The sequence below is a fragment of the Pseudomonas sp. L-22-4S-12 genome (assembly GCF_009799935.1).
Lineage (GTDB): Bacteria > Pseudomonadota > Gammaproteobacteria > Pseudomonadales > Pseudomonadaceae > Aquipseudomonas.
Window position 1 is genome coordinate 1 of sequence record NZ_WELL01000012.1, and the last position, 43,890, is coordinate 43,890.

A 43,890-nucleotide genomic window follows, 5' to 3' on the forward strand; every position below is an offset into this window, starting at 1 on the left:
AAGTGTTCATCGGTTCGTGCATGACCAACATCGGTCACTTCCGCGCCGCCGGCAAGCTGCTGGACAAGGTCAAGGGTGGCATTCCGACCCGTCTGTGGCTGGCGCCACCGACCAAGATGGACGTCCACCAGCTGACCGAGGAAGGCTACTACGGCATCTTCGGCCGCTCCGGCGCGCGCCTGGAAATGCCGGGCTGCTCGCTGTGCATGGGTAACCAGGCGCGGGTACAGACCGGTTCGACCGTGGTCTCCACCTCGACCCGCAACTTCCCCAACCGCCTGGGCGACGCAACCAACGTGTACCTGGCCTCTGCCGAACTGGCCGCGGTGGCTTCGATCACCGGCAAGCTGCCGAGCGTCGAGGAATACATGACCTACGCCAAGGACATCGACAGCATGGCTGCCGACGTTTACCGCTACCTCTCCTTCGACCAGATCGCCGAGTTCCGCGAAGCCGCGGCCAACGCCAAGATCCCTGCCGTGCAGGTCTAAGCGTTAGCTGCAATGCTGAAGCCCCGCCTGGTGCGGGGCTTTTTTATGTCCGCAATAGCGAGAGTGACGGGTGGGAGCGGATTTATCCGCGATAAACAGGCAGCTCGGCGTAGGTCCTGATCGCGAATGAATTCGCTCCCACGAACAGCCAGAGCAGCCACCGCGAACGCTTGAGCCAAACAACAGCGCGGCGTAGCAACGCGTAACAGGTACAGAGCTTTTTCATGGTTATTTCCCCATAGCCTGTTGCCAAGGCGATGAGTCGCAGGTTGGGTTGAGGAGCAACGCGACGAAGCCCAACGACCCTGCCCCGGTTGTTGGGCTTCGCTGCGCTCAACGCCAACCTACCCATGCTCGCCGTTGTTCAGCGCGGACGATGAGCCCCTGGTGACGGCGGGCCGTTCATGGGTAGCGCGGCAGCGATATCGTTCCAGATGGCTTCGACGGTCTGGCTGTGGCTCTCATACACCTGCCGGCCCACGGCCAGGTAGATGGCCCCTTCGGCCAGGGGGGCCGGCAGGACTTCCAGGCGACCACGAAACTCCGGCATGGCGAGCAGCCGCTCGACCTGGTGTTCATGGTCAACCGCCAGGCTGCCACGGCCCTTCTGCAGCATGAGCGCCAGCTGCCTGGAGTTGCGCGCGGTATCGACCGTGGGCACGGCCATGCCCTCCAGCAGCACCTTGAGCGTCGTGCGACCGGAGAGATACAGCAGCGGCTTGTCGAGCCCGCGAAATCGCCGGCCATTCCAGTCGGCCTGGCTGTCGCGGGTGCGAAATACCAGGATCCGTGTCGTGCCCAGCGCGCGCCGCGGATCCGGCTCACCGGCCTGCAGCGGAAAAACCATGAACTGGCGGTATTCCGCGGTAGCGGCCGCGCCGGCCACGGCGCTGTACAGATCGTGCTGCACCCCGGCCAGGCAGCGCCGCCAGGGCTGGGCGACGAACGCCACCCGCAGGCCCTGGCGTTCGGCTGCCCGCCGGATCAGCTGCTGACGCTCGCTTTCGTGGCGCGGATGGGTGAAGGGCGGAAATTCCTCGTCGCTGACGCAGACCGAGAAGTCGGCCGCCAGGGCCGAACCGCCCAGGCACAGCAGCAAGCCGGCAAGCCAGGGCAAGCCAAGCCGGCCAGGCAGGCGGCCGGCCTGTAGCAGTTCGGCGAGGGGCATGGGCAGGTTCAGCACCGGCACGCTCACAGGCGCAGGGCGTGGTGCCAGGAAAGCGCCCGCAGCGGGCGCTCACCCGGCTGGCTCACGCCTTGCTCTTGAGCAGGAAGTGCGACAGCGCCGGGATCAGGATCAACGCACCGAGCATGTTCCACAGGAACATGAAGGTCAGCAGGATGCCCATGTCGGCCTGGAACTTGATCGGCGACCAGGCCCAGCACACCACGCCGGCGGCCAGGGTGATGCCGACCAGGCCGACCACCCGGCCGGTGAAGGCGATGGCGTTCTGGTAGGCGTCGGACAGCGACATGCCCTGGCGCTGGTAATGCAGCTGCACGCTGAGCAGGTACAGCGCGTAGTCCACGCCGATGCCCACGCCCAGGGCGATCACCGGCAGGGTGGCAACCTTCACGCCGATGCCCATGGCCACCATCAGCGCCTCACAGAGGATCGAGGTCAGCACCAGCGGCAGCAGCGCCACCAGCATGGCGCGCCAGCTGCGGAAGGTGAACAGGCAGAACAGCGCCACGGCCAGGTACACGTACAGCAGCATGGTGCGGTTGGCCTCGCGCACCACGATGTTGGTGGCCGCCTCGATGCCGGCTGAACCTGCGGCCAGCAGGAACTGGCGCTCCGGCGTGCTGTTCTCGCGGGCGAACTTGTCGGCGATGGCCACCACCTGGTCGAGGGTCTCGGCCTTGTGGTCCTTCAGGTAGGCGATCACCGGCATCAGCGAGCAGTCGGTGTTGAACAGCTCGGGGGCGTTGACCGAGGTCTGCTGCGCCGCGTAGTTGAGCATGTCCTGGTTGCGCTGGATGCTGGCCAGCTTCGGGTTGCCCTCGAAGGAGCCGGCGGTGATCTGGCGCACCGCGTTGACCAGCGACACCGTGGTCTGCACCCCCGGATGCTGCTGCAGCTCCCAGGCCAGGCGGTCGGCCAGGATCAGGGTGCCGTAGTTCAGGCAGCCCTCGGGAGCGGTCTTGATCATCACCGCGAACAGGTCGCTGGACAGCGCGTAGTGGCTGGTGATGTAGGCGTTGTCGCGGTTGTAGCGCGAGTCGGCGCGCAGCTCCGGGGCGCCGCTGTCGAGGTCGCCGATCTGCAGCTGCAGGCTGACCATGAAGCCGCCGATGCCCAGCAGCAGCGCCACCAGCACGGCGCCGGTGGCCCACTTGCGGGTGGTGAAGCGGTCGAGCAGGTCCCACAGCTTGCCGAAGCCGCGGTGCTGGGCGGCGCGGCTGTCGATCTTCAGCGCGCGCTCGGCGGCCTTGCGGCCGACGCCGACGTAGGACAGCGCCACCGGCATCATCAGCAGCGAGGTGAAGATCAGCACGGCCACGCCGATGCTGGCGGTGATGGCCAGGTCCTGGATCACCGGGATGTCGATCAGCATCAGCACGGCGAAACCCACGGCGTCGGCCAGCAGCGCGGTGACCCCGGCGATGAACAGGCGGCGGAAGGTGTAGCGCGCGGCCACCAGCTTGTGGGTGCCGCGGCCGATGTCCTGCATGATGCCGTTCATCTTCTGCGCCGCGTGGGACACGCCGATGGCGAAGATCAGGAAGGGCACCAGGATCGAGTAGGGGTCGATGGCGTAGCCCAGCCAGGCCACCAGGCCCAGCTGCCAGACCACCGCCATCAGCGAGCAGCCGATCACCAGCAGGGTGCTGCGGATGCAGCGGGTGTAGAGGTAGATGATGGCGATCGAGGTGACCACCGCCAGGGCGAAGAACAGCATCACCTGGATCAGCCCGTCGATCAGGTCGCCGACCAGCTTGGCGAAGCCGATCACGCGGACCTTGTACTTGCCGCTGCCCTCCTCGCCCGACTCGCGCGCGGCGCTGTCGCCGGCGAACTCGACCTGGTCGCGCAGCTGCTCTTCGAGCATGCGCGAGAACTGGTGGTAGTCGATGCCCTTGCCGGTGGCGGTGTCGCGGTCCAGCAGCGGCACGATCAGCATGGTCGACTTGAAGTCGCTGGCCACCAGGCTGCCGACTATGCCGGCGCGGGTGATGTTCTGCCGCAGCTGCTCGATGTCCTCGGGCTTGCCGGCGTAGCTGTCGGGCATCACCGGGCCGCCCTGGAAGCCTTCCTCGGTGACTTCGGTCCAGCGCACCGAGGGCGTCCACAGCGACTTCATCCAGGCGCGGTCCACGCCCGGGGCGAGGAACAGCTTGTCGTTGACCTGCTTGAGGGTCTCCAGGTACTCGGGGTCGAAGATGTCGCCCTGGGTGTTCTCCACCACCACCCGCACCGAGTTGCCCAGGCCGCGCAGCGAGGCGCGGTTCTCCAGGAAGTTGCGGATATAGGGCTGGCTCTGCGGGATCATCTTCTCGAAGCTGGGCTTGAGCTCCAGGCGGTTCACCGCCATGTAGCCCAGCACCAGGGTGACCAGCGCCATGAGCAGGACGAACAGCCCGCGGTGGTTGAACACCAGGCGTTCGAGACGGTTGCCGCTGCGCGGATCGAAATCGCGCAGATCGCGGATCACCGGCCAGGTGTCTTGTTGGATTTTGCCCATGACGGGTACTCGCTCCGATTCTTGTCGTTATTCGCCAGGCAGGCTGCGCACGCCGCGACCGCCCACCAGCACCAGCTCGCCCTTGGCCGACAGCGCGGCGCCGGCGACCGGCGCCTGGCCCTGCTGCGGCATCAGGCGCAGGCTCAGATCGTCTTCCACCTGCAGGCGGTGACCGGCCTGGGTGAACAGCTGGTAGCGCCCGCCGCGGTCCTTGGTGGCGGCGGTGATGCTGACCTGCAGGCCGCTGTCGAGCTGCTGCCAGTTCTGCCCGCCGTCGCGACTGAGGAACACATGGCCGCGCAGCCCAAAGACCAGCACCTCGCCGGGCTTGCCGATGACGCCGAAGTAGCTGCCCTCGTAGGGACTGGGCACGGCGGCGAAGCGCTTGGTCTCGGCGTCCCAGCGGCGCAGCAGGCCCTGCTCGCCGACCAGGTAGAGCGCATCGCCGGTACTGTTCAGCGCCGTCAGGTGCAGGCCCATGGGGTTGTCGGTGCGGTCCTGCAGCGGGTCCCAGGTCTGGCCGCCGTCGCGGGTGGCCAGGATCAGGTTGAACACGCCCACGGCGAAGCCGGTCTGGGCGTCGGCGAACCACACGTCGAGGAACGGCTTGTCGGCGCCCTCGACCTTCAGCCGCTCGCCCTCGGCAGCGAGCGTGGCCCACTGTTCGTTGTCCGGCTCCAGCTGGGCCAGGGCGCCGTAGTGCTCGATCAGCAGGGTGCCGATCTGCCGGCCGTCCAGCTGCTTGCGCCAGTTACGGCCGCCATCGTCGCTGTGCAGGATCACCCCGTCGTTGCCCACCGCCCAGCCCAGGCTGGGGTTGGCGAAGTGCACCGCATTGAGGTCGACGCTGACCGGCACTTCAGCCTGCTGCCAGCTCTGCCCGGCGTCATCGGAATAGACAATGTGGCCACGCTGGCCGACCGCCACCAGCCGGTTGCCGGCCAGGTCCAGGTCCAGCAGCGGGCTGCGCACGGCCAGCGCGCTGGGCTTGGCCGGCAGGTCCAGCACATCGACATAGCCATTGGCCCAGGCAGCGCCTGCCAGCAACGCCAACAGGGCACCCAGAGCGAGCCGCACGTACCCTCGCAAAGCACACATACCGCGTCCTCATCTGAAAAAAGCCCCGCACGGGTGTTGCGCCGGTCACGCACCGGCAACCTACGTGCAGGGTCAGGAAAACCTTCCCGCGCCCTCGGGCGGCGGGTATCCGGCGCCGGGCGAACCCGGCGCCGGCGGCACTCAGCGGATGCCGGCGCCGGCCAGGGCCTCGGGCGACCACTGGGCCTTGGAGAGCGGCTCGATGTACTTGATGCCGCCGTACGGGCCGACCACGCCGTTGATGTTGTAGCTGCCACCCACCAGATCGTAGATCACGTGCGGCGCGGTGTTGGGGGTGTCGACGTCGTAGCTCTGGGTCAGGAAACTGTAGGAGCCGCGGTACAGCTTGCCGCCGGCGTCATACTGGTCCGAGGCCAGGGCGTTCCAGGTGTCCTCGTCGAGGTAGAAGCGACGCTTGGCGTACACGTGGCGCATGCCGGACTTCAGGCTGCCTTCCACCACCCACACGCGGTGCTTCTCCCAGCGCACGAATTCCGGCGCCAGGTGGTTCGGCGTGGTCAGCGGCTTGGGGTCCTTGATGTAGGTGAGCTTGTAGGTGTTGTAGGGCACGAACACTTCCTGCTTGCCGACCAGTTTCCAGTCGTAGCGGTCCAGCGCACCGTTGAACACGTAGATGTCGTCGTAGGTGCCGGAGCCGGCGGTGCCCGGGTTCGGGGTGTCGTAGGCCAGGTTCGGCGCCAGCTTCACCCGACGCACGCCGGGCAGGTACTGCCAGGCGCGGCGCGGCTGTTCCAGCGGGTTGGCGGCGTCCTTGAGCATCAGCGACTCGCCGGCGCGGCGGGCCGGGCCGCTGTAGTACAGCTTGGTCTGGAAGTAGGTGTCCTTGGCGTCGATCAGCTTGTTGGCGTCTTCATAGATCGGGAAGGCGTTGAACGCGGTGCCGGTGGTGGCCAGGGTGGCGACGCCGGCGGAGTCGACGTTCCAGGAGTCGTACTTGGTGGTGTAACCCGCACCCTGGTAGCGCAGCAGGTGGTTCCACATGGCCTCGGCGCCGGACTGCGGGATCGGGAAGGGAATGCCCGGCAGCACGTTCTCGATGGCGTTGCCGCCTTCCAGCGACTTGGCGCCGGTGGCGTTCTTCAGGGTGTTGTCCAGCAGCGCCTGGGGCATGGTGGCGGTGCGGTGGGTCGGGTAGACGTCGACGCGGAAGCTCGGGAAGCGCTTGGCCAGCTCGTAGGTCACGGCGGTCAGCTGGTCCTTGTGCTGGTCGGCGTTCTTGCCGTCGATCACCAGCAGCGGTTGCTCGCCGGCGAAGGGATCGGGACGCACGGTGTCGCCGGCCTTGAAGTCGGCCGGGGCGGTCTTCAGGCCGCCGGCGAAGGCCGGGATGGAACCGTCGGCGCTGGCGGCCATCTCGGCGCCGACCGGGGTCAGCGACTGGCCGAGCTTGGCCGCCTCGCTGGCGGATACGGCGGCCTGGGCCTGGACTGCGGCCAGGGCGAGGGATGCAGCCAGTACGGTGTGCACGAATTTCATCTTGTTGTTCTCCTGCTCAGAGGCTAGCAATTCGTGGATCAGAAAGTGGTTTTGAAGGTCAGGTAGAGCGCGCCGCGATCCTCGCCGGTGGCGCCGCCGCCGGAGAAGGAGGAGTAGCCACCGCCGTAGCAGGTGTAGCGCTCGGTGCCATCCAGGGCGTTGGGGGTGGCACCGTCGGTGGCGCCGTTCTCGCACTTCTCGGCATCGCCGAAGGAGTCCACGTACTTGAGGTCGACGTAGTACTGGTTGTAGATGGCCGCGGACAGGCCCACCGCGTAGTTGCCGGTGTCCTCGGCGCCGCCGGCGACCACCGGCGAAACGCCGTCGAGGCCGACGTTGATCGACATCGGTGCGGAGAGGTCCACGCCCGGGAACACCTGGTACCAGGTCGGGGTGAAGTTGACGGCCAGGCCCCAGTTGTCACGGGTCGGCTTGTCGATGCCGCGGTAGCTGTCCTCGCCCTTGTACAGCGCCTCGTTCTGGCTATCGAGGCTCAGCAGGTTGCTGTAGTACAGCTCGCCCAGCAGGCTGGCGGAATCGAAGAAAGGCGTGTCGGCGATGGCCACCAGGCCGTTGATGGTCCAGTGCAGGGTATCGCCGGTGGCGGCCATGCTGTCGCCCTCGCCCGGCAGGTCGGTGACCACGCCGGTTCCGGGGGTGCGCGGAGCCAGCGCCGGGTGCCCCAGGCCGGCGGCCAGACCGCCCGGGCCGGTGGCGCTGATCAGTGCCGGGATGCTGGACAGCGGCATGTTGCTGCGGATGTTCAGGTCGCTGCCGACGCTGACCCCGGCGAACTCCTTGGACAGGCTCAGGCCGTAGATGTCGATGTCGTCGCCGTAGGAGAGGTTGTAGCTGGTGCCGGCCAGGGAATCGACCAGGCGGCAGACGCCGGTGCCCGGCACGCTGACCACGCCACCCGGCGCCACCACGCAGCTGCCCTGGGTCAGCGACAGCGAGCGGGCATCCAGAACGGCCTGCGGCAGGATGTCGGAGGTGTTGCGGTAGTAGAAGCCCAGGGTGCCGTCCAGCCACTCAGGCGCCCACTTGGCCATCACGCCCCAGTCGCCGCTGTCACCGGGGGTGTTGTCGTCGCCACGGCGCACATTGGTCAGCGCATCATTACCCAAGAATCCGGCCGGACGGGCGGTATGGCCGAGCAGGAAGGACTGCGCGCCCTCGCCGAGCAGGTCGGAGGTGCCGTAGTAGGTGCCGGCCTCCGGCAGGCGCGCGGCATCCCAGTTGAAGAAGTACTGGGCGCCGAAGGTCCACTCGGAATTCAGGGTGAAGCTGGTCGACAACTGCTCGCGCGGCACGAACAGTTCCTTGGCCTCGGTGCCCGGCGAAGCGGCCAGCTTGGCCAGGTCCAGGCCGGACTGGCCGTAGCTCAGCGAGTGCACCGGGTTGAGGATGGTCTCGCCCCAGAACACGTTGTGCTGGCCGGCCTTGACGCTGAACAGCGACTCCTCACCGACCTCGGTGCTGTAGAACAGGAAGGCATCGAGAATCTCGCCGGACGGGCCGCTGTAGTAGCGCTGGGCGTAGCGGCTCAGGTGCGGATTGCCGTTGCCCAGGCCATCGCGATTGGTAAAGCCACCGACCTGGAAATGCTCACCCGTCATGCCACTGACCGCATCGTTGCCGTTGACGAACGGATTGGAGTTGGAGCCGGTGTTGTCGTAGGCCTTGTCGTACCAGGAGGCGGCGCTGACGCGAAAGCCCATGCTGTTCTGGTAGACCACGTCCAGCTCGGTGAGCAGGTCGACGCGGTTGGTGATGTTGGTACCGGCCTTGCGGAAGTTGTAGTCGCCGTCGTTGTTGTTCGGCGTGGCCAGCATGCGCTTGTCGGCGCTCTCGGTGCGCACACCGTAGTTGTACTTGACGGTGTTGTCGAAGCGGACGTTCCAGTCCTCGCTGCCGGTCTCCAGTTCCATCGCCTGGGCGGTACCGAGGCCGAGGCCCATCAGGATGGCCGAGGCCAGCAGGCTTTTCGGCAGGCAGGCAAGGTGATGCTTGTTGTTATTGTGCATCTAGCTTTCTCCACGCTTGGACGGTGGTGGTTGGTGAGGCTGCCGCCCGGGCCGACTGCCGGATTCCTCCGGCGCCCGGCGCGGGCGGCAAAGGTATTCAGTTGTCGAGCCGGCGGATCAGCGCCTCGGCCTGCGGCCACTCGCCGAAGCCGGCGGCCGGGTTCAGGTGGCCGACTTCACCCAGGTTCAGCAGCTCGCTGCCCCAGGCGTCGGCCATGGCGGCGGCGGCCTCGAAGCTGGCCAGGTAGTCGTTGCTGCTGGCGGCCAGAATGCTGGGAAAGGGTAGACGACCCTGTGGCAGTGGCTCCCAGCCGTTGACGCGCAGGCTGTCCGGGGTCGGGTAGTTGTCCGGCCAGGTGGCGGCCATGTCCGGCGGCGCGGCCAGCAGCGCGCCCTTGATCGGACGGCCGTGGCGGGCGGCCCAGTGCACCACCATCAGCACCCCGGCGCTGTGCGCGACCAGGATCACCGGGCCGTCGATCCGCTCCAGCTCCTGCTGGATGGCCTCGACGCGTGCATCCAGGCTCAGCTTGTTCGCCTCCAGCGGCGGCACCGAGCGCGCCTTGCTCAGCTTGGCCTCGAGCAGGGTTTGCCAGTGTTGCGGCACATGCTCGCGCAGGCCGGGAACGATCAGCACAGTGGCATGGGTTTGCAGCTTGTCCACATCGACACCTTTGCAGTTGGGCCGGCCCTACGGGCAGCCGGAAAGTCGTTGTGAACAACAGTAAGGTTCTCTCCCCTACCCCGCTTCACATTTCACGTCAGCCATTTCTCATTTGATGACAGATGAAAAATACAGCGACGACAGCCCCGGGCAACGGCCGCAGGCCGCACGAACACCAGCCGGGCAAACCGCCATACGCCACGCCGAGGGCGGCGCAGCACGGCCTGCCCCGGCATGTGCAGCGGACAAGTCTGCGAGCAGTGTTGGGCGGGGCGACTCAGCCCCGAACCGACAAGGTCTGCCTGGCGCGCAGCAGTGCCTGCAGCTGCTCAAGCGGCATCGGCCTGGCGAGCCAGTAGCCCTGGCCGTGGTCGCAACCGCTGGCCCGCAGGCAGGCGAGTTGCTCCGCCGTTTCGATGCCCTCGGCCACCACCGCGATGCCCAGGCTGGCGGCCACCTGCACGGCGGCACGAACAATCGCCAGGTCGACGGCATCCGTTGGCAGGCCGGCGATGAAGCTGCGATCGATCTTCAACCGGTCGAAGGGCAGCTGCTTGAGCGTGCCGAGCGAGGAGTAGCCGGTGCCGAAGTCATCCATGCTGACCACCACGCCACTGGCGCGCAGGCTGTTGATGATCTGCAGCGCCTCCTCGATGTTGCTCACCGCCACCCGCTCGGTGATCTCCAGTTCCAGGCGCTCGCTGGGCAGGCCGCTGCGCGCCAGGCACTCGCCGATCAGGGCGAGGAAGTCCTCGCGCAGGAAGGTCGATCCGCAGATGTTCACGGCCACCGGCACGTCGAGCAGGCCGCTGCGGATCAGCGTCAGGTTGTCGCGACAGGCACGCTCCAGCACCCAGTGGGTAATGGCGCCAATCAGCCCGTACTCCTCGGCCAGGCCGATGAACTCTGCCGGCGGGACCTGGCCATACTCGGCATCCTGCCAGCGCAGCAGGGCTTCGATCCCCACCGGGCGCGGCGTCTCGTCGAGCCTGTACTGCAGCTGGTAATGCAGCTGCAGGCGCTCCTCCTTCAAGGCCTCGCGCAGGCGATCGAGCATCTGCAGACGCGCCTCCGTGCGACTGCGCAACTCGCGCTGGAACATGCGCAGGCAATTGCCCCCCGCCGCCTTGGCCTGGTACATGGCCAGGTCGGCATCGTTGAGCAACTGGTCGACGCCCTGGCTGTCGCCGGGATAGAGGCTGATGCCCAGGCTCGCGCCCACGCTCAGGCTGAGACCGCCGACCCGAAAGCGCGGCAGCATGCACTCAATCAGGCGCTCGCCCAGGCGCAACGGCTCATTGTGCTGCACGCCCATCGGCGCGATCACCACAAACTCGTCACCGCCGACCCGCGCCAGCTGGTCCCCCTGGCGCAGGGCGCCGCGCAGGCGCTGGGCGACATCGGCGAGCAGGCGGTCGCCGATCTGATGATCGTGGCGGTCGTTGATCCGCTTGAAGCCGTCGAGATCGATAAACAGCACGGCCAGGCTGCGACCGCTCTCGTCGCTGGCATTCATCGCCTGCTGCAGGCACTCGCGCAGCTGGTGGCGATTGAGGCAGCCGGTGAGCAGATCGTAGTTGGCCAGGTGGGTCAGGCGCTCATGCAGGGCTCGCCGCTCACTGATGTCGTGGCAGATGCCGACGAACAGGCGCTGCCCGCCCAGTTGCAGCTCGCCGACGCTCAGGTGCAGGGGAAAGCAGCTGCCATCCTTGCGCCGCCCCATGACTTCGCGGCCCTTGCCGATGACCCTGGGCCGGCCGCTGTGCTGGTAGTTGGCCAGATAGCCATCGTGCTGGCTGTGATAGGGCTCGGGCATCAGCACATTGATGTTCTGCCCGAGCAGCTCCTCACGGGCATAGCCGAAGGTGCGCACCGCGGCCGGATTGAGTTCGCGCACCTGGCCGCGCGCATCGATCACGACCATGCTATCGACCGCCGTGTCGAACACCGCGCTGGCCAACTCACCCAGGCCGAAACCCGCCTCTGCGTGAGGCACTCGCATATCCATGTTCGCCATCCACTCAGGTATTGAAGCGTGCGACCAGCGCGTGCAGGGAATGGGCGGTGGCCTCCAGCTCGCCGCCCAGCTGAGCGGAACGCGCGGTGACTGCGGCGTTCTGCTCGGCGGCCATGGAGATGTTGCTGATCTGCCGTGAAACGTCCTCGGCCACCAGGTTCTGCTGCTCCGCTGCGCTGGCCATCTGCTCGGCCATCTGGTGGATGCGCTCGACCGCCGCGGTGATGCCATCCAGCGCCTGCTCGGTCTCGATCACCCACTCCACCCCGGCACGCGCTTCTTCACTGCCCTGGCGGGCGATCTGCACCGCCTGGCCGGCCACCCCCTGCAGGCTGGCGATGATGGCCTGGATGGCCTCGGTGGACTCCTGGGTCTTCGAGGCCAGGGCGCGCACCTCGTCGGCCACCACGGCAAAACCACGGCCCTGCTCGCCGGCACGGGCCGCTTCGATGGCGGCATTGAGGGCCAGCAGATTGGTCTGCTCGGCAATCGCGCGAATCATGTTGGCCGCCTGCTGGATCGACTGGGCCTCGCTGGCCAGGCCCGCCACCGAGGCGCTGATGCCATCCACCGTGCGCGCCAGCTTCTCCACCACCGCGCGGCTCTGCTGGGCCTGACGGGTGCCGCCCTGCGACAGCTGATTGACCTGGCGCGCTTCCGCGGCGGTCTGCTGCACATGCACGGCAACCTGGCCGATCGAGGCGGCCATCTGGTTCATCGCGGTGGCCGCCATGTCGGCCTCGATGCGCTGCGCCTGCAGCGCCTGCTCGGCCTGCTGCACCAGCTGGCCGTTCTGCGAGGCCTGGCTGGCGGTGCGCGTGGCATAGTCGCCGAGCACGCCGAGGGCCGTGCGGATGCGCGCGCCCTCGCTGATCAGCACCAGCTGCAGGCGCGCCACCGCGCCGGTGTCGTCGGTGTAGGTGTGCGCCACCAGCTCGCTGTCGAAGGCCTTGGGCGCGGTCTGGGCCACCCGCAGCAGGGCGCGCTTGACGAAGCCCAGGGTGGCGATGGTCTGCCCCAGCGAGGCCAGCACCAGCAGGGCGATACCGAGGCCGGCATGGTCGGTGAGGAACAGCAGCGGCCCCAGCAGCGCACCGAGCAGCGGCAGCAGCAGGAAGCGCGCCGCCACGCCGAGGCGCTCGCCCAGCGAGGCCGCCGCACGACCCTGGTTCAGGCGCGCGTACAGGGCGCTGGCGCGGCGCACCTGGGCGGCATCCGGCTTGACCTGCACCGACTCGTAGCCCACCACCCGCTCCTGCTCGAAAATCGGCGTGACATAGGCATTGACCCAGTAATGATCGCCATTGCTGCAGCGGTTCTTGACGATGCCCATCCAGCTCTTGCCCGCCTTGAGGTACTCCCACATCTGCGCGAACACCTGCGCCGGCATTTCCGGATGACGCACCAGATTGTGCGGGCTGCCGATCAGCTGCTCCCGGCTGAAGCCACTGACGGCGACGAACTGGTCGTTGCAGGAGGTGATCAGGCCCTGGGTATCGGTGGTGGAAATCAGACGTTGGTCGGCCGGGTAGTTCGACTCCCGGCCGCTGAGCGGCATGTTGACTCGCATCGTTGCTCCTGCGCGTGACTCCGCGCGACTGCCTACCGGGATCGCACTCCGCAGCCGCCGCGCGGGTTCGCGCCGGCAGAGACGGAAGGTCGTTTTCCCCATGGCCGCAGGCCTTCGGGGGGTGGCCGCGCCGGGTGGCTAAGCCCAGCAAGGTGGTCAGGATTGTAGAAACGCGCCCTGCCGGCCGCTTAGCTTTAGCTGCCAGGTACTTTTCATTTCATGACTAAGGTCTTATAAGCTATCAGCCTGCCAAGCCACGCGGCCAACCAAGAGCCGCCCCGAGAGCGAGCCCCACCATGACTGCCCAAGCCCGTTCCGCCGTATTGACCAACTACCTGGAAGTTGCCCGCCAGTACGGTCTGAACACCCACGCCCTGATGTCCAAAGCCGGCCTGAGCCAGTCCGTGCTCAACGACCCCGAGCAGCGCATCCCGGTAGAGGCGGCCATCCGCCTGATGGAAGAATCGGCCCGCGAGAGCGGCTGCGAGACCCTCGGCCTGCGCATGGCCGAACTGCGCCAGCTTTCCGACTTCGGCGAGGTCAGCCTGCTGCTCAGCCACCAGCACAGCCTGCGCGATGCGCTGCAGGTGATCGTGCAATACCGCCACCTGCTCAACGACTCGCTGGCGATCTATATCGAGGAAGCCGGCAAGACGGTGATCATTCGCGAGGAGGTGGTCAGCCACTACCCCACCCACAGCCGCCAGGCCATCGAGCTGGCCATCGGCGTGATGTACCGCTTCTGCGCCGCCCTGCTCGGCGCGCACTGGCACCCGATCAGCGTCAACTTCACCCACGAGGCCCCGGCCGATCTTTCGGTGCATCGGCGCATGTTTGCCTGCCCGCTGGAGTTCGGCAGCGAGTTCAACGGCATCGTCTGCCCTTCGACCAACCTGGATACCGCCAACCCGCTGGCCAACGCCGCCATGGCACGCCACGCCCAGCGCTATCTGGACTCCCTGCAGAATGCCGGCGAACACTCGCTGGCGCTGGACGTGCGCAAGGCCATCTACCTGCTGTTGCCGATGGGCCGGGCCACCATCGAGCAGATCGCCCAGGCCCAGGGCATGAACGTGCGCACCCTGCAGCGACGCCTGGAGGATGAAGGCGGCACCACCTTCAGCGAGCTGATCAACAGCGTGCGCCGCGATCTGGTGATTCGCTACATGGAAAACCCCGGCTACTCCCTGGCGCGCATCGCCGACATGCTCGGCTACTCGCTGCCCAGCTCCTTCACCCGCTGGTTCATCTCCCAGTTCGGCATGCCGCCGGCCGCCTGGCGCAGCGAGCACAACATCGTCCCGCGCAAGAACAGCTGAGCCGGCTCAGGCCGATCGCCTGAGGGCCAGGCGAGCGGCCAGCAGACGATCGAGCAGGCGAGTCGGCAAGCAGCGCGCCAGGTACCACATCGGGTGCAGCGGATAGCGGGCTCGCGGCCGCCTGGCTTGCAGCGCATGCAGCACCGCCTGGCTGACCCGCCCGACCGGCGCGCCCTGCTCGGCGTTGCGCGCCACCAGGGCCTGCAGGGCGTCCATGGCCTGCGCATAGTCGCCGGCGGCGTAGCGCGGGTCGGGCCGGGCCTTGCTCCAGATCGGCGTGCGCACGGGCCCCGGCTCGATCAGCACCACCTCGATGCCCCGGCCGCTCAGCTCGACGCGCAGCGCATCGCTGACCGCCTCCAGGGCATGCTTGGTCGCCGCGTAGCAGCCGGTCATGGGGGTTGCCACGCGGCCCGCTACCGAGCCGATGTTGATCACCCGCGCGGCCCGCCCGGGGCCTGCGCCCAGCAACGGGGCGAAGGCCTGGGTCAGGGCCAGCAGACCAAACAGGTTGACCTCGAACATGCCGCGCATTTCCTCCAGCGGCTGCAGCAGCAGCGGGCCGTTGGGCGAGGCGATGCCGGCATTGTTGATCAGCGCGAAGAGCGGCGCATCACCCAGCCAGTGGCGCACCCGCGCGACCGCTGCCGGCAGCGCGGCCTGGTCGGTGACGTCCAGCAGCAACGGCACAAAGGCCGGGCCGAAGGTCAGGCGCAGGCGCTCGGCCTCCTCCATCCGGCGCAGGGTGCCGATCACCCGGTAGCCCCTGTCGATCAACAGCTGCACACAATCCAGGCCGATACCGGAGGAAACCCCGGTGATCAGTACGCTATCCATCATCTCGAACTCCTTCATTCAGGGCTGGCTGGCGGCCAGCTCGTCCAGGTCCAGCACCGCCCGGCTCAGGTAGAACTCGGCGCCGCCCCCGGCGCCCTGGCTGGGGCTGTGCAGCTGCTTGCGCACGAACTGGTAATGGCGACGGATCGCCTTGAGGGCATCGGCCTGCTCCGGCTGCGCCTGCTCCAGCTGGCTGAAACGCTGGCCGATGGCCTGGTCGAGCTGCTCGCGCTGCTCGACCGCCAGCAGGTCGGTACGGGGCTGCGGCCAGTGGTAGTGGCGCATCTGGTAGTCGAGCAGCAGCCGGGCCAGGTCGCGGCTCTGCAGCTGCAGCGGGTGGCTGCCCTGCCCCGCTGCGGCTGCTTCGGCGGCCTCCTGCAACTGGCGTTGCTGGCTCAGCAACTGACCGAGCAATTCGGGATAGCGCTGCCGCTCGGCGGGCGGCAACCGGTCGAGGCGGCTAAAGGTCCCCTTCAGCGCCGTCAGCGGCGCCTGCAGCGCCGCCGGCTGGCCCAGCTGCACGACCAGGCTGTCCAGGGTGTTGAGGTGGTAATAGACGGCGGTCAGGCCGCGCGGATCGAGGTTGCGCTGCAGCGGGTCGAAGTACAGCAGCGCGCTGGCGCACAGCAGCCGGCTGCGGCTGATCAGCTCGCTCAACTGCTGGTTGCTGCGCGCCTCGGCGAGCACCGCGGGGGACGACAGGCAGAGCAGACTCAACAGTACACAGAGGGTGAAACGGCGCATCGGATTCTCCTTGTTCTTGTTGTGATGGAACTCCGTCAGGCGCTGCTGGCCAGGCGCTGCCGGGCCATGTCGAGCGCCAGGTGCAGGGTGCTGCCCGGCAGCAGTGGCACCCGCAGCGGCAGCCACGGCGCCGGGGCGATAAAGCGCAGGTAGGTGACGATGGCGAACGGGCCCGGGGAAACCGGGCGGGCCATCGGCGTCATGCAGCGGGTCGGCTCAGCCATGGCTGCCGGCGACCGCGCGAGGAATAAAAAGCGGCAGGCTGCCTGGGCAGCCGCCGAAAGCAAACCGATAGCGCGGGGACGCTAACGGCACAGAGTGGGCCCCGCCATGGAGTAAGCGAGGCCGTCCGTTCATCGCAGGATGGCGCAACCGGTGGCCGCCTGCAGGCTGTCGAAGTCCACGCCCGGGGCCATCTCCACCAGGCGCAGGCCCTGCTCGGTGATGTCCAGCACGGCCAGGTCGGTGATGATCCGGTCGACCACGCCGACGCCGGTCAGCGGCAGGTCGCAGCGCTCGAGGATCTTGTGCGCGCCGCCCTTGGCGGTGTGTTCCATGATCACCACCACGCGCTTGACGCCGGCCACCAGGTCCATGGCGCCGCCCATGCCCTTGACCATCTTGCCGGGGATCATCCAGTTGGCCAGGTCGCCGTTCTCGGCCACCTGCATGGCGCCGAGCAGGGCCAGGTTGATGTGGCCGCCACGGATCATGGCGAAGCTCTCGGCGCTGTCGAAGAAGCTGCTGCCGGGCAAGGTGGTGATGGTCTGCTTGCCGGCGTTGATCAGGTCGGCGTCGATCTCCTCTTCGCCCGGGAACGGGCCGATGCCGAGCAGGCCGTTCTCGCTCTGCAGCCAGACGTCCATGCCGTCTGGAATGTAGTTGGCCACCAGGGTCGGCAGGCCGATGCCGAGGTTGACGTAGAAACCGTCCTGCAATTCGGCGGCGGCGCGCTGCGCCATTTCTTCGCGGGTCCAGGCCATGATCAGTTCCTCACCGTACGGACTTCGATACGTTTTTCCGGGCTGCGATTGAGCACCAGGCGCTGCACATAGATGCCCGGCAGATGGATCTCGTCCGGGTCCAGCTCGCCGATCTCGACGATTTCCTCGACCTCGGCCACGCACACCCGGCCGGCCTTGGCCGCCAGCGGATTGAAGTTGCGCGCGGTCTTGTTGAACATCAGGTTGCCGGCCTTGTCGGCCACCGCGCCCTTGATCAGCGCCACATCGGCGGTCAGCGAAGGCTCCATCACGTACCAGTGACCGTCGAACTGGCGGGTCTCCTTGCCTTCGGCGATCAGCGTGCCGTAGCCGGTGCGGGTGTAGAACGCCGGGATGCCGGCACCGCCGGCGCGCAGCTTCTCGGCCAGGGTGCCCTGGGGGGTGAATTCCAGCTCCAGTTCACCGGCCAGGTACTGACGCTCGAACTCCTTGTTGCCGCCCACGTAGGAAGAAATCATCTTCTTGATCTGGCGGCTGTAGAGCAGCGGGCCGAGGCCGAAGTCGTCGACCCCGCAGTTGTTGCTGATGATGGTGAAGCCGGTCTTGCCGGTTTCGCCCAGCGCCTCGATCAGCGCCTCGGGAATGCCGCACAGGCCGAAACCGCCGGAGGCGATGGTGATGCCGTCGTGGACGATATCGGCCAGCGCGGCGTGGGCATCGGGATAGATCTTGTTCATGGATGACCTCGGGGGTTGGGGGCGACCGTCTCAGCGTTCCAGCACGTAGGTGCCGGGCGCATCGCACAGCGCCGGGTATTTCTTCGAACCGAGCGATGACGGCGCCGTGCGGCTGGCGCCGGAGCGCTCGCCGATCCACTGCCGCCAGTGCGGCCACCAGCTGCCTTCCTGGCGCTCGCCGGCAGACTTGAGCCAGTCCTCAGCGTCGGCCTGGGCGGCCGGGGCGGCATGGAAATGGGCCTTGGGGTTGCCCGGCGGGTTGACCAGGCTCTGCAGGTGGCCGGCGTTGGACAGGACGAAGGTGCTGTCCGCGCCGAACAGCCGGGCGGTGCCGTAGCAGCCCTGCCAGGGGGTGATGTGGTCGGTGGTGCCGCCGACCACATAGGCGCCGACCTTGACCTGACTCATGTCGATCGGCAGGCCGCGCACCCGCAACGTATTCGGATTGCTGAAGGGGTTGTGCTGGATCAGGTCCAGGTAGTCGGCGTGCAGCTGGGCCGGCAGGCGCGTGGTGTCGCTGTTCCAGGCCAGGATGTCGAACGCCGGCGGCTTGTTGCCCAGCAGGTAGTTGTTGACCCAGTAGTTCCAGATCAGGTCGTTGGGCCGCAGCCAGGCGAACATGCGCGCCATTTCCTGGCCGCTGAGCACGCCCTTGCGCCGCGAATTGGCCTTGGCCGCAGCCAGCGCCGCCGGGGTGGCGATCAGGCCGATGCTGGTGTCATCCATCACCGCGGGCATGTCCAGCACGCACACCGCCCAGCAGGTGTTGGCCACCTTGGCGCTCTCGCCCACGGCCGCCAGCCAGCCCAGGTAGGCGGCCAGGGTGATGCCGCCGGAGCAGGAGCCCCACATGTTCACGTCCGGGCTGCCGCTGATCTGCCGTGCCACGTCCACCGCCTGGTCCAGGCACTGCACGTAGTCGGACAGGCCCCAGTCGCGCTGCTTGGCAGTCGGGTTGCGCCAGCTGATGACGAACAGCTGCACGCCGCTGTCCTGCGCCCACTTGATCAGGCTCTTCTGCGGCGACAGGTCGACGGCGTAGTACTTGTTGATCTGCGGCGGCGACATCACCAGCGGCCGCTCGAACACGCTGGGGGTGGTCGGCGCGTACTGCAGCAGCTCGAACATCTTGTTGCGAAACACCACCTGGCCCTTGGCCGTGGCGATGTTCTCGCCCAGCTTGAACGGCTCGCTGTCGACCTGGCTGGGCATGCCACGGTTGTGCAGGATGTCGCGCCCCAGCTGGCGGGCGCCCTGCAGCAGGCTGCGCCCGCCGGTGTCGACCACCTTGCGCAGCGCCGCGGGGTTGGTCAGCAGCAGGTTGCTGGGCGCCAGGGCGTCGACCAGCAGGGAGGCGACGAAACGCGCGCGGCCCTTGTCGGCGCCTTCCAGGTCCGAGGCCTCGATGAAGCCGTTGAGCTCGCGCTCGCCGGCCAGGTAGCTCTGCACCAGGGCGCGCAGGAAGGCGTTGCTCTGCCAGGCCGGATCGGCGAAGCGCTTGTCCCTGGGTGCCGGCGCCAGCTCCGAGGCGCCGGTGGCGATGCGGTACAGCTCGCGTAGGTAGTTGCCGCTGTGCATGCCGGCCTTGAACGGGGTGCGCGCCACGGCCTTGAGCAGGCTGCCCGCAGCGCCCAGCACATCGCGCGGGCGCACGCCGATCAGCGGGGTCACCGCCAGGGTGTGGCGCTCGGCGGCAGTGGCCAGCTCGGTCGCCGGCAGCTCGGCAACCGGCTTGGCGGCCTTGATCGCGGCCTTCTTCGGCGCGGGCTTGCTTACTGGCTTGGCGGCCTTCTTCAGCGGTTGCTTCTGCGCCGCTGGCGCGCTGGCGGCGCCGGTCTTGGCGCGACTGGCGCGCGGCTTGCGCGGCGGCCGGGGAGAAACGGCGGGCGCAGGAGTCTGTTCGGCGCCGCTCTGGGCCGAAGGCATTTCGGGGGTCTGGCTCATGACGGCTCTCGGACTGACGGCCTCGGAAGGCGTGAATTAAATGAGGGAACTCACCAGACCCAGCGCAGCAACAGCAGCACCAGGGCGACGAGGAACACGGTTTCGCCGACCATCAGCAGGATCGGCTTGATCCCCACCGCAGCCAGTTCCTTGAGCTGGGTCTTCATGCCCAGGGCACTGATGGCCACCACCAGGCACCAGCGCGACAGCTCGTTGACCCCGCCCTGCACCACCTGCGGCACCCAGCCGGTGCTGTTGATGCAGGCCAGCGCGAGGAAGCCGACGGCGAACATGGGCAGCAATGGCGGGCGCTTGCCGGTCGGGTCGGCACCCTGCATGCGGGTGATCATGGCCGCGGCGACGATCACCGGCAGCAGCATGGCCACGCGCATCAGCTTGACCACGGTGGCGGTGTCGCCGGTCTCGGTGGACATGCTGTAGCCGGCGCCGACCACCTGGGCCACGTCGTGGATGGTGGCGCCGAGGAACACCCCGGCCATCTGCGGCGACAGCTCGGCCCAGTTGGCGATCATCGGGTAGAGGATCATCGCCACGGTGGACAGCGCCGATACGCCGATCACGGTGAACAGGGTGGCGCGTTCCTTCTGCGGGTGGTTGGGCAGCGCGGCGGCCAGCGCCAGCGCCGCCGAGGCGCCGCAGATGGCGGTGGCGCCGCCGGTGAGCATGCCGAACAGGCGCTGGAAGCCCAGGGCCTTGGCCGCCACCACCGAGACCAGGATGGTCACCACCACCAGGGTCACCACCAGCGCCAGCGGCTTCCAGCCCAGGCCGGCGATCTGCTCCAGGGTGATGCGCATGCCCAGCAGGGCCACACCGATGCGCAGCACGCTGCGCGCGGTGAACTCGATGCCGGCCTTGCACTGGCCGTCGGCCGCCAGGAAATTCAGCGACATGCCCAGCAGCAGGGCGAACAGCATCACCGGCGCGCCGTAATGCTCGGACAGAAAGGTGGCCGCGGCGGCGACGATCAGGCTGACGACGAAGCCCGGCGCCAGTTCACGCACGCGACTCTGGATGTTGCCAAGCGCAAGGCTGCTCATGGCCGGGACTCCTCGGGAACAATAACGATGAACGCCTGCTCATCGACCCGCTCGACCGGATAGGTGGCCACCTTGAGCTGGGTCGAGTTGAGCAGGTAACCGCTGGCCAGGTCGAAGCGCAGGCCATGGGCGCAGCACTGGATCACCCGGCCTTGCAGCTGGCCGCCGCACAGCGAGGCGCCCTGGTGCGGGCAACTGTCGTCGATGGCATACAACTGGCCGTCGACGTTGAACAGCGCCAGGCTGTAGTCGGTAATTTCGAACAGCGCGCGCTGGCCGGGCGCCGGCAGCCGCTCGGCCGGCACCGCGATGCGCCGGCTCATGCCGACTGCCCCTGCACGGCGTCATGGGCCAGGGCCTCGTGCATCGCCGCCAGCAGCACTTCGGCCGGCTGCGCGCCGGATACCGCCCAGCGCCGATCGAGAATGAAGTGCGGCACCCCGCCGGCGGCCGCGCCTGCCTGACCGACAAAGGGGCTGCCATCGCCACGCAGGCAGTCGGCCACGACCGCGGCGTCGAGGCCACAGGACTGGGCGATGGCCAGCAGGGTCGCACGGTCGCCGAGGTCTTCGCCTTGCTGGAAATAGGCGGCGAACAGGCGCTCCAGCAGGGCATCGCGCTGGGCCGGCGTGGCCACGGCGTCGGCCAGCTGCAGCAGGCGGTGGGCATCGGCGGTATTGGGCATGCGGGCGATGCGGGCCAGGTCGAGCTGCAGCCCGGTGGCCGCGGCGGCCTGCTGCACCTGGGCCTGGCGCAGGCGCACGGCCTCGGCGCTGCCCAGGCGGTTGCGGTAGAACGCGGCAAAGGGCTCGCCCTGGACCGGGATCTGCGGCAACAGCTGCACGCCGTGCCAGGCCAGCTCGACCTCGACGTCCGGGCGGCTGACGCGCAGCTGGGCCAGGGCGCGCTCCAGCTGGCGCTTGCCGATCAGGCACCAGGGGCAGATGAAATCGAAGAACACATCGATGCGCAGGGAACGACTCACGACTGGGCCTCCAGCGCCGCCTCGACGGACTTCTCCTCGACACCCTGGCCTTTCAGGCGGGCCATGTCGTTGAGGTAATGGCGCTTGCCGTAGAAGAACACCGCCGCCGCCGCGATGCTGACCAGCGGCACCAGCTGGAAGGCGTTGTCCAGGCCGATCAGGTCGGACACCTTGCCGGTCAGCAGCGGGCCGGTGGCCAGGCCGAGCAGGTTGTTGGCCAGGGTCAGGGTGGCGAAGGCGGTGCCATGCACGCTGTAGTGGGTCAGGTTGGCGACCATGGCGCCGGCAGGTCCCGAGGTGCCGGCGGCAATCAGCATGCCCAGGCAGATCATCACCAGCTGCGGCATGCCGAACGGCAGGGCGAAGGCCAGCGACAGCAGCAGGCAACTGCCCAGGCAGTAGGCGATGGACAGCATGAATTTGCGATCCGGACGGTTGCGGCACAGGCGGTCGCTGAGCATGCCGCAGAGGATCATCCCGGCGCCGCTGCACAGCACGATGATCGCCGCCACGGCGCCGGCCTTGTCGGTGGTCATGCCGTAGAAGCGGTTGAGGTAGCTGGGCATCCAGACGATCACGGTGCCGCCGACGAACAGCTGCAGGCCGCTGCCGACGTAGGCGCTGATCACCGAACGGCTGGAATACAGGGTGCGCAGCGGCCGGCTGACCTTGCCCACCGCCTTGCGCGCCGCAGCGGACGCCGCCTGCGGGGCGATACGCGAAGTCCTGACAATGATCGGATAGAGCACGGCCAGCAGCAGGCCGAACAGTGCCATGCCGGCAAAGGCCCAGCGCCAGCCGAAGTGCTGGGCCATCACCCCGCCGGCTGCCATGCCCAGCACCGAGCCGAACATGCCGCCGGAAATGAAGGCGCCGGAGAGCGTGGCACGCATCTCGCGGGGGAACACCGAGACCACCACGGCGATGCCGACGCTGCCGTAGGCGGCCTCGCCGACGCCGACCAGGAAGCGCGCGACGAACATCTGCTCATAATTCTCGGCCAGGGCGCAGCCCAGGGTCGCCAGGCTCCACAGCACGGCCATGATCGTCAGGCTCTTGATCCGACCGAAACGGTCGGCCAACAGCGACAACGGAAAAGTCAGCAGGCCGACCATCAAAGCGACGATGCCGCTGAGCAGGCCCAGCTGGCTGTCGGACAGCGCCCACTCGCTTTTCAGCAGCGGGAACACGGCATTGAGTACCTGCCGCGACATGTAGTCGGAAATCAGCAGGCCGAAGGTCAGGGCGAAGACGATCCAGGCATAGGTGCGCGGGATGCCGAGCGACGTATCGATACCGTCGTCGCTGATGTGATGTGCGGCCATGCTGCCTCCTGGGAGCTTGTTGTTGTAGTGCCTGGAACCAGTTGTGCAAAAGCTTCTGCTGGCCCTTCGTGGGAGCCGGCGCCCGGCGCGACAGCTGGCCAATGTAGTGGCAAGCAGGTAGCACCGATCTGACAGAAGCCTTTGCACAATCGGATCGAGGTCGGTCGAACACGGGCGGCCAGGCCTCCCGTGTCCTTCGCGGCCCCTGTGCCGCGGTGCAAGCCCGCGACTCAGTATCCGCCCCCTGACCTGACCAGCAGGGGACTGATGTCTTGCCTCAGCAACGCTGCGGCAAAGCTGTGGGGTGGCTGAGCCCGAAGGCCATGACCACCCTGCCCTGTTCCCGCGGATCAATCACTTGCGCAGGAAGCCCTGCTGACCGCCCTTGGGGTTCGGAGCGAAGCCGTTAGCGGCCAGGGTTTCTTCGACCGTGTCGTAGAACACGCCGATCTTGAGGATCTCGCGGGCTTCCTTGCCGTTGGCGACCGGACGGCCGATCTCTTTGGCGATGCGCACCAACTGTTCGATCTGCTCGACGGAGGTCATCTTGCGCGAACGGTCCTGGGTCCAGATGTTGTCCTCGATACCGCAGCGCACGTGCAGGCCCATCGCCATGCCCATCAGGTTGACCGGCAGGGTGTTGAGCATGGTGCTTTCCACCGTCAGCATGGTGCCGTCGGGGATGGCGCGCAGGAAGTTGGCCATGCTGTAGATATGCGGCTGGTCCATGCCACCGCCGATCGCCACCCAGTTGCACACCAGCGGCCCCTTGTAGACGCCGCGACGGATCAGGCGCTCCACCGACTCGTAGCTGTTGATGTTGTAGAACTGGAAGGCGCTCTGGATGCCGGCGGCGGAGAGGCGCTTGACGTGCTCCTCGATGAAGCCGGGGCCGGAGGGCACGATCATCTCGCGGTAGGCCTCGTAGGTATCGCTGCCCATGGACGTGCCCGTGTAGTCGCGCACATCCATCTGCTCGATGACGTTCATCTGCGTAGTGTTGACCGTCACCGTGACCTGGTCCGGCTTGGGATCGAGCTCGGCGAGCATGTGGCGGGTGTCGTCATGCAGCCACTTGGCCGCCGCGCCGTCTTCCGGGGGCGCGAAGGAGATGGAACCGCCGACCTGGATGACCATGTCCGGCACGGCCTTGCGCACGCCGGCAATCAGTTCGTTGAACTTGGACAGGCGCTTGGAGCCCTTGCCATCCAGCTCACGCACGTGCAGGTGCAATACCGAGGCGCCGGCCTCGTAGCAGTCGACAGCCTTCTGAATCTGAGCTTCCATGGTCACCGGAATGTCTTCCGGATAGTCCGAGGGGAACCATTCGGGGCCATAAGGGGCCGCGGTGATGACGAGCTTGTCCTGGTTTTCAGGAAAGAGAGAACCGTCAAGGAAGTTCATGTATCTGTTGCCTCAAAAAATTGAAAGTGAGTGGCGTGGCTGCGGTGTTTCGACTCAGAAGGTCTTGTCGCCGATGATCCCGGCGCGCTCCATCTTGCGATGGCAGGCCGGGTAGTCCATGACGGCGTAATGCTGGGTGCTGCGGTTGTCCCAGATCGCCACGCTGTTGGGCTTCCAGCGCCAGCGCACCTGGTACTCGGGGATGTAGGCCTGGCTGATCAGGTAGCGCAGCAGGTCGGATGCACCGGGGTTGGCATCCTGGCCGAAGCGCACGTTGGCCGGGGTGTGGTAGTTGCTGAAGTGGGTGGTGAAGGCGTTGACGAACAGCACCTTCTCGCCGGTTTCCGGATGGGTGCGCACCACCGGGTGCTCGGCGTCCGGGTACTGGGCCTTGAGCGCCAGGCGCTTGTCGATCGGCATCGCCGCGCCGAAGCTGGCCTCGATGCTGTGGCGGGCGCGCAGGTTGGCGATGCGCTGCTTGATCTCGGCCGGCAGGTTCTCGTAGGCCAGGGCCATGTTCGCCCACATGGTGTCGCCGCCTACCGGCGGGCACTCGATGCAGCGCAGCACGCAACCCAGCGGAGGCGCCTCGCGCCAGGTGGCGTCGGTGTGCCAGGCATTCTCGTAGCGGTCCATCGGCTGGTCCGGGCGCTTGTAGATCTGCACCAGGCCCGGATGCTCCGGATCGCTGCCGGCCACCGGGTGGTCTTCCAGCTCGCCGAAACGGCGGGCGAAGGCCACATGTTCGGCGCGGCTGAAGTTCTGCTCACGCAGGAACAGCACGCGGTGCTTGAGCAGCTGGGCGCGGATCTCGGCGAACAGGCCGTCGTCGTGGATGGCGTCGGCCAGGTTCACGCCGACCAGCTCGGCGCCGATGCTGCAGGTCAGTTGTTCGACTTGCATGACAGCCTCCTTAGATGACGAAGATCGACGAGCCGGTGGTCTTGCGCGACTCTAGGTCGTGGTGGGCCTGCACCGCATCCTGCAGGGCGTAGTGCTGGTTGATCTCGATCTTGATCCGGCCGCTGCCGACGTGGTCGAACAGCTCGCCGGCCAGTTCGGCCTTCTCGGCCGGGTCGGCGATGTAGTCGGCCAGGGCCGGGCGGGTGATGTAGAGCGAGCCCTTCATGGCCAGCAGCACCGGGTCGAACGGCGGGATCGGGCCGGAGGCGGTGCCGACGCAGACCAGCAGGCCGCGGCGCTTGAGCGAGTCGAGCGAGGCGTTGAAGGTGTTCTTGCCGACGCTGTCGAACACCACGTTGACGCCGACGCCGTCGGTCAGCTCGCGCACGCGCTTGGCCACGTCCTCGTGGCTGTAGTTGATCACGTGGTCGCAGCCGTGGGCGCGGGCCACTTCGGCCTTGGCCTCGCTGGAGACGGTGCCGATCACGTTGAGGCCGAGCAGCTTGGCCCACTGCGAGACGATCAGGCCGACACCACCGGCGGCGGCGTGCAGCAGCACGGTGTCACCGGCCTTGAAGTCGTGGATGCGGCGCATCAGGTAGGCCGAGGTCAGGCCGCGCATGGTCATGGCCGCAGCGGTCTCGAAGGCGATGGTGTCGGGCAGCTTGATCAGCGGCGCGGCAGAAATCAGGCGCTCGGTGCTGTAGGCGCCGAGGGTGTTGAGGAAACCGGTGTAGGTGACGCGGTCGCCGACCGCCACGTTGCTCACGCCCTCGCCCACCGCCTGGACCACGCCGGCGGCCTCCACGCCCATGCCGTTGGGCAGCGGGATCGGGTAGGTGCCGTTGCGGAAGTAGGTGTCGGCGTAGTTCAGGCCGACCGCGACATGGCGCAGCAGTACCTGGCCGGGACCGGGCTCGCCGACCTCGACTTCTTCATAGCGAAGGACTTCGGGACCACCGGTTTCGTAGAAGCGTACGGCCTGTGCCATGCCTGGAATCTCCAATCTGCCGTGGGGACGCAATGCGTCGAGGGATGATGATTGGACTCTAGGCGCGGGGCTGCCGCGCTGCTTCTCATCAGACGACAGGGGCTTTTCATTTCATGACACAGACGAAATTGTCGGTCAGGGACAAACGCCGACAAGGCGCGACGGCAGGGCCGCCGCGCCTTGTCGGCGCAGGTTCAAACCCGGCTCAGGCGTGCTGGGTGAAGCCCACCTGCCCCGGCTTGCGGTTGGGTGCGAAGCCGTTCTTGGCCAGGGTCTCGTCGGCGCTCTCGTAGAAGGTGCCGACCTTGTAGATCTCGCGCGCTTCCTGGCCGTTGGCCACCTCGCGGCCGAACTCGCGGGAGATACGCACCAGCTGCTCGATCTGCTCGATGCTGGTCATCTTGCCGGTCTGGCGCTGGTTCCAGATGTTGTCCTCGATGCCGCAACGCACGTGCAGGCCCAGGGCGATGGCCATCATGTTCAGCGGCAGCACGTTGCGCATGCTGGTTTCCAGGGTCAGCACCGAGCCGTCCGGGCAGGCGCGCACGAAGTTGGCCAGGTCGTAGGGGTTGGGCGAGTCGAAGCCGCCGCCGATGGCCACCCAGGTGAGGATCAGCGGCACGTTGCACACGCCGCGGCGCATCATGCGCTCGACCGTATTGAGCTGGGTGATGTTGGCCAGTTGGAAGTGGGTCTGGATCTTGTTGGCCGACAGCCGGCGAATATGCTCCTCGACCCAGGCCGGGCCCGCCGGGATGGTCATTTCCTGATAGGCCGCGAGCATCGCCGGATCGGCCAGCGAGGTGCCGCGGATGTCGGCGGCGGTCATCTGCTCGCAGACGTTCATCTGGTTGGTGTTGATGGCGATGGTCACCTGGTCCGGGGTCGGCTTGAGCTCGGCCAGCATGTGGCGGGTGTCGTCGGAAAGCCACTTGGCGCTGTCGCCTTCGTTTTCCGGAGCGAAGGAGATGGAGCCGCCGACCTGCAGGATCATCCCCGGGCAGGCCTCGCGGATGCCGGCCAGCAACTCGTTGAACTTGGACAGGCGCTTGGAGCCCTTGCCGTCCTCTTCCCGTACATGCACATGGAGCACGGTGGCGCCGGCGTTGTAGCAGTCGACCGCCTTCTGGATCTGCGCCTGCATGCTCACCGGGATGTCTTCGGGGAAGTCCGACGGCATCCACTCCGGGCCGTAGGGGGCGGCGGTGATGACCAGTTTCTGCATGTTTTCGACAAACAGGGAACCATCGATGAAGTTCATGGCTTACTCCTCGGGAGTGATGTTGTTGTAGGTGCTGCTCGGGCTGGGTGGGGGGATCAGAAGGGCTTGTCGCCGATGATGGCCGCGCGCTCCATCTTGCGATGGCAGGCCGGGTAGTCCATGACGGCGTAGTGCTGGGTACTGCGGTTGTCCCAGATGGCGATGCTGTTGGGCTGCCAGCGCCAGCGCACCTGGTACTCGGGGACGAACGCCTGGCTCACCAGGTAGCGCAGCAGGTCGTTGGCGCCGGGGTTGGCGTCCTGGCCGAAGCGCACGCGGCCCGGGGTGTGATAGTCGGTGAAATGGGTGGTGAAGGCGTTGACGTAGAGGATCTTCTCGCCGGTGACCGGGTGGGTGCGCACCACCGGATGCTCGGCGTCCGGGTACTGCGCCTTCATCGCCAGGCGCTTGTCGATCGGCATGGCGGCGGCGAAGGACGACTCGAAGCTGTGGTTGGCGTGCAGGCCCTCGATCCGCTGCTTGATCTCGCGCGGCAGGTTCTCGTAGGCCAGCGCCATGTTCGCCCACATGGTGTCGCCACCGACCGGCGGGCACTCCACGCAGCGCAGCACGCAACCCATGGCCGGCGTCTCGCGCCAGGAGCCGTCGCTGTGCCAGGCGTTCTCGTAGCGATCGATCGGCTGGTCGGGACGCTTGTAGATCTGCACCAGGCCCGGCGCGTCCGGGTGGGTCGGCGCCATCGGATGATCCTCCAGCTCGCCGAGACGGCGGGCGAAGGCCACGTGGTCCGGGCGCGAGATGTCCTGGTCCCGCAGGAACAGCACCTTGTGCTGCAGCAGCAGGTCCTTGATCTCGCCGAACAGGCTGTCGTCGCGGACGGCATCGGCCAGGTTCACGCCGACCAGCTCGGCGCCGATACTGCAGGTGAGTTGTTCTACGCGCATCTTCTTATCCTCAGGGGGGGTACGTAGTTCGTCGAACGGGGTATTGCGGCGACTGCGCGAAATGCGCCGCAGCGGGCGCCGCGAGACAGGCCGTGAGGGAGGAATTTAGGAGGGAGGGACCGCGCCGACCTTTCATTTGGCGACAGTCATTTCTCATTTCATGACTAAATCGCCCGCTTGCCGAGCGATTGCATCAGTCATTGATCCAGGTCAGTTTTTCCGCACGCACTGCCGACGCGTCCACCCGCTGGGTCGTCCAGTACCTGGCACGCTAACGCGAAGGATTAGGCTAATTCTGGCCGGGTGAACGTCCGCCCAGCCGGGCAAAATTAGCCCTCGTCCGCCGGAGCCACACAGCAGGCTACGAAAGCCGGTACATTACCCAGGACTCTAAGCCAGCAGTTGCTGAAGCCGGGGAGACGTCTTCTACGCAGTGGTTTCCCGGTAATAGCCTGAGCAACCATTCAGGGCCGCTTCCAGCAGCCTTGGCATTTGACGTTTCCGGTACTCGCAGCGACTGACACAACATTCGCGCCCAACTGCATAGGCGAGGGATGCCCACCAGAGCGGGGGGCATAGAGCCCTGCTTCAAGCCTGCACCAACCTCTCGGAGACTTACATGATTCAGCAGCCATCCCCCATCCCGCTGCTCGCCCTGATCGCAGCCGCCTGTTTCGCCATGCTGGGCGGCGCCTTGTTGATGCAGCATCAATTCGGCTGGGAACCCTGCACGCTATGCGTGCAGATCCGTCTATGGCTGCTCTGCGGCGGGGTTATCAGCCTGCTGATCATGGCAGCCGAGGCCATCGGCCAACGCTGGTTGACCCTGCTGTTCTGGCCGATCCTGCTGGCGGCAGGGGGGATGGCGCTGTACGACAATACTCACCTGGTGCTGATCGAGACCGGCGTGCTGGAAAGCTTCAGCTGCTCGCCCTTCCCCTTCTATAGCTTCTACCTGCCCTTGCACGAGTACCTGCCCGATGTGTTCATGAGTGCCGGCGTCTGTGGGCAGAACGACTACAGCGTCCTGGGTCTGCCCTTTACCAGCTGGACCCTGCTCAGCATCACCCTGCTGTTTGCCTTGATCCTGTTCAGCGCCTGGCGTGCCCTGCGCTTTCGGCGCTAATCAGTCGGAAATCCATGTTCGCGGGTGCTGGATTCGGGGTCATCTGACCGAATCGAACCGGCATCCCGCGAAGAAGTCGTGGAATTCGTACGAGGGGCTCATCATCAAACAGTAGTGAGAATCTCGGGCAAGGGCTTGCGTGGTTTCTGCGGCCAATTGCCGCCCGCCGGATAGCCGACCGTCACAATGACAACGGGAATCTCGGCGCTATCGAGATGAAACTCCCGACTCACTCCCGCCGCATCAAAGCCGACCATGGCGCATGAGCCCAACTCCATGCCCTGGGCGGCAAGCATCAATGTCATCGCCGCCAGCGATGCCGAGCGAATGGCTTCGTCGCGCTGCAGCACAGGATCGCCCTCATGCGCGGCACTGGCCAGTGCCACCCATCCATCGACCATGTCTTGCTCCATGATGCCCGCGCTCACGCTGGGCTGAAGCGCGGCGGCCAGTTGCGCATGTGCGGCAAGCGTGCCGCAGACGATGAAGGCGACCGATGCATCCATCACCTTCTGCTGGTCATAGGCGAGCGATCTCAGGCGGGCCTTGGCCTCGACCGAGCGCACGGCAATAAACCGCCAGTTCTGCATGTTGAAGGCAGAAGGCGCGCGCGTGGCCTGGGCGACCAGCGACGCGATGATGTCGTCGGCCAAGCTGCGGCCGGGTTGAAAATGATTGGTGGAAACACGGGACTCGATCGCGTGCTGAATGGGGTTGGTCATGGAAATACCTGCTGAAAGAGAAATAGTTGAATGAGGGAGGCTGGCGCCATCGGGTTCGTGCAGCACGCCAGGCATTCAGCGCAGCCTTGCGATCAGGCCGCAGCGGCCCGCTGGCCCGGTCGAAAACCATGCACCCTGGCTGACCAGACCACCGTCAGCCCCAGCAGTGCCAGCGCCGCCAGTGCCCACGGCAATGCGGCTGGCCCGCCGTGCTGCAGCAGGATCGCGCCCAGCACGCCACCGCCGGCCACGGCCAGGTTGAAGACCGTCACCAGCATGGATTGCGCAACATCGGCAGCATCATTTGCCATATCCGCCAGCGCGGTTTGCAGCAGGGTCGGCGCGCCACCAAAGGTGAGCCCCCAAGTTGCGACACCCAGCAGCACCAGGGTGCTCGAGCCGCCCGCGAAACCCAGCAGCAGCGCCGCCGCAGCAAACACACCCAGGCTCAGCAGGGTCAGCGTGCGCAACCAGCGATCCACCAGCAGACCGGTGATCCAGATCCCCGCGATGGCGGCCACACCGAACAGCAGCAACACGGCATCCAGACGATGGCCCAGGCCCACCGATGCCAGGAACGGCGCGATGTAGGTGTAGAGGATGTTGTGCGCCAGTATCCAGGCGAACAGCGCCAGCAGCACCGGGCGGATGCCCGGCAGCAGGAAGATGCGCCGGATCGGCAGGCGCTGTCTGGCCGACTGCCCCGCGAAGTCCGGCACCGCCAGACGCACCCAGACGAACAGCAGCAGCGACAGTGCCGACATGCACCAGAACACACCGCGCCAATCGAACAGAGTGCCCAGCCAGGCTCCCAGGGGAACGCCGATGGCCAGCGCAATGGGTTGGCCGGCACCGGCCAGCGCCAGCGCGCGCCCCTGCAAACGGTGCGCCACCATGCGCCGCACATAGCCGGCCATCAGCCCCCATACCACCCCCGCCGCCATACCCGCGGCGAAGCGAGCGACGAGGATCAGCCCGTAATGGCTGGACAAGGCGGTGATGCTGTTGAACAGCAACAGACCGCCGATCGCCAGCAGAAACAGCGGCCGGCGGCGCCAACTGCGCGTGGCGGCGATGACCGGAATGGCGGCCAGCACCGACCCCAGAGCATAGAGTGTTACCAACTGGCCGGCCAGGGCTGCAGAGACGCCCAGGCCCTGGCCGATCTGCGGCAACAGACCGGCCGGCATGGTCTCGGTCATGATGGCGAGAAAGCCCGCCAGGGTGAACGCCAGCAGTCTCCAGACCGGCAGCCCTTCGGCATCTTTCGCCGGTTTTCCATGATCGTGGATGTTCATACGGCAATCGCTCCCATGCAGCTCAGGCGAGGTAGGACGCCGCCATGTCCTTGTCAGCGTGCCCCGCCTCCAGCGCACGCTCGAAACGGCGCAGGCCAGCCTGCGCCGCATCCACCTGCACACCGGCCTGGGCGGCGGCCTCGACCACCAGCCGGGCGTCCTTCAGCGCATTGGCGATGGAAAAACTGGCGCTGTAGTTGTCGGCCAGGATGGCGGCGGCCTTGGCCTGGAAGTAGCCACTGTCCATCGGACCGGCCGTGACCACGTCCACCACCAGCGCCGGGTCGATGCCCAAGCCCTTGGCCAGCGCCAGGCTCTCGGCCAGGCCATGGGTCAGCGCAAAGGCCCAGCTATTGAGCGCGAGTTTCAGGCGACTGCTGCTGCCCGGCTGTTCGCAGAGCCACAAGGTACGCTTGCCAATGGCATCGAAGACGGGCTGCACGAGCGCCCGTTGCTCGACCGGGCCGGACGCCAGGATGACCAGCTGCGCCAGTTCTGCCGGCTGGCGGGAGCCCTGCACCGGGGCGTCATAGAACACCAGCCCAAGCTGTTCGGCCAGCGCCTCCAGGGTTGCAATGCCCTCGATACCGACCGTGCCCAGTTGCAGCCAGATCGCCCCCTTGTTCAGCGCCGGTGCCGCAGCCTGTATGGCTGCCTGAGTGCCGGGGCCGTCCTTGAGCACGGTCAGGATGATGTCGCAATCGCGTACCGCATCGGCCGGGCTGGCGCATGCCTGGATGCCGGCTGCGGCCAACGCTTGGACCTTGGCGGCGGTGCGATTCCAGGCCCGCACCCGGAACCCGCGCGTGGCCAGATTGCGTGCAATGGGTGCGCCGATCAGACCTGTACCGAGGACTGCGACTATGGGCCGTGTAGCAATGTTCATGGGAACCCCTTGGTGGTGTGGTGAAATAAGCAATAACGGAACGATCATTCCAGATAAGGGCAAATAAAAACCCGGCATTCCGGCGCACAGCGCGCGCCAGGACGGCGGGTGGTTACAGTACTTCGAGCGCCACGTCGATCACGTCCAACAGACACTGACGACGCAGCTTGGGTGGGCTGCCTTTGCCCAGCACGCGCAGCCCCTGCATGGTGTTGACGAAGAAGCGGGCCAGCGCCCGCGGGTTCTTCCCGGCGGCAACTGCGCCCGCTTGCTGCCCGCGCTCGATCAAGCTTACCAAGGCCTGCTGCAGGCGCCGAAAGTTATGCGCCACCAGCTCGGCTACCGCCTCGTCGTGGCCCGCCAGCTCCAGCGTGGCATTGGCGACCAGGCAGCCGCGCCGCTGCGGATCCCCCAGTTCATCCTCGGCGATGCGCAACAGCAGTTGCCGGATCAGCTCCTTGGGCGAGCCTGGACCAGCCAGCAACTGCACATTGGCCGTAGTCACCGCTTGGTAGCAGCGCAGTGCTTGCTGAAAGAGCCCTTGCTTGCTCTCGAAGGTGCCGTAGAGGCTGCTGCGCGACAGACCGGTGCCTTCGACCAGATCCTGAATCGAAGTCGCGGCATAGCCGCGCTGCCAGAACACGCGCATGGCGGCAGCAGCAATTGCATCAGGCTCGAATTCTTTTCTACGCATGGCAGCCCAACAAACAGGAATGATCGTTCCAGAAATTACAGCGCAACAGCTGCTGCGTCAAGTGAGGCACAACCAGATCAGTCAACCTTTGATGAAATCGGGGCGTCAGGTGCATGGAGCAGCAAGGCTACCCGCCGGAATATATCCAGGCTCTGCAGGGCAATGACGCGAGGATGACCGAAGATTATCAGGCCGGTCATGGGGAAGAAGCCGTGGAATTCATACCGAGTGCCGACCTGGATGCGCGGGCCGCCACTTCGTTCTGCAAAAATTCCCCAAACAAAAAAGGCGATCCTCTCGGATCGCCTTCTAAGTACCGTACTAGACGGATTTGTTTGGTAGGCACAATTGGACTCGAACCAACGACCCCCACCATGTCAAGGTGGTGCTCTAACCAACTGAGCTATGTGCCTGCTATGGCCGCGCATTTTACGGATACGCGCGAAGCTGTCAACACCTATTTTCGCTAAGCCTCTGAAAAAGTGGAATTTTTGCCAAATGCACGCAAGCGTTAAAAATTTCGCACAGAGGCTAGCCGGGCATAGGCAACTCGAGTAGCATCGACTGGTCCGTAAAAAATAAAGAACATAGGTTCCAAAATGACGCACACCCCCTACCCTCAATCCTATTACGCCGCCTCCGCCAACCCGGTGCCTGCGCGCCCCGAGCTGCAAGGCGAGTGCGAGACCGATGTGTGCATCATCGGCGCCGGCTACACCGGATTGTCCACCGCCCTGTTCCTGCTGGAGAACGGTTTCAAGGTCACCGTGCTGGAAGCGGCCAAGGTCGGCTTCGGCGCCTCCGGGCGTAACGGCGGGCAGATCGTCAACAGCTACAGCCGCGACATCGACGTGATCGAGCGCAGCGTCGGCCCCAAGCAGGCTCAGCTGCTCGGGCAGATGGCCTTCGAAGGCGGCCGCATCATTCGTGAGCGCATCGCCACCTACAACATCCAGTGCGACCTGAAGGACGGTGGCGTGTTCGCCGCCAACACGCCCAAGCACATGAAGCACCTGGAATCGCAGAAGAAGCTGTGGGAGCGCTACGGCCATACCCAGCTGGAACTGATAGACGCCAAGCGCATCCGCGAAGTGGTCGCCAGCGACGCTTATGTCGGCGGCATGCTCGACATGAGCGGCGGCCATATCCACCCGCTCAACCTGGCCCTCGGCGAAGCGGCGGCGGTCGAGTCGCTGGGCGGCGTGATTCACGAGCAATCGCCGGCCATCCGCGTCGAGCGCGGCGCCAACCCGGTGGTGCACACCCCGAACGGCCGGGTCAAAGCCAAGTTCGTGGTGGTCGCCGGTAACGCCTACCTAGGCAACCTGCTGCCGGAGCTGTCGGCCAAGTCGATGCCGTGCGGCACCCAGGTGATCACCACCGAGGTACTGTCCGACGAGCTGGCCAAGAGCCTGCTGCCGCAGGACTACTGCGTCGAGGACTGCAACTACCTGCTCGACTACTATCGCCTGTCCGGCGACAAGCGTCTGATCTTCGGCGGTGGCGTGGTCTACGGTGCGCGCGATCCGGCCAACATCGAGGCGATCATCCGGCCGAAGATGCTCAAGGCCTTCCCGCAGCTCAAGGACGTGAAGATCGACTACGCCTGGACCGGCAACTTCCTGCTGACCCTGTCGCGCCTGCCGCAGGTCGGCCGGATCGGCGACAACATCTACTACTCGCAGGGTTGCAGCGGCCACGGCGTGACCTACACCCACCTGGCGGGCAAGGTGCTGGCCGAAACCCTGCGCGGCCAGGCCGAGCGCTTCGACGCCTTCGCCGACCTGCCGCACTACCCGTTCCCGGGTGGCCGCCTGTTCCAGGTGCCGTTCAGCGCCCTGGGCGCCTGGTACTACACCCTGCGCGACAAGCTCGGCGTCTGATCGAGCCCTGCGCACCGCCCACATCCGGGTGGTGCGCACGAGTCAATCCGTAGGCTGCGCCGTGCGCACCGCAAGCTCGCACAGGGCCTGCGGTACGCACGGCGCAACGGTTTCGGCCCGGAAAAACCGCCCCTACCCCGCCAACATCTGGCTGAGCACCGCACGCAGCTTGCCCGGGCGCACCGGCTTGTTCAGCAGCGGCACCTTCAGCGCCTGCAAATGCAGGCGGCACTCGTCCGAACGCTCCGCGGTGATCATCACCGCCGGGATATCCCTGGCGAAATGCGCACGCAGCGCCTGCACCACCTCGCTCCCGGTCACACCCAGATCCAGGTGATAGTCGACCAGCAACAGGTCCGGCGCGCGCTCGTCCAACACCTCCAGCGCCTGCGCCTGATCCAGCGCGGTCAGCACCTCGCAGCCCCAGCCGCCGAGCAGCTCGGCCATGCTGTGGAGGATGCTCGGCTCGTTATCCAGCACCAGCAGGCGCTTGCCCGGTAGCGGATTGCCCAGCTGTGCCTGCGCTGCCGGCAGCAGGCTCGGCAGCGGCGCCTGATCGGCCACCAGCGGCAGCTGAATGCTGAAGCAGGAACCGCGCCCCGGCCGCGAACGCACCTCGATCGGGTAGCCGAGCATGCGCGCGATGCGCTCGACGATGGCCAGGCCCAGGCCGACGCCCTTGCGCTCCATGGAGCGACCGACATCCAGCTGGTGGAACTCGCGGAACACCGCCTGCAGCTGGTCGGCGGGAATGCCGCGGCCGCTGTCCCAGACCTCGATGCGCAGCTGGGCACCGCGCTTGCGCACGCCCAGCAGCACGCCGCCGTGCTCGGTGTAGCGGCAGGCATTGCTGAGGAAGTTGCGCAGGATGCGGCTGAGCAGGCGTGCATCGGTGCGCACGGTGCAGGCCGGAATCCGCGCGCGCAGGCGCAGCCCGGCCTGGGTTGCGACCGGTTCGAACTCCGAGGCCAGCGGCGCCAGCAGTTCGTCCAGGCGGTAGACATCCAGGTCCGGCCTGATCGCCGCCTGGTCCAGCTTGGCGATGTCCAGCAGGTCGGAGAGCAGGTCCTCGGCGCCTTCCAGGGCCTGGTGCGCGCGCTCCACCAGGTTGTGCGCCGCCTCGCCCAGCTCGCGCTCGCGCAGGGTGGAAATCAGCAGGCGCGCGGCGTTCAGCGGCTGCAGCAGGTCATGGCTGGCCGCGGCCAGGTACTTGTCCTTGCTGCGGTTGGCCTCCTCGGCGGCATCGCGGGCCTTGCGCAGCTCCTGCTCGACCCGCACCCGTTCGCCGATCTGCTCGTGCAGGCTCTGGTTGGCGCCGAGCAGCGCGGTGGTGCGCTGCGCCACGCGCTGTTCCAGTTCCTCGTTGAGTTGCTGCAGGCGCTGCTGGGCCTGCTTGCGCTCGCTGATATCGGCGACGAAGCCCTCGAACAGCCCCGGCTCGTCGGGCTTGAGCAGGATGTTCATGAGCACGTCGATGACCCGGCCGTCCTTGCGCCGCAGGCGGGTCTCGTAGCCATACAGGCCCGGCTGGCTGGCCAGCACTTCGCGAATCGCCACCAGCTCGGCCTGGCCGCCGACGAACAGGTGCTCGGCCAGGTCGGTCAGCGACCACAGCACCTGCTGCGGGTTGTCGTAGCCGAGCATGCGCGCCAGGGCCGGGTTGGCCGCGCGCAGGCCCTCGTGCAGGCTGGCCTGGAAGATGCCGTGCACGGCGTTCTCGAACAGCCATTTGTAACGGTTGCGCTCGGTTTCCAGCTCTTCCAGGCGCGTCACCAGCTCGGCGTAGTGGCTCTTGCGCGCCGACTGGCTGCCCAGGCCGAGCAGCCCGGCCAGGGCCTGTTGCTGTTGCTCAGAGCGCTTCTGCATAGACCACTTCGACATCGCGCTGGCTCGACTCGCGCGGGTTGGTGAGGATGCACGGGTCGTGCATGGCGTGGCGCGAGAGGAACGGGATGTCCGAGCTGCTGACGCCATGCAGGCTGAGGGTCTCGTGGAAGCCCACGGCGCGCTTGAACTCGATCAGGTGCTCGATCAGGCGCTGACGGATCTGCCCATGGGTCATGCCGCGGCAGTCGATGCCCAAGGTCTCGGCGACCAGGCGAAAGCGCTCCGGCGCGGCGTTGTAATTGAATGCCACCACGTGCTCGACCAGCGCCGCGTTGCACAGCCCGTGCGGCAGGTCGAGGAAGCCGCCGAGGCTATGGCTCATGGCGTGCACGGCGCCGAGAATCGCGTTGGAGAAGGCCAGGCCGGCCTGCATGCTGCCGAGCATGATCTTCTCGCGCAGGGCGATGTCCTGCGGGGTGGCGATCATCTGTACCAGGTTGCCGCCGATCAGGCGCATGGCCTCCAGGGCGTGGGTGTCGGTAAGCGGGCCGCTGCCGGTGGAGACGAAGGCCTCGATGGCATGCACCAGGGCGTCGATGCCAGTACAGGCAGACAGGAACGGGTCCATGCTCAGGGTGGTTTCCGGGTCGATCAGCGACACGTCCGGCACCACCGCCTTGCTGACGATGGAGAACTTCATGCGTTCCAGCGGGTTGGAGATGATCACGAACTGCGACACGTCGGCCGAGGTACCGGCGGTGGTCGGGATCAGGATCAGCGGCGGGCTGGGCACGCGGATGGTGTCCACCCCTTCGAATTCGAGGATGCTGCGGCCGTGGGCGACCACGATGCCGATGCCCTTGGCGCAGTCCATCGGACTGCCGCCGCCGACCGCGACTATGACGTTGCAGGCATGCTCGCGGTACAGCTCGGCGCCGCGCATCACCTCCTCCACCCGCGGGTTGGGCGAGACCTCGGTGTACAGCACGTAGTCGATGCCCTGGCCCTGCAGGCTGGCCTCGACATCCGCCACCCAGCCGGCGGCGACCACGCCGGGGTCGGAGACCAGCAGCACGCGGCGCGCGCCGAAGGTGATGGCGAAGTTGGCGACGTTATGCCGGCAGCCGGCACCGAAGACGATTTCCGGGGAGACGAACTTGCGCAGCAGGCTCAGATTCTGGGTCATGGATGAGGCTGTTTCTTGTTATTGGTACGAAGAAATTCAGCCTACTGGAATCCCCCGGCATTGCAATCCAACCAAGGCCGCAGGCGATGAACGCTCTAGCGCAGGAGTTCCACATAGAACGCCATCTCGCGCTCCAGCACCTCGGCCAGGTGCGCCGCCTGGCGAAAGCCGTGGCGCTCGTCCGGGTACAGCCGGTATTCCACCGCCAGCCCATTGGCCCGCAGGGTGGCGACCATAGACTCGGTCTGCGCCGGCACCACCACCGCATCCAGCCCGCCCTGGAAGAAGATCACCGGCACGCGGATGCGCGCGGCCTGCAGCAGCGGCGTGCGCTCGCGGTAGCGCGCGGCATCACGCTCGGGGTCGCCGATCAGCCAGTCGAGGTAATCGGCCTCGAACTTGTGGGTGGCCCGGCGCAGCGCCAGCGGGTCGCTGACCCCGTACAGGCTGGCGCCGCCGCGCAGGCCGCTGGCGCCGGCCAGGGCGCACAGCGCGCTGTAGCCGCCGGCACTGGCGCCGCGGACGAACACCCGCGCGCCGTCGACCAGACCTTGGGCCGCCAGGTGCGCGGCGGCGGCCTGGATATCCTCGACCTCGATGCGCCCCCACTCGCCCTGCAGGCGCTGGCGGTAGGCGCGGCCGTAGCCGCTGCTGCCGCGGTAGTTGAGGTCGGCCACGGCAAAGCCGCGCTGGGTCCAGAACGGAATGCGCGGGTCGAACACCGGGTAGCAGGCCGAGGTCGGCCCGCCGTGCAGGAAGATCAGCAGCGGCGGCCGCGCCTCGTCGCCCTGGGCGGCATGGAAGAAGCCATGGGCGCGCTCGCCAGCGCCCGTTGCGTAGTCGAACGCCTGCGGCCGGGAGATGGCAACAGCCGGCAAGGGCTGCTCGCCGCCGGCCAGCACCTGCACGGCGCCCGTCTGCCGCTCGATCGCCAGTATTGCCGGCAGGCGTGTGGGCGAACCGGCGATGCAATAGAAGTGCGTGGCATCCGCCGCCAGGCCGCGAAAGCGGCTGAACTCGCCGGCCAGGCGCCGTTCGCGGCCTTCGCCGTCCTGTTCCAGCAACAGGCCGAAACCCTGCTCGAAGCGGCTCAGCAACAACCCTCCCCCAACCAGCGGCAGATAAGTACAACCGCCCAACTGCCAGGGTGCCGGCGCATGATCGTAGGGTGCGCCGTGCGCACCAATAACCCCATCGACACACAGCGGCTGCCACCAGCCGGCGCGATCCGTTAACACCCAGAGCCGACCATCGGCGGCGAAGCGCGGCTGCTGCAGCGACTGCTCAGCCCCCGCGCCGGCCAGCACCTGCGCCGCGGCGTCGCCCCTGCGCCGGCACAGGCGCGTGGCGGTCCAGGGCTGCTGCGGGCGATCCCATTCGATCCAGGCCAGTTGCGCGCCGTCGGCGCTGGCCACGGGACCGGCATAGAAGTCGGCGCCCTCGACCAGCACCCGGCGCGCGCCATCCAGGCCGATGCGCACCAGGCGATGAATCACCCCGCCCGGCTCATGGCTTTCCTCGACGGCCAGCAGCGCCTGCCAGGCGGCGACGTAGCGGAGGTCGCCGTAGCGGCAATGCGGGCGTGCGGTCAGGGCCTGAGGCGCGCAGTCGGCGGCGAGCCCGACGAGGTAGAGCTGCTGGTCGGCCTCGTTGACGAAGGCGGCGCCGTCCACCGTGGCGCAGCAGGCGCCGCCGCCGTATTCGTAGACCCGGCTGCGCACCGAGAAGGCCGGCGGGGTCAGCTCGCGCCGCACGCCGTGGCGCAGGAAGAACAGGCCGCAGCGCGCCTGTTGCGGGTCGAACTCCACCCACAGCAGGCCGCCATGGGCCGCGTGCAGCTCGGCGAAATCCCGCGAGGCGGCCGCCGCCTGCGCCGCCGACCACAGCGCCTCGCTGTCAGGCCTTGCAGATAAGCTTGGAGGCTTTTTCATTGCGGTAGGTCAGTTGCTCCAGGCCCAGCGGCGCATGCTCGGCCTGCTCGCGGGCGGCGAGGATCAGGCCGTGGTGCGCCGACTTGCTGCACACCGGGTCGGCGTTGTCGGCATCGCCGGTGAGCATGAAGGCCTGGCAGCGGCAGCCGCCGAAGTCGCGGTCCTTCTCGTCGCAGCTGCGGCACGGCTCGGGCATCCAGGCGTCGCCGCGGTAGCGATTGAAACCGAACGACTCGAACCAGATGTGCTGCAGGCTGTGCTCGCGCACGTTGGGGAACTGCACCGGCAGCTGCCGCGCGCTGTGGCACGGCAGCGCGGTGCCGTCCGGGGTGATGTCGAGGAACAGCTTGCCCCAGCCGCTCATGCACGCCTTCGGCCGCTCCTCGTAGTAGTCCGGGGTGACGAAGATCAGCTTGCACGGGTGGTTCTGCGCCGCCAGTTTCTCGCGCCATTCATTGGTGATGCGCTCGGCGCGCTGCAGCTGCTCGCGGGTCGGCAGCAGGCCGACTCGGTTCAGCTCGGCCCAGCCGTAGAACTGGCAGGTGGCCAGCTCGACGAAATCGGCCTCCAGCTCGATGCACAGTTCGATGATGCGGTCGATGCGGTCGATGTTGTGCCGGTGGGTGACGAAGTTGAGCACCATCGGGTAGCCGTGTGCCTTGACCGCACGGGCCATCGCCAGTTTGTGGGCGAAGGCCTTGCTGGAGCCGGCCAGCAGGTTGTTCACCTCCTCGTCGGCGGCCTGGAAGCTGACCTGGATATGGTCGAGGCCGGCCGCGCTGAACTCGGCGATGCGCTGCTCGGTGAGGCCGATGCCCGAGGTGATCAGGTTGGTGTAGAAGCCCAGGTCACGGGCGGCCTTGATCAGCTCGGCGAGGTCCTGGCGCACCAGCGGCTCACCGCCGGAAAAGCCCAGCTGCGCCGCGCCCAGTTCGCGGGCCTGGCGGAACACGTCGATCCACTGCGCGGTGCTCAGCTCGCTGCCGTGCTTGGCGAAATCCAGCGGGTTGGAGCAGTACGGGCACTGCAGCGGGCAGCGGTAGGTCAGCTCGGCCAGCAGCCACAGTGGCGGGCCGACCTGCGGCTGCGCCGGGCTAGGCGAATTCGATCCAGAACTGGGCATGGGCCACCTCGATAAACGCCAGGATGTCTTCATCGATACCCGGCACGCCGGGGAACTGTTCAAGCAGCGCAGCGATGATGCTCGCCACATCGCGGCAGCCATCGACGCACTGGAGAATCTGCGCGGCGCTGTCGTTGAGCTTGATCATGCCTTCCGGGTAGAGCAGCACATGGCACTGCTGCACCGGCTCGTACTGCAGACGGAAACCACGGCGGATGCGCGGCACACAGGAGTGGATGGGTTGGTTCACGCGGGATACTCCGTCGTAGGGTGCGCCAGGCGCAGCAGCGCTGTTCGAGGGGCCTGTGGTGCGTACGGACGCGGCGGCGCCCACTGTCAGACTGCTGCTCATAGCGCGATCCCCCGGTGCCAGACGCGTGCGGCGGTCACCGTGTGGTAAGGCGGGCGCTCCAGCTCGTAGGCCATGCTCATGGCATCGAGCATGCTCCACAGCACGTCGAGCTTGAACTGGAGGATCTCCAGCATGCGCTGCTGGGCCGCGAAGGTGGTGTAGTGCGCGAGGGTGATGCGCAGGCCGTGCTCGACGTCGCGGCGCGCCTCCTTCAGGCGCTTGCGGAAGTAGTCGTAGCCGCCGGCATCGATCCACGGGTAGTGCTGCGGCCAGCTGTCCAGACGCGACTGGTGGATCTGCGGGGCGAACAGCTCGGTCAGCGAGCTGCTGGCCGCCTCCTGCCAGCCGGCGCGGCGGGCGAAGTTGACGTAGGCATCCACGGCGAAACGCACGCCGGGCAGCACCAGCTCGGTGGACAGCACCTGCTCGCGGTCCAGGCCGACCGCCTCGGCCAGGCGCAGCCAGGCCTCGATGCCACCCTCCTCGCCCGGCGCGCCGTCGTGGTCGAGGATGCGCTGCACCCACTCGCGACGCGTCTCGCGATCCGGGCAGTTGGCCATGATTGCCGCATCCTTGAGCGGGATGCACAGCTGGTAGTAGAAGCGGTTGGCCACCCAGCCCTGGATCTGCTCGCGGCTGGAGCGGCCTTCGTACATGGCCACCTGGAACGGGTGGTGGATGTGGTAATAGGCGCCCTTGGCGCGCAGCGCCTGCTCGAATTCGGCAGGGCTCATGGCTGGCTGACTCATCGCTGCTCCTTCTTGTTGTCGTGGGGTGCGCCGTGCGCACCAATGGCCTGAACGGGGTTCGTGGTGCGCGCGGCGCACCCTACGGGCCGCGAGGCGCCTCTCAGAGCTCGATACTCATGCCGTCCCAGGCCACTTCGATGGCGTGGGCGCTGAGGATGGCGCGCTCGGCCGAGTCGATGTCGAGGATCGGGTTGGTGTTGTTGATATGGATCAGCACCTTGCGCGAGGCGTCCAGGCCGTCGAGCACTTCGATCATGCCGCCGGGACCGCTCTGCTGCAGGTGGCCCATCTCGCTGCCGAGCTTGGTGCCGACTTCGCACTGCAGCATCTCGTCGTCGCGCCACAGCGTGCCGTCGACCAGCAGGCAGTCGGCGCGGCGCATCCAGACCAGCAGTTGCTCGTCGACCTGGCCCAGGCCCGGGGCGTAGAACAGCGTGCCGCCCGTGCGCAGGTCCTCGACGAACAGGCCGATGTTGTCGCCCGGGTGCGGGTTGCCGCGGTGCGGCGAATAAGGCGGTGCACTGCTGCGCAGGGCGATAGCGGTGAAACGCAGATCGGCGCAGGCCGGGATCACGAACGGCACGCCGTCCAGGGCGATCGGGTTCCACTGCAGGCCGCCGTTCCAGTGTTCGAGCATGTTGAACAGCGGGAAGCCGCTGGTGAGGTCCTGGTGGACCATCTCGGTGCACCAGACTTGGTGCGGGCAGCCCTCGCGCAGGGTCAGCAGGCCAGTGGTGTGGTCGATCTGGCTGTCCAGCAGGATGATGCCGTTGATCGCCGTATCACGCAGGCGCCGCGCCGGCTGCAGGGCCGGGAAGTTTTCGATCTGCGCGCGGATATCCGGCGAGGCGTTGCACAGCACCCAGTGCACGCCATCGTCGCTCAGGGCGATGGACGACTGGGTGCGCGGCTGGGCGCGCAGGCGGCCGCTGCGGATACCGCTGCAATTGCGGCAGTTGCAGTTCCACTGGGGGAAACCGCCACCGGCTGCCGAGCCGAGAATCTGGATATGCATGAGGTCTGCCTTGGGACTTGAAGCCCCGGCATGCCGGGGCTCGGGTGATCAGCGGTTGGCGAAGTACAGGGTGACTTCGAAACCAAGGCGCATATCGGTGAAGTTGGGTTTAGTCCACATGGGTCGATCCTCTTGTTATCAACCGGAGGGTTCCGGCAGTTGTAGTTATGCCCCCGGACGGCCGACGGCAGAATGGTACTTTGGGAGGAGATCGGAGTGACCTTGGTAGGGCCGCCCCGCCTAATCCGGCCTGCGCGAAGCCCCCGATGCTTGATGCTTCTCGTAGGAGCGGCTTTAGCTTCGAAAACAGGCGGCACCGAGCTGTTCCCATCGCGGCTAAAGCCGCTCCTACGAGAGCCGCGGACCACCGACACGCCACGAGAGCCGATGCTTTTCGTAGGAGCGGCTTCAGCCGCGAAGGCAGGCGGCACCGAGCTGCCCCATCGCGACTAAAGCCGCTCCTACGAGAGCCGCGGACCACCGGCACGCCGCGTGAGCTCGATGCTTTTCGTGGGAGCAGCTTCAGCCGCGAAGGCAGGCGGCACCGAGCTGTTCCCATCGCGGCTAAAGCCGCTCCTACGAGAGCCGTGGACCACCGGCACGCCGCGAGAGCCGATGCTTTTCGTGGGAGCGGCTTCAGCCGCGAAGGCAGGCGGCACCGAGCTGTTCCCATCGCGGCTAAAGCCGC

At 66.9% G+C, this 43,890-nt stretch carries 39 protein-coding genes and 1 tRNA gene; 4 read left to right on the forward strand and 36 right to left on the reverse strand.

The annotated features are described in order from the left end of the window. The coding region (locus tag F3I16_RS19880; protein WP_256670247.1) for an aconitase family protein at positions 1-491 on the forward strand (491 nt) is incomplete at its 5' end. Between the two features lie 364 nt (positions 492-855). On the opposite strand, the gene F3I16_RS19885 is transcribed toward F3I16_RS19880, so the two are convergent. The 8 genes from F3I16_RS19885 to F3I16_RS19920 form a co-directional block, all read right to left on the reverse strand. Further along, positions 856-1,659 carry a hypothetical protein gene (locus F3I16_RS19885; RefSeq protein ID WP_160495263.1) on the reverse strand — a complete coding sequence of 268 codons (804 nt, stop codon included), beginning with the start codon at positions 1,657-1,659 and terminating at the stop codon, positions 856-858. A gap of 82 nt (positions 1,660-1,741) precedes the next feature. Beyond that, a complete protein-coding gene (locus tag F3I16_RS19890) occupies positions 1,742-4,177 on the reverse strand; it encodes an RND family transporter (RefSeq protein WP_160495264.1) in 2,436 nt (811 codons plus the stop codon). Between the two features lie 27 nt (positions 4,178-4,204). After that, positions 4,205-5,275 carry a YCF48-related protein gene (locus F3I16_RS19895; RefSeq protein ID WP_160495265.1) on the reverse strand — a complete coding sequence of 357 codons (1,071 nt, stop codon included), beginning with the start codon at positions 5,273-5,275 and terminating at the stop codon, positions 4,205-4,207. Between the two features lie 141 nt (positions 5,276-5,416). Continuing rightward, the gene (locus F3I16_RS19900) at positions 5,417-6,772 is read right to left on the reverse strand and encodes a DUF1329 domain-containing protein (protein ID WP_160495266.1); all 1,356 of its coding nucleotides are present in this window, start codon (positions 6,770-6,772) and stop codon (positions 5,417-5,419) included. A 38-nt stretch (positions 6,773-6,810) separates the two neighbouring features. Next, positions 6,811-8,799 (reverse strand): DUF1302 domain-containing protein, encoded by a 1,989-nt coding sequence (locus F3I16_RS19905; RefSeq protein WP_160495267.1) that lies wholly within the window; start codon positions 8,797-8,799, stop codon positions 6,811-6,813. A 97-nt stretch (positions 8,800-8,896) separates the two neighbouring features. Next, on the reverse strand, positions 8,897-9,463 hold the full coding sequence (locus F3I16_RS19910; protein ID WP_160495268.1) for an alpha/beta hydrolase: 567 nt from the start codon (positions 9,461-9,463) through the stop codon (positions 8,897-8,899). A 277-nt stretch (positions 9,464-9,740) separates the two neighbouring features. Continuing rightward, positions 9,741-11,459: an EAL domain-containing protein gene (locus tag F3I16_RS19915; RefSeq protein WP_160495269.1), complete on the reverse strand. Its 1,719-nt coding sequence runs from the start codon at positions 11,457-11,459 to the stop codon at positions 9,741-9,743. Between the two features lie 25 nt (positions 11,460-11,484). Further along, positions 11,485-13,050, reverse strand: coding sequence for a PAS domain-containing methyl-accepting chemotaxis protein (locus F3I16_RS19920; protein WP_160495270.1), 1,566 nt, complete (start codon positions 13,048-13,050; stop codon positions 11,485-11,487). A 296-nt stretch (positions 13,051-13,346) separates the two neighbouring features. Here F3I16_RS19920 and F3I16_RS19925 point away from each other — a divergent pair, with 296 nt between their 5' ends. Then, the gene (locus F3I16_RS19925) at positions 13,347-14,369 is read left to right on the forward strand and encodes an AraC family transcriptional regulator (RefSeq protein WP_160495271.1); all 1,023 of its coding nucleotides are present in this window, start codon (positions 13,347-13,349) and stop codon (positions 14,367-14,369) included. Between the two features lie 6 nt (positions 14,370-14,375). Here F3I16_RS19925 and F3I16_RS19930 read toward each other — a convergent pair whose 3' ends face one another. From F3I16_RS19930 to F3I16_RS20000, 15 genes are all read right to left on the reverse strand, one after another. Then, positions 14,376-15,209, reverse strand: a complete 834-nt coding sequence (locus F3I16_RS19930) for an SDR family NAD(P)-dependent oxidoreductase (RefSeq protein WP_160495272.1) — start codon at positions 15,207-15,209, stop codon at positions 14,376-14,378. Between the two features lie 15 nt (positions 15,210-15,224). Continuing rightward, positions 15,225-15,950, reverse strand: coding sequence for a hypothetical protein (locus F3I16_RS19935; protein ID WP_160495273.1), 726 nt, complete (start codon positions 15,948-15,950; stop codon positions 15,225-15,227). A gap of 35 nt (positions 15,951-15,985) precedes the next feature. Continuing rightward, complete coding sequence (locus F3I16_RS19940) at positions 15,986-16,174, reverse strand: hypothetical protein (protein WP_160495274.1); 189 nt, start codon at positions 16,172-16,174, stop codon at positions 15,986-15,988. A gap of 129 nt (positions 16,175-16,303) precedes the next feature. After that, a complete protein-coding gene (locus tag F3I16_RS19945) occupies positions 16,304-16,933 on the reverse strand; it encodes a CoA transferase subunit B (RefSeq protein ID WP_160495275.1) in 630 nt (209 codons plus the stop codon). Positions 16,934-16,935: 2 nt separating this feature from the next. Beyond that, positions 16,936-17,631, reverse strand: a complete 696-nt coding sequence (locus tag F3I16_RS19950; RefSeq protein WP_160495276.1) for a CoA transferase subunit A — start codon at positions 17,629-17,631, stop codon at positions 16,936-16,938. 30 nt (positions 17,632-17,661) lie between these two features. Then, positions 17,662-19,575 (reverse strand): alpha/beta fold hydrolase, encoded by a 1,914-nt coding sequence (locus F3I16_RS19955; protein ID WP_256670249.1) that lies wholly within the window; start codon positions 19,573-19,575, stop codon positions 17,662-17,664. A 50-nt stretch (positions 19,576-19,625) separates the two neighbouring features. After that, on the reverse strand, positions 19,626-20,636 hold the full coding sequence (locus F3I16_RS19960; RefSeq protein WP_160495277.1) for a YeiH family protein: 1,011 nt from the start codon (positions 20,634-20,636) through the stop codon (positions 19,626-19,628). Next, the gene (locus F3I16_RS19965; RefSeq protein WP_160495278.1) at positions 20,633-20,959 is read right to left on the reverse strand and encodes a Rieske 2Fe-2S domain-containing protein; all 327 of its coding nucleotides are present in this window, start codon (positions 20,957-20,959) and stop codon (positions 20,633-20,635) included. The genes F3I16_RS19960 and F3I16_RS19965 overlap by 4 nt, the downstream gene beginning before the upstream one ends. Then, a complete protein-coding gene (locus F3I16_RS19970) occupies positions 20,956-21,621 on the reverse strand; it encodes a DsbA family oxidoreductase (RefSeq protein WP_160495279.1) in 666 nt (221 codons plus the stop codon). Before F3I16_RS19970 ends, F3I16_RS19965 begins: the two co-directional genes overlap by 4 nt. Continuing rightward, a complete protein-coding gene (locus F3I16_RS19975) occupies positions 21,618-22,946 on the reverse strand; it encodes an MFS transporter (RefSeq protein WP_160495280.1) in 1,329 nt (442 codons plus the stop codon). Before F3I16_RS19975 ends, F3I16_RS19970 begins: the two co-directional genes overlap by 4 nt. A gap of 354 nt (positions 22,947-23,300) precedes the next feature. Further along, a complete protein-coding gene (locus tag F3I16_RS19980) occupies positions 23,301-24,350 on the reverse strand; it encodes a 3-keto-5-aminohexanoate cleavage protein (protein ID WP_160495281.1) in 1,050 nt (349 codons plus the stop codon). Positions 24,351-24,404: 54 nt separating this feature from the next. Next, positions 24,405-25,253, reverse strand: a complete 849-nt coding sequence (locus F3I16_RS19985; protein ID WP_160495282.1) for a TauD/TfdA family dioxygenase — start codon at positions 25,251-25,253, stop codon at positions 24,405-24,407. 10 nt (positions 25,254-25,263) lie between these two features. Next, positions 25,264-26,244 (reverse strand): quinone oxidoreductase, encoded by a 981-nt coding sequence (locus tag F3I16_RS19990; RefSeq protein WP_160495283.1) that lies wholly within the window; start codon positions 26,242-26,244, stop codon positions 25,264-25,266. Positions 26,245-26,449: 205 nt separating this feature from the next. Further along, positions 26,450-27,505: a 3-keto-5-aminohexanoate cleavage protein gene (locus F3I16_RS19995; RefSeq protein WP_160495284.1), complete on the reverse strand. Its 1,056-nt coding sequence runs from the start codon at positions 27,503-27,505 to the stop codon at positions 26,450-26,452. Between the two features lie 56 nt (positions 27,506-27,561). Then, positions 27,562-28,410 (reverse strand): TauD/TfdA family dioxygenase, encoded by an 849-nt coding sequence (locus F3I16_RS20000; protein WP_160495285.1) that lies wholly within the window; start codon positions 28,408-28,410, stop codon positions 27,562-27,564. 619 nt (positions 28,411-29,029) lie between these two features. On the opposite strand from F3I16_RS20000, the gene F3I16_RS20005 reads away from it, so the two are divergent. After that, positions 29,030-29,536, forward strand: a complete 507-nt coding sequence (locus tag F3I16_RS20005) for a disulfide bond formation protein B (protein WP_160495286.1) — start codon at positions 29,030-29,032, stop codon at positions 29,534-29,536. Positions 29,537-29,640: 104 nt separating this feature from the next. Here the strand turns inward: F3I16_RS20005 and F3I16_RS20010 are convergent, their stop codons facing one another. The 5 genes from F3I16_RS20010 to F3I16_RS20030 form a co-directional block, all read right to left on the reverse strand. Further along, positions 29,641-30,258: a nitroreductase family protein gene (locus tag F3I16_RS20010; protein WP_160495287.1), complete on the reverse strand. Its 618-nt coding sequence runs from the start codon at positions 30,256-30,258 to the stop codon at positions 29,641-29,643. 92 nt (positions 30,259-30,350) lie between these two features. Further along, positions 30,351-31,556, reverse strand: coding sequence for an MFS transporter (locus tag F3I16_RS20015; protein ID WP_160495288.1), 1,206 nt, complete (start codon positions 31,554-31,556; stop codon positions 30,351-30,353). A 22-nt stretch (positions 31,557-31,578) separates the two neighbouring features. After that, entirely contained in the window at positions 31,579-32,442 is an 864-nt protein-coding gene (locus F3I16_RS20020; RefSeq protein ID WP_160495289.1) for an NAD(P)-dependent oxidoreductase, read from the reverse strand. Positions 32,443-32,554: 112 nt separating this feature from the next. Continuing rightward, positions 32,555-33,136, reverse strand: coding sequence for a TetR/AcrR family transcriptional regulator (locus F3I16_RS20025; protein WP_160495290.1), 582 nt, complete (start codon positions 33,134-33,136; stop codon positions 32,555-32,557). Positions 33,137-33,472: 336 nt separating this feature from the next. Further along, positions 33,473-33,549 (reverse strand) — tRNA-Val (locus F3I16_RS20030). A 186-nt stretch (positions 33,550-33,735) separates the two neighbouring features. Between F3I16_RS20030 and F3I16_RS20035 the strand changes: the two genes are divergently transcribed. Next, positions 33,736-35,019, forward strand: coding sequence for an FAD-binding oxidoreductase (locus F3I16_RS20035; RefSeq protein ID WP_160495291.1), 1,284 nt, complete (start codon positions 33,736-33,738; stop codon positions 35,017-35,019). A gap of 132 nt (positions 35,020-35,151) precedes the next feature. Here the strand turns inward: F3I16_RS20035 and F3I16_RS20040 are convergent, their stop codons facing one another. From F3I16_RS20040 to pqqA, 8 genes are all read right to left on the reverse strand, one after another. Further along, positions 35,152-36,885: a NahK/ErcS family hybrid sensor histidine kinase/response regulator gene (locus F3I16_RS20040; protein ID WP_160495292.1), complete on the reverse strand. Its 1,734-nt coding sequence runs from the start codon at positions 36,883-36,885 to the stop codon at positions 35,152-35,154. Continuing rightward, the gene (gene ercA, locus F3I16_RS20045) at positions 36,869-38,032 is read right to left on the reverse strand and encodes an alcohol dehydrogenase-like regulatory protein ErcA (RefSeq protein ID WP_160495293.1); all 1,164 of its coding nucleotides are present in this window, start codon (positions 38,030-38,032) and stop codon (positions 36,869-36,871) included. The genes F3I16_RS20040 and ercA overlap by 17 nt, the downstream gene beginning before the upstream one ends. A 95-nt stretch (positions 38,033-38,127) precedes the next feature. Further along, positions 38,128-39,963, reverse strand: coding sequence for a S9 family peptidase (locus F3I16_RS20050; RefSeq protein WP_160495294.1), 1,836 nt, complete (start codon positions 39,961-39,963; stop codon positions 38,128-38,130). Then, positions 39,929-41,086: a pyrroloquinoline quinone biosynthesis protein PqqE gene (pqqE, locus tag F3I16_RS20055; protein WP_160495295.1), complete on the reverse strand. Its 1,158-nt coding sequence runs from the start codon at positions 41,084-41,086 to the stop codon at positions 39,929-39,931. The genes F3I16_RS20050 and pqqE overlap by 35 nt, the downstream gene beginning before the upstream one ends. Beyond that, positions 41,058-41,336, reverse strand: coding sequence for a pyrroloquinoline quinone biosynthesis peptide chaperone PqqD (pqqD, locus tag F3I16_RS21255; RefSeq protein WP_372239665.1), 279 nt, complete (start codon positions 41,334-41,336; stop codon positions 41,058-41,060). The genes pqqE and pqqD overlap by 29 nt, the downstream gene beginning before the upstream one ends. 98 nt (positions 41,337-41,434) lie before the next feature. Then, positions 41,435-42,187, reverse strand: a complete 753-nt coding sequence (gene pqqC, locus F3I16_RS20065) for a pyrroloquinoline-quinone synthase PqqC (RefSeq protein WP_160495297.1) — start codon at positions 42,185-42,187, stop codon at positions 41,435-41,437. Positions 42,188-42,287: 100 nt separating this feature from the next. Then, on the reverse strand, positions 42,288-43,202 hold the full coding sequence (gene pqqB / locus F3I16_RS20070; RefSeq protein WP_160495298.1) for a pyrroloquinoline quinone biosynthesis protein PqqB: 915 nt from the start codon (positions 43,200-43,202) through the stop codon (positions 42,288-42,290). A gap of 48 nt (positions 43,203-43,250) precedes the next feature. After that, entirely contained in the window at positions 43,251-43,322 is a 72-nt protein-coding gene (gene pqqA / locus F3I16_RS20075; RefSeq protein WP_080725296.1) for a pyrroloquinoline quinone precursor peptide PqqA, read from the reverse strand. Between the last annotated feature and the right edge of the window lie 568 nt (positions 43,323-43,890).

Excerpts from the sequence above, each read along its gene's own strand:
- pqqC (WP_160495297.1), bottom strand. The coding sequence starts at position 42,187 with ATGAGTCAGCCAGCCATGAGCCCTGCCGAATTCGAGCAGGCGCTGCGC.
- pqqE (WP_160495295.1), bottom strand. The coding sequence starts at position 41,086 with ATGCCCAGTTCTGGATCGAATTCGCCTAGCCCGGCGCAGCCGCAGGTC.
- F3I16_RS20020 (WP_160495289.1), bottom strand. The coding sequence starts at position 32,442 with ATGAACATTGCTACACGGCCCATAGTCGCAGTCCTCGGTACAGGTCTG.
- F3I16_RS19905 (WP_160495267.1), bottom strand. The coding sequence starts at position 8,799 with ATGCACAATAACAACAAGCATCACCTTGCCTGCCTGCCGAAAAGCCTG.
- F3I16_RS19885 (WP_160495263.1), bottom strand. The coding sequence starts at position 1,659 with ATGCCCCTCGCCGAACTGCTACAGGCCGGCCGCCTGCCTGGCCGGCTT.
- F3I16_RS19890 (WP_160495264.1), bottom strand. The coding sequence starts at position 4,177 with ATGGGCAAAATCCAACAAGACACCTGGCCGGTGATCCGCGATCTGCGC.
- pqqB (WP_160495298.1), bottom strand. The coding sequence starts at position 43,202 with ATGCATATCCAGATTCTCGGCTCGGCAGCCGGTGGCGGTTTCCCCCAG.
- F3I16_RS19990 (WP_160495283.1), bottom strand. The coding sequence starts at position 26,244 with ATGGCACAGGCCGTACGCTTCTACGAAACCGGTGGTCCCGAAGTCCTT.
- F3I16_RS20015 (WP_160495288.1), bottom strand. The coding sequence starts at position 31,556 with ATGAACATCCACGATCATGGAAAACCGGCGAAAGATGCCGAAGGGCTG.
- F3I16_RS19995 (WP_160495284.1), bottom strand. The coding sequence starts at position 27,505 with ATGAACTTCATCGATGGTTCCCTGTTTGTCGAAAACATGCAGAAACTG.
- F3I16_RS19980 (WP_160495281.1), bottom strand. The coding sequence starts at position 24,350 with ATGAACTTCCTTGACGGTTCTCTCTTTCCTGAAAACCAGGACAAGCTC.
- F3I16_RS19930 (WP_160495272.1), bottom strand. The coding sequence starts at position 15,209 with ATGATGGATAGCGTACTGATCACCGGGGTTTCCTCCGGTATCGGCCTG.
- F3I16_RS20025 (WP_160495290.1), bottom strand. The coding sequence starts at position 33,136 with ATGCGTAGAAAAGAATTCGAGCCTGATGCAATTGCTGCTGCCGCCATG.
- F3I16_RS20000 (WP_160495285.1), bottom strand. The coding sequence starts at position 28,410 with ATGCGCGTAGAACAACTCACCTGCAGTATCGGCGCCGAGCTGGTCGGC.
- F3I16_RS20040 (WP_160495292.1), bottom strand. The coding sequence starts at position 36,885 with ATGCAGAAGCGCTCTGAGCAACAGCAACAGGCCCTGGCCGGGCTGCTC.
- F3I16_RS19925 (WP_160495271.1), top strand. The coding sequence starts at position 13,347 with ATGACTGCCCAAGCCCGTTCCGCCGTATTGACCAACTACCTGGAAGTT.
- F3I16_RS19950 (WP_160495276.1), bottom strand. The coding sequence starts at position 17,631 with ATGAACAAGATCTATCCCGATGCCCACGCCGCGCTGGCCGATATCGTC.
- F3I16_RS19900 (WP_160495266.1), bottom strand. The coding sequence starts at position 6,772 with ATGAAATTCGTGCACACCGTACTGGCTGCATCCCTCGCCCTGGCCGCA.
- F3I16_RS19985 (WP_160495282.1), bottom strand. The coding sequence starts at position 25,253 with ATGCAAGTCGAACAACTGACCTGCAGCATCGGCGCCGAGCTGGTCGGC.
- F3I16_RS19920 (WP_160495270.1), bottom strand. The coding sequence starts at position 13,050 with ATGCGAGTCAACATGCCGCTCAGCGGCCGGGAGTCGAACTACCCGGCC.
- F3I16_RS19935 (WP_160495273.1), bottom strand. The coding sequence starts at position 15,950 with ATGCGCCGTTTCACCCTCTGTGTACTGTTGAGTCTGCTCTGCCTGTCG.
- F3I16_RS20035 (WP_160495291.1), top strand. The coding sequence starts at position 33,736 with ATGACGCACACCCCCTACCCTCAATCCTATTACGCCGCCTCCGCCAAC.
- F3I16_RS19895 (WP_160495265.1), bottom strand. The coding sequence starts at position 5,275 with ATGTGTGCTTTGCGAGGGTACGTGCGGCTCGCTCTGGGTGCCCTGTTG.
- F3I16_RS19955 (WP_256670249.1), bottom strand. The coding sequence starts at position 19,575 with ATGAGCCAGACCCCCGAAATGCCTTCGGCCCAGAGCGGCGCCGAACAG.
- F3I16_RS20050 (WP_160495294.1), bottom strand. The coding sequence starts at position 39,963 with ATGAAAAAGCCTCCAAGCTTATCTGCAAGGCCTGACAGCGAGGCGCTG.
- F3I16_RS19975 (WP_160495280.1), bottom strand. The coding sequence starts at position 22,946 with ATGGCCGCACATCACATCAGCGACGACGGTATCGATACGTCGCTCGGC.
- F3I16_RS19940 (WP_160495274.1), bottom strand. The coding sequence starts at position 16,174 with ATGGCTGAGCCGACCCGCTGCATGACGCCGATGGCCCGCCCGGTTTCC.
- ercA (WP_160495293.1), bottom strand. The coding sequence starts at position 38,032 with ATGACCCAGAATCTGAGCCTGCTGCGCAAGTTCGTCTCCCCGGAAATC.
- F3I16_RS19945 (WP_160495275.1), bottom strand. The coding sequence starts at position 16,933 with ATGGCCTGGACCCGCGAAGAAATGGCGCAGCGCGCCGCCGCCGAATTG.
- F3I16_RS19965 (WP_160495278.1), bottom strand. The coding sequence starts at position 20,959 with ATGAGCCGGCGCATCGCGGTGCCGGCCGAGCGGCTGCCGGCGCCCGGC.
- F3I16_RS20010 (WP_160495287.1), bottom strand. The coding sequence starts at position 30,258 with ATGACCAACCCCATTCAGCACGCGATCGAGTCCCGTGTTTCCACCAAT.
- F3I16_RS20005 (WP_160495286.1), top strand. The coding sequence starts at position 29,030 with ATGATTCAGCAGCCATCCCCCATCCCGCTGCTCGCCCTGATCGCAGCC.
- F3I16_RS19960 (WP_160495277.1), bottom strand. The coding sequence starts at position 20,636 with ATGAGCAGCCTTGCGCTTGGCAACATCCAGAGTCGCGTGCGTGAACTG.